Origin of the sequence: Aeromonas enteropelogenes (genome assembly GCF_020097295.1) — a bacterium.
In the GTDB taxonomy this organism is placed as follows: Bacteria; Pseudomonadota; Gammaproteobacteria; order Enterobacterales; family Aeromonadaceae; genus Aeromonas; species Aeromonas enteropelogenes.
In genome coordinates, this window is record NZ_CP083625.1 from 1,357,501 (window position 1) to 1,413,965 (window position 56,465).

54 protein-coding genes and 2 pseudogenes (1 of these 56 running past the window's edge) are annotated in these 56,465 nt (G+C 59.9%); 19 read left to right on the forward strand and 37 right to left on the reverse strand.

Features of this window, described 5'->3' with window-relative positions; genetic code table 11:
* The 6 genes in view from LA321_RS06400 to LA321_RS06425 are tightly spaced (at most 2 nt apart) and all read right to left on the reverse strand, a layout consistent with a single transcriptional unit that may run on beyond the window.
* Positions 1-904 carry the 5' portion of a hypothetical protein gene (locus LA321_RS06400; protein ID WP_042073516.1) on the reverse strand. 275 nt of this gene lie to the left of the window's left edge, so 904 of the gene's 1,179 nt are visible here — the first part of the coding sequence; the start codon lies at positions 902-904; the stop codon falls past the left edge of the window.
* A gap of 2 nt (positions 905-906) precedes the next feature.
* Positions 907-1,569, reverse strand: a complete 663-nt coding sequence (locus LA321_RS06405) for an energy transducer TonB (protein WP_042073515.1) — start codon at positions 1,567-1,569, stop codon at positions 907-909.
* Positions 1,566-1,967 carry an ExbD/TolR family protein gene (locus LA321_RS06410; RefSeq protein ID WP_042073514.1) on the reverse strand — a complete coding sequence of 134 codons (402 nt, stop codon included), beginning with the start codon at positions 1,965-1,967 and terminating at the stop codon, positions 1,566-1,568. Before LA321_RS06410 ends, LA321_RS06405 begins: the two co-directional genes overlap by 4 nt.
* On the reverse strand, positions 1,964-2,491 hold the full coding sequence (locus LA321_RS06415; RefSeq protein WP_042073511.1) for a MotA/TolQ/ExbB proton channel family protein: 528 nt from the start codon (positions 2,489-2,491) through the stop codon (positions 1,964-1,966). Before LA321_RS06415 ends, LA321_RS06410 begins: the two co-directional genes overlap by 4 nt.
* On the reverse strand, positions 2,488-3,795 hold the full coding sequence (locus LA321_RS06420) for a MotA/TolQ/ExbB proton channel family protein (RefSeq protein ID WP_042073510.1): 1,308 nt from the start codon (positions 3,793-3,795) through the stop codon (positions 2,488-2,490). The genes LA321_RS06415 and LA321_RS06420 overlap by 4 nt, the downstream gene beginning before the upstream one ends.
* The gene (locus tag LA321_RS06425; protein ID WP_042073508.1) at positions 3,792-4,553 is read right to left on the reverse strand and encodes a DUF3450 domain-containing protein; all 762 of its coding nucleotides are present in this window, start codon (positions 4,551-4,553) and stop codon (positions 3,792-3,794) included. Before LA321_RS06425 ends, LA321_RS06420 begins: the two co-directional genes overlap by 4 nt.
* 210 nt (positions 4,554-4,763) lie before the next feature.
* On the opposite strand from LA321_RS06425, the gene LA321_RS06430 reads away from it, so the two are divergent.
* Entirely contained in the window at positions 4,764-5,540 is a 777-nt protein-coding gene (locus tag LA321_RS06430; RefSeq protein WP_026456834.1) for a helix-turn-helix transcriptional regulator, read from the forward strand.
* 69 nt (positions 5,541-5,609) lie between these two features.
* On the opposite strand, the gene glmS is transcribed toward LA321_RS06430, so the two are convergent.
* Together glmS and LA321_RS06440 are read right to left on the reverse strand one after the other, a co-directional pair.
* Positions 5,610-7,442: a glutamine--fructose-6-phosphate transaminase (isomerizing) gene (gene glmS, locus LA321_RS06435; protein ID WP_042073507.1), complete on the reverse strand. Its 1,833-nt coding sequence runs from the start codon at positions 7,440-7,442 to the stop codon at positions 5,610-5,612.
* 57 nt (positions 7,443-7,499) lie between these two features.
* Positions 7,500-8,273, reverse strand: coding sequence for a DeoR/GlpR family DNA-binding transcription regulator (locus tag LA321_RS06440; protein WP_042073506.1), 774 nt, complete (start codon positions 8,271-8,273; stop codon positions 7,500-7,502).
* A gap of 122 nt (positions 8,274-8,395) precedes the next feature.
* Between LA321_RS06440 and blrA the strand changes: the two genes are divergently transcribed.
* The 3 genes from blrA (at position 8,396) to creD (ending at position 12,045) form a co-directional block, all read left to right on the forward strand.
* Entirely contained in the window at positions 8,396-9,070 is a 675-nt protein-coding gene (gene blrA / locus LA321_RS06445) for a beta-lactam response regulator transcription factor BlrA (protein ID WP_042073505.1), read from the forward strand.
* 37 nt (positions 9,071-9,107) lie between these two features.
* Complete coding sequence (gene blrB, locus LA321_RS06450) at positions 9,108-10,529, forward strand: beta-lactam sensor histidine kinase BlrB (RefSeq protein ID WP_042073504.1); 1,422 nt, start codon at positions 9,108-9,110, stop codon at positions 10,527-10,529.
* A gap of 145 nt (positions 10,530-10,674) precedes the next feature.
* Positions 10,675-12,045, forward strand: a complete 1,371-nt coding sequence (gene creD / locus LA321_RS06455; protein WP_042073502.1) for a cell envelope integrity protein CreD — start codon at positions 10,675-10,677, stop codon at positions 12,043-12,045.
* 51 nt (positions 12,046-12,096) lie between these two features.
* Here creD and glmU read toward each other — a convergent pair whose 3' ends face one another.
* The 15 genes from glmU to mioC all read right to left on the reverse strand — a co-directional run bounded on the left by glmU (position 12,097) and on the right by mioC (position 25,872).
* Positions 12,097-13,458, reverse strand: coding sequence for a bifunctional UDP-N-acetylglucosamine diphosphorylase/glucosamine-1-phosphate N-acetyltransferase GlmU (gene glmU / locus LA321_RS06460; protein WP_042073501.1), 1,362 nt, complete (start codon positions 13,456-13,458; stop codon positions 12,097-12,099).
* Between the two features lie 95 nt (positions 13,459-13,553).
* Positions 13,554-13,982, reverse strand: coding sequence for a F0F1 ATP synthase subunit epsilon (locus LA321_RS06465; protein WP_026455855.1), 429 nt, complete (start codon positions 13,980-13,982; stop codon positions 13,554-13,556).
* 18 nt (positions 13,983-14,000) lie between these two features.
* Positions 14,001-15,389: a F0F1 ATP synthase subunit beta gene (gene atpD / locus LA321_RS06470; RefSeq protein ID WP_026455856.1), complete on the reverse strand. Its 1,389-nt coding sequence runs from the start codon at positions 15,387-15,389 to the stop codon at positions 14,001-14,003.
* A gap of 33 nt (positions 15,390-15,422) precedes the next feature.
* Positions 15,423-16,289: a F0F1 ATP synthase subunit gamma gene (gene atpG / locus LA321_RS06475; RefSeq protein WP_026455857.1), complete on the reverse strand. Its 867-nt coding sequence runs from the start codon at positions 16,287-16,289 to the stop codon at positions 15,423-15,425.
* Between the two features lie 42 nt (positions 16,290-16,331).
* Entirely contained in the window at positions 16,332-17,873 is a 1,542-nt protein-coding gene (atpA, locus tag LA321_RS06480) for a F0F1 ATP synthase subunit alpha (RefSeq protein ID WP_026455858.1), read from the reverse strand.
* Between the two features lie 15 nt (positions 17,874-17,888).
* The gene (atpH, locus tag LA321_RS06485; RefSeq protein ID WP_026455859.1) at positions 17,889-18,422 is read right to left on the reverse strand and encodes a F0F1 ATP synthase subunit delta; all 534 of its coding nucleotides are present in this window, start codon (positions 18,420-18,422) and stop codon (positions 17,889-17,891) included.
* Between the two features lie 13 nt (positions 18,423-18,435).
* A complete protein-coding gene (gene atpF, locus LA321_RS06490; RefSeq protein WP_026455860.1) occupies positions 18,436-18,906 on the reverse strand; it encodes a F0F1 ATP synthase subunit B in 471 nt (156 codons plus the stop codon).
* Positions 18,907-18,961: 55 nt separating this feature from the next.
* Entirely contained in the window at positions 18,962-19,204 is a 243-nt protein-coding gene (gene atpE, locus LA321_RS06495) for a F0F1 ATP synthase subunit C (protein ID WP_005307205.1), read from the reverse strand.
* A gap of 58 nt (positions 19,205-19,262) precedes the next feature.
* Entirely contained in the window at positions 19,263-20,045 is a 783-nt protein-coding gene (gene atpB, locus LA321_RS06500) for a F0F1 ATP synthase subunit A (protein WP_042025369.1), read from the reverse strand.
* A gap of 8 nt (positions 20,046-20,053) precedes the next feature.
* Positions 20,054-20,464, reverse strand: coding sequence for an ATP synthase subunit I (locus tag LA321_RS06505; RefSeq protein WP_042025370.1), 411 nt, complete (start codon positions 20,462-20,464; stop codon positions 20,054-20,056).
* Between the two features lie 190 nt (positions 20,465-20,654).
* Positions 20,655-21,563 (reverse strand): ParB/RepB/Spo0J family partition protein, encoded by a 909-nt coding sequence (locus tag LA321_RS06510; protein WP_042025372.1) that lies wholly within the window; start codon positions 21,561-21,563, stop codon positions 20,655-20,657.
* A complete protein-coding gene (locus tag LA321_RS06515) occupies positions 21,560-22,363 on the reverse strand; it encodes a ParA family protein (protein ID WP_026455863.1) in 804 nt (267 codons plus the stop codon). Before LA321_RS06515 ends, LA321_RS06510 begins: the two co-directional genes overlap by 4 nt.
* Before the next feature lie 26 nt (positions 22,364-22,389).
* On the reverse strand, positions 22,390-23,016 hold the full coding sequence (rsmG, locus tag LA321_RS06520; RefSeq protein ID WP_042073499.1) for a 16S rRNA (guanine(527)-N(7))-methyltransferase RsmG: 627 nt from the start codon (positions 23,014-23,016) through the stop codon (positions 22,390-22,392).
* An 8-nt stretch (positions 23,017-23,024) separates the two neighbouring features.
* Entirely contained in the window at positions 23,025-24,914 is a 1,890-nt protein-coding gene (gene mnmG, locus LA321_RS06525; protein WP_042073524.1) for a tRNA uridine-5-carboxymethylaminomethyl(34) synthesis enzyme MnmG, read from the reverse strand.
* 508 nt (positions 24,915-25,422) lie between these two features.
* Positions 25,423-25,872, reverse strand: coding sequence for an FMN-binding protein MioC (mioC, locus tag LA321_RS06530; RefSeq protein WP_042025374.1), 450 nt, complete (start codon positions 25,870-25,872; stop codon positions 25,423-25,425).
* Positions 25,873-26,255: 383 nt separating this feature from the next.
* Here mioC and LA321_RS06535 point away from each other — a divergent pair, with 383 nt between their 5' ends.
* The 5 genes from LA321_RS06535 (at position 26,256) to fhuB (ending at position 33,797) form a co-directional block, all read left to right on the forward strand.
* A complete protein-coding gene (locus LA321_RS06535; RefSeq protein WP_042073497.1) occupies positions 26,256-28,352 on the forward strand; it encodes a TonB-dependent siderophore receptor in 2,097 nt (698 codons plus the stop codon).
* A gap of 83 nt (positions 28,353-28,435) precedes the next feature.
* The gene (locus LA321_RS06540; RefSeq protein WP_042073495.1) at positions 28,436-30,082 is read left to right on the forward strand and encodes a multidrug ABC transporter permease/ATP-binding protein; all 1,647 of its coding nucleotides are present in this window, start codon (positions 28,436-28,438) and stop codon (positions 30,080-30,082) included.
* Between the two features lie 46 nt (positions 30,083-30,128).
* Positions 30,129-30,893, forward strand: coding sequence for an ATP-binding cassette domain-containing protein (locus tag LA321_RS06545; protein ID WP_042073493.1), 765 nt, complete (start codon positions 30,129-30,131; stop codon positions 30,891-30,893).
* A 31-nt stretch (positions 30,894-30,924) separates the two neighbouring features.
* Positions 30,925-31,818, forward strand: a complete 894-nt coding sequence (locus LA321_RS06550; RefSeq protein WP_042073523.1) for an ABC transporter substrate-binding protein — start codon at positions 30,925-30,927, stop codon at positions 31,816-31,818.
* Positions 31,815-33,797: a Fe(3+)-hydroxamate ABC transporter permease FhuB gene (gene fhuB, locus LA321_RS06555; protein ID WP_042073491.1), complete on the forward strand. Its 1,983-nt coding sequence runs from the start codon at positions 31,815-31,817 to the stop codon at positions 33,795-33,797. The genes LA321_RS06550 and fhuB overlap by 4 nt, the downstream gene beginning before the upstream one ends.
* A gap of 106 nt (positions 33,798-33,903) precedes the next feature.
* Here the strand turns inward: fhuB and LA321_RS06560 are convergent, their stop codons facing one another.
* The gene (locus LA321_RS06560) at positions 33,904-34,836 is read right to left on the reverse strand and encodes a LysR family transcriptional regulator (RefSeq protein WP_042073489.1); all 933 of its coding nucleotides are present in this window, start codon (positions 34,834-34,836) and stop codon (positions 33,904-33,906) included.
* Positions 34,837-34,951: 115 nt separating this feature from the next.
* Here LA321_RS06560 and LA321_RS06565 point away from each other — a divergent pair, with 115 nt between their 5' ends.
* Entirely contained in the window at positions 34,952-36,058 is a 1,107-nt protein-coding gene (locus tag LA321_RS06565) for an NADH:flavin oxidoreductase (protein ID WP_042073487.1), read from the forward strand.
* 7 nt (positions 36,059-36,065) lie between these two features.
* On the forward strand, positions 36,066-36,683 hold the full coding sequence (locus LA321_RS06570) for a LysE family translocator (protein WP_224212246.1): 618 nt from the start codon (positions 36,066-36,068) through the stop codon (positions 36,681-36,683).
* A gap of 144 nt (positions 36,684-36,827) precedes the next feature.
* On the opposite strand, the gene mnmE is transcribed toward LA321_RS06570, so the two are convergent.
* The 8 genes from mnmE to LA321_RS06610 form a co-directional block, all read right to left on the reverse strand.
* Entirely contained in the window at positions 36,828-38,189 is a 1,362-nt protein-coding gene (gene mnmE, locus LA321_RS06575) for a tRNA uridine-5-carboxymethylaminomethyl(34) synthesis GTPase MnmE (protein WP_042073486.1), read from the reverse strand.
* Between the two features lie 98 nt (positions 38,190-38,287).
* A complete protein-coding gene (gene yidC / locus LA321_RS06580) occupies positions 38,288-39,934 on the reverse strand; it encodes a membrane protein insertase YidC (RefSeq protein WP_042073483.1) in 1,647 nt (548 codons plus the stop codon).
* A gap of 5 nt (positions 39,935-39,939) precedes the next feature.
* Positions 39,940-40,188, reverse strand: a complete 249-nt coding sequence (gene yidD, locus LA321_RS06585) for a membrane protein insertion efficiency factor YidD (protein WP_010672280.1) — start codon at positions 40,186-40,188, stop codon at positions 39,940-39,942.
* Positions 40,155-40,514: a ribonuclease P protein component gene (gene rnpA, locus LA321_RS06590; RefSeq protein WP_026457269.1), complete on the reverse strand. Its 360-nt coding sequence runs from the start codon at positions 40,512-40,514 to the stop codon at positions 40,155-40,157. The genes yidD and rnpA overlap by 34 nt, the downstream gene beginning before the upstream one ends.
* On the reverse strand, positions 40,514-40,648 hold the full coding sequence (rpmH, locus tag LA321_RS06595; protein WP_005307156.1) for a 50S ribosomal protein L34: 135 nt from the start codon (positions 40,646-40,648) through the stop codon (positions 40,514-40,516). The genes rnpA and rpmH overlap by 1 nt, the downstream gene beginning before the upstream one ends.
* 270 nt (positions 40,649-40,918) lie before the next feature.
* Complete coding sequence (locus LA321_RS06600) at positions 40,919-41,653, reverse strand: amino acid ABC transporter ATP-binding protein (protein WP_042027057.1); 735 nt, start codon at positions 41,651-41,653, stop codon at positions 40,919-40,921.
* A gap of 12 nt (positions 41,654-41,665) precedes the next feature.
* Entirely contained in the window at positions 41,666-42,334 is a 669-nt protein-coding gene (locus LA321_RS06605; RefSeq protein WP_124239400.1) for an amino acid ABC transporter permease, read from the reverse strand.
* Positions 42,335-43,093: an amino acid ABC transporter substrate-binding protein gene (locus tag LA321_RS06610; protein WP_026456356.1), complete on the reverse strand. Its 759-nt coding sequence runs from the start codon at positions 43,091-43,093 to the stop codon at positions 42,335-42,337.
* A gap of 312 nt (positions 43,094-43,405) precedes the next feature.
* Between LA321_RS06610 and dnaA the strand changes: the two genes are divergently transcribed.
* The 4 genes from dnaA (at position 43,406) to gyrB (ending at position 49,477) form a co-directional block, all read left to right on the forward strand.
* The gene (gene dnaA, locus LA321_RS06615; RefSeq protein ID WP_042027058.1) at positions 43,406-44,776 is read left to right on the forward strand and encodes a chromosomal replication initiator protein DnaA; all 1,371 of its coding nucleotides are present in this window, start codon (positions 43,406-43,408) and stop codon (positions 44,774-44,776) included.
* Between the two features lie 83 nt (positions 44,777-44,859).
* Entirely contained in the window at positions 44,860-45,963 is a 1,104-nt protein-coding gene (gene dnaN / locus LA321_RS06620) for a DNA polymerase III subunit beta (protein ID WP_026456354.1), read from the forward strand.
* 2 nt (positions 45,964-45,965) lie between these two features.
* Positions 45,966-47,069: a DNA replication/repair protein RecF gene (recF, locus tag LA321_RS06625; protein ID WP_042073481.1), complete on the forward strand. Its 1,104-nt coding sequence runs from the start codon at positions 45,966-45,968 to the stop codon at positions 47,067-47,069.
* Entirely contained in the window at positions 47,066-49,477 is a 2,412-nt protein-coding gene (gene gyrB / locus LA321_RS06630; RefSeq protein WP_042073480.1) for a DNA topoisomerase (ATP-hydrolyzing) subunit B, read from the forward strand. Before recF ends, gyrB begins: the two co-directional genes overlap by 4 nt.
* A 120-nt stretch (positions 49,478-49,597) precedes the next feature.
* On the opposite strand, the pseudogene LA321_RS20265 reads toward gyrB, so the two are convergent.
* Positions 49,598-49,750 (reverse strand): annotated as a pseudogene (locus LA321_RS20265) (drug:proton antiporter); the annotation flags it as partial.
* Positions 49,751-50,033: 283 nt separating this feature from the next.
* On the opposite strand from LA321_RS20265, the gene LA321_RS06635 reads away from it, so the two are divergent.
* Together LA321_RS06635 and LA321_RS06640 are read left to right on the forward strand one after the other, a co-directional pair.
* Complete coding sequence (locus tag LA321_RS06635; RefSeq protein ID WP_042073479.1) at positions 50,034-50,447, forward strand: Hsp20 family protein; 414 nt, start codon at positions 50,034-50,036, stop codon at positions 50,445-50,447.
* 93 nt (positions 50,448-50,540) lie between these two features.
* Entirely contained in the window at positions 50,541-50,981 is a 441-nt protein-coding gene (locus tag LA321_RS06640) for an Hsp20 family protein (RefSeq protein WP_010635613.1), read from the forward strand.
* Between the two features lie 74 nt (positions 50,982-51,055).
* On the opposite strand, the gene LA321_RS06645 is transcribed toward LA321_RS06640, so the two are convergent.
* Entirely contained in the window at positions 51,056-52,306 is a 1,251-nt protein-coding gene (locus LA321_RS06645; RefSeq protein ID WP_042073476.1) for a valine--pyruvate transaminase, read from the reverse strand.
* A gap of 282 nt (positions 52,307-52,588) precedes the next feature.
* Here LA321_RS06645 and LA321_RS06650 point away from each other — a divergent pair, with 282 nt between their 5' ends.
* A complete protein-coding gene (locus LA321_RS06650; protein ID WP_005307116.1) occupies positions 52,589-52,822 on the forward strand; it encodes a hypothetical protein in 234 nt (77 codons plus the stop codon).
* On the opposite strand, the gene LA321_RS06655 is transcribed toward LA321_RS06650, so the two are convergent.
* A complete protein-coding gene (locus LA321_RS06655; protein WP_042073474.1) occupies positions 52,752-53,576 on the reverse strand; it encodes an AraC family transcriptional regulator in 825 nt (274 codons plus the stop codon). The two genes, LA321_RS06650 and LA321_RS06655, sit on opposite strands and share 71 nt — an antisense overlap.
* Positions 53,577-53,668: 92 nt before the next feature.
* Here LA321_RS06655 and LA321_RS06660 point away from each other — a divergent pair, with 92 nt between their 5' ends.
* A complete protein-coding gene (locus tag LA321_RS06660; RefSeq protein ID WP_042073471.1) occupies positions 53,669-54,754 on the forward strand; it encodes an MFS transporter in 1,086 nt (361 codons plus the stop codon).
* 4 nt (positions 54,755-54,758) lie between these two features.
* Here LA321_RS06660 and LA321_RS06665 read toward each other — a convergent pair.
* Together LA321_RS06665 and gorA are read right to left on the reverse strand one after the other, a co-directional pair.
* Positions 54,759-54,930: pseudogene (locus LA321_RS06665) on the reverse strand (winged helix-turn-helix domain-containing protein); the annotation flags it as partial.
* A 165-nt stretch (positions 54,931-55,095) separates the two neighbouring features.
* Positions 55,096-56,445: a glutathione-disulfide reductase gene (gorA, locus tag LA321_RS06670; RefSeq protein ID WP_042073467.1), complete on the reverse strand. Its 1,350-nt coding sequence runs from the start codon at positions 56,443-56,445 to the stop codon at positions 55,096-55,098.
* Positions 56,446-56,465 lie beyond the last annotated feature (20 nt).

Sequence of the window (56,465 nt, forward strand, 5' to 3'; positions counted from 1 at the left end):
GCCTGGCGTGCTGTTTGGCCAGCAGCTGCCAGCTATCGACAGCCTTTGGCCACTCTCGGGCCCCTTCCCACAGCTGAGCCAGCAGTTGCTGGTTTTCGGCGCCTTGCTTCATCTGTCCTTTCGCCATGGCCGCCTCCAGCAGCCGGGCACCACGATAAGGCAATCCTTGCCAGGCATAGAGACGGATCAACTGGTTGCGGGCTGCGGCATCATCCATCAGTTTTTTATCGATAGCTGTCTGCAACAAGGCCAGCGCCTGATCGCCGCGCTTAGCGGAGAGGTTGAGCGACACCGCCTGTTGCCACCACTTGCTCTCTTGTGGTTCATGGCGGATCAGCTCTGCGGCCTGATCGGCAGCAACCCCGTAACGCTGCAGCGCGGTGAGAGCTGAGAGACGAATGATGGCTGCCTGCTTCTGCCAACTCTTTCTAAGCAGTTGTTCGCTCTGGCTGGCCGCCTCGCCGTATTGCTTGTTGTGGTAGTAGAGGCCGGCAAGACGCAGGCGAAGAGCATCGTCGGCCTTGATGGCCAGCGCCGCCTTGTAGCTGGCGATGGCACCGGACCAGTTGGATTGCTGGGCCTGGATATCACCGCGCAGTCGCAGCAGCTCGAGCTGTTGCTGCTCTGGCCACTCTTTATAGGCCAGAGCTTGTTCTACATAGCGACTCGCCTGCGCGGTCTGCTGCAGGTTTGCTGCGAGCGATGCCTGCAGCTGGGCCAGCCAGGCACGTTCTATATCTGTGCCAGGTTTGAGTCCGGCCGCCTTGCCCTGGGCCTGTTGCCACTGGCCGGATTGATAGAGCTTCATCACGGGTTCAAGCTGGCGAGAGAAGTGTGGGCTCACCTCCATCGCCAGACAGGCTTGGCTGACCAGGGCCAGCAGACAGATCCAGATCCGCAACATGGTTATGACTCCAGTTTGAATTTGAGCGTGATGACTTGCACCAGCTTGTCGCTGGCGCCGGGCCTTGGCTGATAGCGCCACTTGTTGATCGCCTGAATGGCCGCCCGTTCGAACTGCCGCTTTGGCTTGGCCTCGACCACTTCCACATCCTGCACCCGTCCCTCGGCATCGACGCTGAAGCGCAAGGTGACGGAGCCTTCTATCCCCGCCTGCTGGGCACGGTAGGGATAAACAGGTTCTACTCGTTGCAACGGCATCAGCATGTCACCGGCACCGATCCCGGCGCCCTGTTGCTGGCCATGGAAGTTGCCGCTCGCGACCGGAGTGGGGCTGGTCGCGACGCCAGGGGCTGAGACCTGTACCGCACTGAGGCTGGAGACCAGATCCAGGCTGGGTTGCACCGCAGGCAGGGGGGCTGCGGCAGGAAGAGGCAAGGGGGTGGATGCCAGGACAGCAGGGGGCTCCGGCAAGGGTTCTGGTTCCTGGGGAACGGGACGCTCGCGCACCTGCACCTCGGTCACCTCATTTTGCATGTTGATGACGATGGGCTTTTGTTCGCGCGCCATCTTCTCCCCCTTGGGGGGCTCCACCAGAGTGGCCATAAACAGCAGGATCGCCAGACTGAGGGCGACCCCCAGTCCCAGGCTCATCAGCTTGTATTTCATTTCGGCGCCACCGCCACGGCGATGTTGACGATGCCCGCCGCTTTGGCCTCATCCATCACCCGCACCACCTTGCCATGAGGCACCCGTTCGTCGGCCTGGATCACCAGGCTGGCATCGGGCTGCTCCGCCAATAGGCGGGCGATGCTGACCTGCACCCGCTCCACGTCGATCTGCTTGCGGTCGAGGAAAATCTGCCCCTGGGCGCCGATCGCCAACATGATGCTGGAGGATTTCTGTGCCTTGGCCTGGTTGGCCTGGGGTCTGTGCACCTCCAGCCCGGCTTCGCGCACGAAGGAGGTGGTGACAATAAAGAAGATCAGCATGATGAACACGATATCCAGCATGGGGGTCATGTCGATCTGCACTTCATCACGCTGGCGTTTGGATTGCCGTCTCATTGTATTTTCTCTTCTCGCAGGCCGTCCCGGGTCTTGGCCAGCGCACGCTTGGCCTGGCTCTCGAGCCGACTGAGTAACAACACGCCGGAGAGGGCCACCACCATGCCGGCCATGGTGGGAATGGTGGCGCGTGAGATCCCGCCCGCCATGCTCTCCGGGTTAAAGCGGTTGGCCGCAGCCAACGCATCGAATACGCCTATCATGCCGGTCACTGTGCCGAGCAGACCCAGCATGGGGCAGAGCACAACCAGGGTGCGGATGAAGATCAGATGTCGGTTGAGTGCAAGCTCAGCCTGGGCCAGCCAGCGGCCGCGAATGGCCCTGGCATACCAGCTATGGCGCTCGCTGCGCGCCTGCCAGCGAGTGAACAGCTGGTGCTGCAGTGGGCCAAAACCCAGACTGAGGTAGAGCAGCCGCTCGATCATCAGAATCCACATCAGCACCAGCAGGGCCAGAATGACCCAGAGCACGGGGCCACCTCGCCCCATGAAACTCTGCAGCTGCTGCCAGATGTCGAACATCATGCCGCTCGCTCCATCCCTTGCAGATTGCTCTCGGCACGTTCTGCCAGAATGCCGGCCACCTGTTGCTCCAGCACATTGGATAGTTCGCTGAAACGGGATTGCAGCAAACTGTGGGCCAGGATCAGCGGAATGGCCGCCACCAGCCCCTGTACCGTGGTGACCAGGGCCATGGAGATGCCACCGGCCATGATCTTGGGATCACCGGTACCAAACTGGGTGATGGCCTGGAAGGTACCGATCATCCCGGTCACGGTACCGAGCAGACCCAACATGGGGGCGATGGCCGCGATCACCTTGACCATGCCGATACCGCGCTCAAGACGGGGTGTCTCCTGCAGGATCGCCTCATCGAGACGCAGCTCCAGCGTTTCCATGCTCAGTTCGGGATGCTGATCCGCCACCGTCAGTACCCGGCCAAGGGCATTGTCGGCATGGTATTCACCCTGCTTGAGCTGGCGACGCACCAGGGTCAGCTCGCGGGTCAGTGTCCACAGCCGTACCGCAGCGATGCCAAGGCCGATGAGGGCCAGCAGCACGATAATGCCGCCAACCTGTCCCCCCTGCAGAACCTTCTGCCAGAAGGTTGGAGTCTGGGCCAGCATTTCGAGCAAGGTGCCGTGGGAAGGATCCAGCGGCAGCGCTTCTCCCTCCTGACCCTGATAAGACGCCAGCTCGGAGTGTACGTTGCCAGGCAGACCCAGCACCGGGCTCAGCCCCTCTGCGGTCGGTTGCAGGAAGCCCGTATCGCCAAACAGGGCAAAGCTGCCTAGCCGGCTCAGCGATTGCGCGCTGGCATTTCCCTGAGCGTCGAGCACCTTGCCGTTGAACTGGGCTACCCGACCCGATTCACGGATCTCCTGTAGCAAGGTCGCTGGCAACAAGGCGAGGGCGGCGCGATCCGGCACATCCTTGTCTTGTGCCATGGCTTTCAGAGGAGCAAGGCGATCCGGATATTGTCCCTGCACTGCCGATTCGGAGAGCAGCTTGACCGCCTCACCAGCTCCCTGGCGGACAACCGCGAAGATCTCGTTCATGTCACCGGAGGCTTGCTCCCACTGGCCGTTGAGTTCGACCAGCTGTTTTTCATTGCTGTCAAACAGGCTGGCCAGCTGCTTGCTGAGGTTCTGGGCTTCCTCCAGCCTGGCACGGGCGCGATTCAATTCGCCGGAAACTGCCGCCAGATCCTGTTGTGCCTGCTGCTCGCGCGCCTGTTCCTGCTGTTGCCACTCATCATTGGCAATGGCGGCATTGGTCCCGAGGGAGAGGGCTATAACAAGGGGAAACCACTTCATGGCGACTCTCATGATTGGGCCTCCTGACTACGGCTGACAGACAGGGGGACATTCAACAATTGCGGTACCTTCTTGTCGGCCGCGATATCCAGGGCATCGGCAATGGGGGAAAGCCACTGGCCATCGAGGGCTTGCCACTGTTTGTTCTCGACAGACCAGCGCCAGGCCTGGCTGCGATCCGCAGTCATGGCCAGCAGGGCCACGCGGCCTACCGCCAGTACATCGACCCGGCGCGAGGCACCGTCCAGGGCGATTTCGGTGGAGTAGCTGTCCATCCGGCTGCCATATTCGGCTTCGATCTGGTAGGCCTGCAGCAGCTGGCGAAACTTCTCGGCCTCGCTCACATCGGCTCTGGCCATGGTGGCTTTCAACTGTTCGACTCGCGCCACACGCTCTTCCTTGCGCAGCGGAATATCCTCTTGCACCAGTTGTTCCAGCTCGGCCTGCATCTGCAGCATCAGGGGGATCAGGCCCTGACGGGTCTCTTGTACCGCATCCAGCTGGCGGGTGAGCTTGTCCAGCTCATTTTGCTGATCGGCCACCAAAGACTGCATGTAGCGGTTGTAGGCTTCCAGATCCCGCAGTTGCAGCTGGGCATTTTGCAGCTCCAGTCGGGCGGCGACGGCCGCATCGGCGGCTTTTTCCACCCGCTGCTGGGAGGCTTTTCCGGCTGCGATGCTGTTTTTCAGGGAGGGCGCAACCAGATCATCGGCACTGGCGGCGAAGTGAACTGTTAATGGCAACAGGGCCAAACCCCAATACTTGTGCATGATATAATTCTTAACAATGATAACTATTCTCATTGTCTCAGAGAGTGGGGGCAGTATCAATCAGAGGATTTCCTTGGCCTTCGACGGCAAAAAACAGGATAATTTTTAAACACGCACGGAATAATGGCATTGGATGCCATCTCAAAAATTATAAATAACTAGAAAAATCTTTTCGGTCAGACGGATAGCTGGTCGAGAGAGGAGAAAGTCATGCTCAACGATGCGATCTGGGAACACATAGACCAGTTCACCAAGGCCACCAAAACCAGCGACATCCAGCAACTGCTGGAGCGTTTTAGTCATCAGATGGGCTTTGATTACTTCCGGCTGCTGATTATTTTCCCCATCAGCATGCAAAAATCCCACGTGGCACTTTTCAACAACTGCCCGACCAGCTGGTTCGATGCCTACAGCGAGAATCAGTATCTGACCCAGGATCCGGTCGTCTATCTGGGATTGAAGCAGACCCAGCCGATCTTCTGGAACAAGCTAGATTGCGACTCTCCCTGGTTACCCAGTGCCAGCCGGGATGTGATGAACCTGGCGGCGGACTTCGGGGTGCGCAACGGCGTCTCCTTCCCGCTGCACACCCCGCAGGGGGAACATGGCATCCTCTCATTCATCACCAAGGACAAATCCAATTCCGACCTGATGTTTGAAAACGTTCCCCTGCTCTCTTTCTGTGCCAGTTACATCTTCAATTCGGCACTGCAATTGATCAAAAGCCGGCCGGACCTGATGAGATACCTGACCGAGCTCTCCGATCGGGAGAAGGAGTGCCTGTTCTGGGCCAGCGAGGGCAAGACCTCCTGGGAGATCGCCACCATCCTTGGTATCAGCGAGCGGACCGTGAACTTCCACCTCACCCAGGTCACCAACAAGACCGACTCGAAGAACCGCAGTCAGGCCATCGCCAAGGGGATCACCAGCGGCATCATAGTGCCCTCACTGGATGAGGTGACCATCACCAACCTGCGGCTGTCATGACACCTGCCTGACAACACAGCCAATAAAAAAGAGCCGCTATGCGGCTCTTTTTTCATTCGTGGCAATGGCTTATTCCACGGTCACGGATTTGGCCAGGTTACGCGGCTGATCCACGTCGGTGCCCTTGATCAGGGCCACGTAGTAGGAGAGCAGCTGCAGCGGCACGGTATAGACGATGGGCGCGATCACCTCTTCCATATGGTTGAGGTTCATCACCCGCATGGTCTCGTCGCTCTTGAAGCCGGTCTCGGCGTCCGCGAAGACATAGAGGATACCGCCGCGGGCGCGCACCTCTTCCACGTTGGACTTGAGCTTCTCCAACAGGTCGTTGTTCGGCGCCACCACGATGATGGGCATCTCGGCATCGATCAGGGCCAACGGGCCGTGCTTGAGCTCACCGGCAGCATAGGCCTCGGCGTGGATGTAGGAGATCTCCTTGAGCTTGAGCGCCCCTTCCATGGCGATGGGGTACTGATCGCCACGGCCCAGGAACAGGCTGTGGTGCTTGTCGGCGAACTCCTCGGCCAGGGTCTCGATCTGCTTGGCGAGCGACAGGCTCTCCTTGATGCGCTGGGGCAGCGCCTGCAGGGACTTGACCAGGGCGGCCTCGGCGGCGGCGTCCAGGTTGCCGCGGCAGCGGCCGATGGCGGCCACCAGCATCAGCAGGCCGGCCAGCTGGGTGGTGAAGGCCTTGGTGGAGGCCACGCCGATCTCGGCGCCGGCACGGGTCATGAAGGCCAGATCCGACTCGCGCACCAGGGAGGACCCCGGCACGTTGCAGATGGCCAGCGAGCTCATGTAGCCGGAGGCCTTGGCTAGACGCAGGGCAGCCAGGGTGTCGGCGGTCTCACCGCTCTGGGAGAGGGTGATGAGCAGGCTGTTGGGACGCACCACCGACTTGCGATAGCGAAACTCGGAGGCGATCTCCACGTCACAGGAGACACCGGCGATGGACTCGAACCAGTAGCGGGCCACCATGCCGGAGTGGTAGGAGGTGCCGCAGGCGACGATCTGGATGTGATCGACCTTGTCGAAGATGGCGCGCGCGCCGTTGCCGAAGGACTCGACCACCACGTGATCGATGCCCAGGCGCCCGTCCAGGGTCTGGTTGATGGCGGCCGGTTGCTCGTGGATCTCCTTGAGCATGTAGTGACGGTACTCGCCCTTGTCACCGGCATCGTGGGAGATGTCGGACTCTTTCTCCTCGCGTACTACCGGCTTGCCGTCGATATCGAACACCTGCACGTCGCGGCGGGTCACCTCGGCAACATCACCCTCTTCCAGGAAGATGAAGCGGCGGGTCACCGGCAGCAGGGCCAGCTGGTCGGAGGCGATGAAGTTCTCGCCGATGCCGCGGCCGATCACCAGAGGGGAGCCGGAGCGGGCCACCACCAGACGGCTGTCGTCACGAGTATCCATCACCACGGTACCGTAGGCGCCACGCAGCTGCTTGACCGCCTTTTGCATGGCGGTGATCAGGTTCGGCGCCTCTTTCAGCTCGTGGTGCACCAGGTGGGCGATCACCTCGGTGTCGGTGTCGGAGGTGAAGACGTAGCCTAGCTCCTTCAGGCGATCGCGCAGGGGCTCGTGGTTCTCGATGATGCCGTTGTGCACCACCACAATATGCTCGGAGACGTGAGGGTGGGCATTGCGCTCGGAGGGCTCGCCGTGAGTGGCCCAGCGGGTGTGGGCGATACCGGTGCCGCCGTGCACGGACTGCTCTTCCAGGGCCTTGGCCAGCTCGGCCACCTTGCCGAGGCGGCGCACCCGCTGCAGGGGGTGCTGGGCGCTGAACACGGCCACCCCGGCCGAGTCGTAGCCGCGGTACTCGAGGCGGCGCAGCCCCTCGACCAGGATTTCAGCCACATCACGCTGGGCAACAGCCCCGACGATGCCACACATAGACTTCTCCTTGAGACGTAAAAACGAAAGTTCGTTTGGATAATTCAGACTTCAATATCAGCCTGCAACAGGGGCACAGATCAGTGTCACCCCTTTGGCTTGAATCAATTCACGGGCCTCGGCAGCCAGCCCGTCATCGGTCACCAGGGTCTGGATGCTTGACCAGGGCAACTCGAGATTGGGGATCTTGCGACCAATCTTCTCGGACTCGACCATGACGATCACCTCCCGCGATACCTCGGCCATCACTCGCGACAGCCCCACCAGCTCGTTGAAGGTGGTAGTGCCGCGTTCCGGGTCTATGCCATCGGCGCCGATAAACAGCTGGTCGAAGTCGTAGGATCGCAGCACCTGCTCCGCCACCTGACCCTGGAAGGACTCGGAATGAGGGTCCCAAGTGCCTCCAGTCATTAACAGGGTAGGCTCATTTTCCAGCTCGCGCAGGGCACCGGCCACGTTGAGAGAGTTGGTCATGACGATGAGGCCGCGCTTGTTGCCGAGCAGCGGGATCATGGCGCTGGTGGTGCTGCCGCTGTCGATGATGACGCGGTTGTGATCGCGGATCCGCTCCGCGGCGGCACGGGCGATTGACATCTTTCGGTTCGAAACTTGCTCCGGATTGGACTCCACCACCATCTCGCTCGGCAGAGGGACGGCGCCGCCATAGCGGCGCAGCAGCAGGCCGCCGGTTTCCAGCACCGCCAGATCCTTGCGAATGGTCACTTCAGAGGTGGAAAAGTGTTTGGCGAGGGCATCGACACTGACCTCACCCTGTTCGTTAACCAGTGTCACTATGGTGTGACGACGCTGCTGGGTATTACGTTTAGTCATCTTTAAGTTTCGATTCGAAAGAATGTCGAAATATTAGTGCCTTTTTGGCAAAAATCAAACAGCAAATAGGATCCAATTTGGTTAGGTGCCAGAATGGGGTGCCGACTTGCGACGAGGATGCCATGCAAAAACGACTCATCTGGCTGGTAGAAGATGAAGCCAGCATTGCCGATACCCTGATCTATGCCCTGCAAACCGACGGGTTCGAGGTGGAGTGGTTCATGCTGGGCCAGCAACTGCTGACCCGGCTGGCACAGGTACAACCCGATTTTCTGATCCTGGATGTGGGCCTGCCCGACATCAGCGGCTTCGAGTTGTGCAAGCAGGTTCGGGCCCGCAGCGATGTGCCCCTGATGTTTCTGACTGCCCGCAGCGAGGAGATAGACAGACTGATTGGGCTGGAGATCGGTGCCGACGACTATGTGGCCAAGCCCTTCTCGCCACGGGAGGTATGCGCCCGGGTGCGAGTCATTCTGCGCCGCAGCCAGCCGACGGCCCCCAAGCAGAGTGCAGCCCTGACTCTCGATGAAGAGCGGGCCCGCATTCACTTTCATGGCCAGCCTCTGGTACTTACCCGCTACGAATACCTGCTGCTCAAGACGCTCATGCAGTCACCAGGGCGAGTCTATTCGCGCCAGCAGCTGATGGATCTGGTGTGGCAAGATGCGGAGGAGAGCCTGGATCGCACCGTCGATACCCACATCAAGACCATCCGCGCCAAGCTGCGAGATCAGGACCCGGATGCCAACCTGATCCTGACCCATCGCGGACTGGGCTACAGCCTGGAGCTGGCATGAGAACAAGAGTGCAACGGCGGCAAGACAGGGAGCGGATATGAGACTGGGGCTGCAACTGCTGTGCGGACTGCTGCTGATCTTCGCACTGGCCGCCTGGTTCGTGATGGAGATCTTCGTCGAGGAGATCAAACCTGGCGTACGCAGCGCCACCGAAGATACCTTGGTGGACATGACCCAACTGCTGGCGCCACTGGCGCTCGACGATTTGCAGGAGGGCAATATGATGAACGGGCGACTGGCCAGTGCCTTTGCCCGACTTAACCAGACGCCCATCAATGCCCTGATCGACGGTCACCTCAAGCAACAGGCCGAGTACCGCATCTATGTGACCGATGCACACGGCGTAGTGATTTACGACTCCGACGGAACGGATCTGGGCAAAGACTACTCCCGCTGGAACGACGTCTACCTGACCCTGCGCGGCGAATATGGCGCCCGCAGCACCCGCACCGATCCCGATGATCCCGCCAGCTCGACCATGCATGTGGCGGCCCCCCTGCGGGATGGGGATAACATTATCGGCTCCCTCACCGTCGCCAAACCCAACCGCACCCTGATGCCAGCCATCAAACGGGGGGAGCAGGAATTGTTGCGCGCCGGGGGTCAGATGCTGCTTGTCTCCCTGCTGATCGGCAGCCTGCTGGTGTGGTGGCTCAACCGCTCCATCGGCAAACTGGTGCACTACGCCGATTCGGTCAGCAAGGGGGAGGTGGCGCCCTTGCCACGGCTGCATACGGTCGAACTGGATCGCCTCGGTCATTCCCTGGAAACCATGCGCCATCAGCTCGATGGCAAACGCTATATCGAACGTTACGTACATGCCCTGACCCATGAGCTGAAGAGCCCGCTGGCCGCCATTCGCGGGGCTGGGGAGATCCTGGCCGAAACACCGCCCCCCGAGGTGGCCAGCCGCTTCATCGGCAACATCAACCAGGAGACGGCCCGTATGCAGCAGCTGATTGAACGCATGCTGCAACTGGCCAGACTGGAGTCGGGGCAGGGGCTGGATCGCCAGCCGGTGGAGCCGGCAAGCCTCGGCAAACGCGCCCTCGACGCCCGCCAGATCATCGCCCACCGCCGCCAGGTCAGGCTGGTGGGCGAACTGGCCAGCGTTCCCAGACAGAAGTGGGATCCCCTGCTGGTGGAGCAGGCGATTGGTAACCTCTTGGACAATGCCATCGACTTTTCCCCCGCCGAGGGGGTGGTGACCCTGAGCGGTACCCGCCTGGATGGCGGCTATTGCTTTCGGGTTTGCGACCAGGGGCCGGGCATTCCTGACTATGCCCTGCCCAGGATCTTCGAGCGTTTCTACTCCCTGCCTCGTCCCGACAGGGGCAAGAGCAGCGGCCTTGGCCTCAGCTTCGCCCATGAGGTGGCCCACCAGCATGGTGGCCGCCTGACACTGGTCAATCGTCAGCAGGGAGGCGCCAGCGCCGAGCTCTGGTTGCCACTCGCCTGACCGAGCTCCCGCCGCTTTGTATTTCGCATGCAAAGCGGCGCCCGATACCGGTTTTTTTTGTCTTCCTTCACAGTAGCTTCACACAGCCCCATCTCCCCTTCACCCGTGCACGGCACACTCGCCCCATTCAACAAGGAGAGGTGTCATGGTCAAACAGATATTCAGCCACAAGATCGTCCTGCTGCTGTTGCTCAGCCTGCTGCTGATGGTACCGGTGCACTCCATCATGGAGCTGAACTGGGAGCGCCAGGCCTACCGCAGTCAGGCTATTCACAGCATCATGGCCAGCAGCAGCGGCCCGCAACGCCTGCTCGGCCCCGTCCTGGTGCAGCCTTATACCCGCACCGTCACGGTGGAGCAGGATGGTAAGCGTTTCGAACGCACCGAACAGCTTTACCGTTATCGGCTGCCCGAACAGCTGAACGTGCAGGCTGGCATGGCGGTCACCCCGCGCAAGCTCGGCATCTATCAGGCTCAGGTTTATCAGACCCGGCTCTCCCTCTCCGGACGTCTGCCAACCGGGAAGGACGACAAACCACAGGATCTCGATGACACGGATCCCACCCTGGTGGCTGGCAACCCTTATCTGAGCCTGGTGCTATCCGATGCCCGCGGCATCAGCAGTGTGCCTGCGCTGCAACTGGGCAAACAGCGGATCCCGTTTGCCCCTGGCGCCAGGCTCGGGGACAAGCTGGCCGGCATCCATGCACCGCTGCCAGCCTTGGCTGATGACGAGGGTATCTTTCATATCGAGCTGGATCTGCAGGGGATGAATGCGCTGGAGGTGGTGCCCCTCGGCCAGGACAGCAAGCTGAATCTGAACGGCAACTGGCCCCATCCCAACTTCATCGGCGACTTTCTACCGGCCAGTCGCACCCTCACCGAAAAGGGGTTCGACGCCAGTTGGCAGAGCAGCTGGTTTGCCACCGATATGGAGAGCCGCTTCAACCGGATGATGAAGGGAGAAGGAGATCCGCTGCCCGCCTTCAGCGTCAGCTTGGTACAACCGGTGGATCACTATCAGCTGAACGAACGGGCCGCCAAGTATGCCCTGCTGTTTATCGGCCTCACCTTCCTCAGCTTCTTCATGTTCGAGCTGCTCAAGGGATTGCGGGTACACCCGATCCAGTACGCCCTGGTGGGCATGGGCTTGGTCATCTTCTATCTGGTACTGCTGGCGCTGACCGAACATCTGGGTTTTGCCCTGGCCTATCTGATCGCTGGCCTCGCCAGCGTGGCCCTCAACGGCTTCTACCTCAGCCATGTGCTGGGTGGGCCCAGACAGGGGATCGGCTTCGCGGCCCTGCTGGGGCTGGTCTACGCCATCCTGTTCGGGCTGCTGCAGGCCGAAGAAATAGCCCTGCTGCTCGGTGCCCTGCTGTTGTTCGCCATCCTGGCGCTGATCATGGTACTGACCCGCAAGCTGGACTGGTATCAGGTGATGGACTATGACTCCCCCACCACCACATGGGCAGCCCCCCTCCCATCGACGAGTGACACCAGCCATCAGCCATAAGCCAAAAAAACCGGCGCCATCAGGCGCCGGTTGCATTTTATTGATCGGGCATCACTTTTTCTTGACCGGGCGAGCCCAGTTCTTGATGTGACGCTGGGGTACCCGGGTGATCACCAGCTCGTTCTCCGCCACATCCTTGGTGATTGTAGAACCGGCCCCCAGGGTGGCCCCCTTGCCGATGCGCACCGGCGCCACCAGCTGGGTGTCGGAGCCGACGAAGACGTCGTCCTCGATAATGGTCTGGAACTTGTTCACCCCGTCGTAGTTGCAGGTGATGGTACCGGCACCGATATTCACCTTGGCACCGATCTCGGCATCCCCCAGGTAGGTCAAATGACCACACTTGGAACCAACACCCAGCCGCGCCTTCTTCATCTCGACGAAGTTGCCGACGTGGGCGTCCTGCTCCAGCACCGCGCCCGGGCGCAGGCGGGCAAACGGACCGACCGAGCATTGATCAGCCACCTGGGCGCCCTCGATGACGGAGTAAGGCTTCACCTCGGTGTGATCGCCGATCACGCAATCCTTCAGCACGGCTCCCGCACCGATGCGCACATGGTTGCCCAGGGTCACCTTGCCTTCGATGATGACGTTGACGTCGATCACCACCTCTTCACCGATTTCCAGTTCGCCGCGCAGATCGAAACGGGCGGGGTCGATCAGGGTGGCGCCGGCAATCATCAGCTTCTCGGCCTGCATCTGCTGATAGCTGCGCTCGAGTGCCGCCAGCTGAACCCGGTTGTTGGCCCCTTCCACCTCCGCAGCACGCTCCGGATGAACGGCAGCGATGGGGCAACCATCGGCATGGGCCATGGCGATGACATCGGTCAGGTAGAACTCACCCTGGGCATTTTTGTTGTCCAGACGGGACAGCCAGCCGCGCAGCTGGGCGCCGCTCGCCACCAGCACGCCGGTGTTTACTTCACGAATAGCAAGCTGCTCGGCATTGGCATCTTTCTGCTCGACGATACCGACCACCTGGCCGTTGTCGCGCACGATGCGTCCGTAACCGGTGGGGTTGTCCAGCACCACTGTCAGCAGCGCCATGCCGCCCTCCACCTTGGCGGCCAGCAGCCGTTGCAGGGTCTCGGGCTGGATCAGCGGGGTGTCGCCGTACAGCACCAGTACGTCATCTTCGTCGTTCCAGAACGGGATGGCCTGTGCCACCGCATGGCCAGTCCCCAACTGCTGCGTCTGCAGCACCCAGTTCACATCGGCGGCCTGGATCCGCTCCTTCAGCAGCTCGGCACCGTGGCCATAGACCAGATGCAGCTGCTCGGCGCCGACCTGACGGGCGGTATCGATGACGTGGGAAACCATGGGTTTGTTGGCCACCGGGTGCAACACCTTGGGCAGGGAAGAACGCATGCGGGTACCTTTACCCGCCGCCAGGATAACGACGTTGAGAGACATGGCTTCAACCTTGAACTTGTGTGGAAATACCCGGCGGAGTCTATCCAACGGGCAAAAAAAAAGCGACCCGAAGGTCGCTTTTTGCATCACCGTTATCAGCGGTAATTCTTTTTGACGATATCGATGACCCGCAGTTGGGCCATCGCCTTGGCCAGCTCGGTAGCGGCCTGGGCGTAGTCGATATCACCATGGGAGCTGTGGATCCGCTCCTCGGCCGCGCGTTTGGCTTCCTGGGCTTTCGCCTCGTCCAAATCGTCGGCGCGAATCGCGGTGTCCGCCAGCACGGTCACGGATTCAGGTTGTACTTCCAGCATGCCGCCGGAGATGTACAGCACCTCTTCAGTTCCGTTCTGCTTCACCAAGCGGACCAGGCCCGGCTTGATGGCAGTCAGCAACGGAGCATGACCGTGGCGGAGACCCAACTCACCTTCGGAGCCTGTTACCTGAGCGGATTGCACGCGACCGGAAAACAGTTTTCCTTCGGCGCTCACCACGTCCAGGTGAAAGGAGATCATCTCTGCCATGGGCCCTCCAGTCGAGGCTTACAGTTTCTTGGATTTCTCGACGACTTCGTCGATACCGCCAACCATGTAGAACGCCTGCTCGGGCAGATCGTCATACTCGCCTTTCAGGATGCCCTGGAAACCACGGATGGTCTCTTTCAGCGGCACGTATTTGCCCGGAGAACCGGTAAACACTTCTGCCACGAAGAACGGCTGGGACAGGAAACGCTCGATCTTACGGGCACGGGCTACGGTCAGTTTGTCTTCTTCTGACAGTTCATCCATACCCAGGATGGCGATGATGTCCTTCAGCTCCTTGTAGCGCTGCAGTACGGTCTGAACGCCACGAGCGGTCTCGTAGTGCTCCTTGCCAACCACCAGCGGATCCAGCTGACGGGAGGTAGAGTCCAGCGGGTCAACGGCCGGGTAGATACCCAGAGCCGCGATCTGACGGGACAGTACGACGGTCGCATCCAGGTGGGCGAAGGTGGTCGCCGGAGACGGGTCAGTCAAGTCATCCGCAGGAACGTAAACGGCCTGTACTGAGGTGATGGAACCGGTCTTGGTAGAGGTGATGCGCTCTTGCAGAACACCCATCTCCTCGGCCAGGGTCGGCTGGTAACCTACTGCGGAGGGCATACGGCCCAGCAGTGCGGATACTTCGGTACCGGCCAGGGTGTAACGGTAGATGTTGTCCACGAAGAACAGCACGTCACGACCTTCGTCACGGAACTTCTCGGCCATGGTCAGGCCGGTCAGCGCCACGCGCAGACGGTTTCCGGGCGGCTCGTTCATCTGACCGTAAACCAGAGATACTTTGTCCAGTACGTTGGACTCCATCATCTCGTGGTAGAAGTCGTTACCCTCACGGGTACGCTCACCCACACCGGCGAACACGGAGTAACCGCTGTGCTCGATCGCGATGTTACGGATCAGTTCCATCATGTTTACGGTTTTGCCTACACCGGCACCACCGAACAGACCGACCTTACCACCCTTGGCGAACGGACATACCAGGTCGATAACCTTGATGCCGGTCTCCAGCAGCTCGGTGCTGTTGGACTGATCTTCGTAGCTGGGGGCCTCACGGTGGATGGACCAGCTCTCTTCTTCACCGATCGGGCCTTTCTCGTCGATTGGCTCGCCCAGTACGTTCATGATCCGACCCAGGGTCGCAGTACCGACCGGAACCTGAATGGATTTACCGCTATTCATTACTTCCAACCCACGACGCAGACCGTCGGAGGAACCCATGGTGATGCAACGAACGACGCCGCCACCGATCTGCTGCTGAACTTCCAGCACCAGACCCTGGCCTTGACCTTCGCTGACGACCTTCAGAGCATCGTACACCTGGGGCACGGCATTCTGCGGGAACTCGATGTCCACCACAGCGCCGATGATTTGGACGATGAAACCGTTACTCATGTCAAATCCTCTAAACCTTTGATAACCCTTGCCTTACACCGCAGCAGCACCGGAAACGATCTCTGTGAGCTCCTGGGTAATACTGGCCTGACGGGCCTTGTTGTATACCAGTTGCAGATCGTTAATCAGGTTGCCGGCGTTGTCAGTCGCGGCTTGCATGGCAACCATTCGGGCTGCCTGTTCACTGGCCAAGTTTTCCACTACGCCCTGGTACACCTGGGATTCGACATAACGAACCAGCAGGGTATCCAGCAGCTTCTTGGGATCCGGCTCATAGAGGTAATCCCAGTGGTGTTTCTTGACCAGCTTGCTGTCTTCAGTTACGGGCAAAGGCAGCAGTTGATCGACCCGTGGTTGCTGCACCATGGTGTTGATGAACTTGTTGTACACCAGATACAGCCTGTCAATCTCACCGTTGTCGTAAGCCTTCAGCATGACCTTGACTGAACCAATCAGGTCATTGACGCTCGGGTTATCGCCCAGTCCTGCGACGTGAGCTTTCACCTTGGCGCCGTGCCGTTCAAAGAAGTTGGAGGCTTTGTTGCCGATCAGGGCCAGGTCAACCTTGGCTCCTTTCGCGCTCCATTGCTTCATATCATTGAGGGCAGCCTTGAACAGGTTGATGTTCAGACCACCACACAGGCCACGGTCGGTGGAGACGACGATGTAACCCACTCGCTTGACCTCACGTTCGATGAGGTAGGGGTGCTTGTATTCCAGGTTCCCCTGAGCGATATGGCCGATCACCTTGCGCATGGTTTCAGCGTACGGACGGCTGGCAGACATGCGATCCTGCGCACGGCGCATCTTGCTCGCTGCCACCATTTCCATAGCGCTGGTGATCTTCTGAGTGTTTTTCACACTCCCGATCTTGTTACGTATCTCTTTTGCGCCGGCCATCTCTTCTCTCCATCAGGTGGCAGCTTGCGCTGCCACACACGCTTACCAGGTCTGGGTTGCCTTGAAGTTATCCAGCAACGCAGTCAGCTTGCCAACGATCGCGTCGTTGTAGTCGGCCTTGGCATTGATTTCAGCCATCAGCTCGGCATGCTGGGTATTGGCGTAAGAGAGCAGAGCGGCTTCGAAGTCGAGGATCTTGTTCAGTTCGACATCGGAGAGATAGCCTTTTTCCGCAGCGAACAGCACCAGAGACTGGTGAGCCACGCTCATCGGAGAGTACTGCTTCTGCTTCATCAGCTCGGTCACTTTCTGACCGTGGTCCAGCTGCTTGCGAGTCGCGTCATCCAGGTCGGAAGAGAACTGGGCGAATGCGGCCAGTTCGCGGTACTGGGCCAGCGCGGTACGGATACCACCGGACAGCTTCTTGACGATCTTGGTCTGGGCAGCACCACCCACACGGGACACGGAGATACCCGGGTCAACCGCAGGACGAATACCGGCGTTGAAAGACTGGGAAGTCAGGAAGATCTGGCCATCGGTGATGGAGATCACGTTGGTCGGTACGAACGCAGAAACGTCGCCGGCCTGGGTTTCGATGATCGGCAGGGCGGTCAGAGAACCGGTCTGGCCTTTCACTTCACCCTTGGTGAACTTCTCAACGTACTCTTCGTTGACGCGAGCAGCACGCTCGAGCAGACGGGAGTGCAGATAGAAAACGTCACCCGGGAATGCTTCACGTCCTGGCGGACGGCGCAGCAGCAGGGAGATCTGACGATATGCAACGGCCTGCTTGGACAGGTCATCGTAAATGATCAGGGCATCTTCACCGCGGTCACGGAAGTATTCACCCATGGAGCAACCGGAGTACGGAGCCAGGTATTGCAGGGCAGCCGCTTCGGACGCAGAAGCCACCACCACGATGGTGTTGGCCAGGGCGCCGTGCTCTTCCAGCTTGCGCACCACGTTGGCGATGGTGGAGGCCTTCTGGCCGATCGCAACGTAGACACACTTAATGCCGGAGTCTTTCTGGTTGATGATGGTGTCGATCGCGATGGCAGTTTTACCTACCTGGCGGTCACCGATGATCAGCTCACGCTGGCCACGACCGATAGGGATCATGGCGTCGATCGCTTTCAGACCGGTCTGGACAGGCTGGTCAACAGACTTACGCTCGATAACGCCCGGGGCGATCACTTCTACCGGAGAGAAGCCATCGTGCTCGACCGGACCTTTACCGTCGATAGGCTGACCCAGGGTGTTGACCACCCGGCCCAACAGACCACGACCAACCGGCACTTCCAGGATGCGGCCAGTACCTTGTACTTTCATCCCTTCGGCCAGATCGGCGTAGGGACCCATTACTACGGCACCAACGGAGTCACGCTCCAGGTTCAATGCCAGAGCGAAGCGGTTACCCGGCAGCTCGATCATCTCACCCTGCATGGCATCGGCCAGGCCGTGGATACGAATGATACCGTCGCTCACGGAGACGATAGTACCTTCGTTACGCGCTTCGCTCTTTACATCAAACTGCGCAATGCGCTGCTTGATCAGCTCGGCGATTTCAGTGGAATTCAGTTGCATGCTCTAATACCCCAATCAAGATTGCAGCGCGTCAGCCATGCGATCCAGCTTGCCGCGGACAGTGCCGTCGATAACCAGATCACCGGCCTTGATGAGCACTCCGGCCATCAAGGACGCATCAATGCTGCAATTCAGCTTCACTTTGCGCGCGAGACGTTGTTCCAGAGAAGCCTGAATATTGGCTTTCTGCTGGTCGGTCAGTTCGATCGCCGAAATCACGTCAGCCTGAACTTCTTTATCCAGTTCAGCCTTGAGCACCACAAATTCGGCAACGACCGCCGGCAGCACACCCAAGCGACCATTCTCAGCCATCACCCGGATCAGGTTCTGGCCATGCTCGTCGAGTTGCTCACCGCAGATGCTGACAAACAGTTTTGCCAGTTCTTCGGCAGCCACAGAGCCGTTTACCAGGGAGTGGATGGTCTCGTTCTTCACGACTTCCGCCGCGAAGCTGAGCATCCCCAGCCACTGATCAACCGCCTTGTGCTCAACGGCAAACTCGAAAGCAGCCTTGGCGTAGGGGCGAGCGATTGTAGTCAGTTCAGACATAGCCCCGTTCCCGTTACAGTTCTGCTACCAGTTTGTCGACGATGTCGCTGTTGGCAGCCTGGTCGATTTGGCGCGCCAGGATCTTCTCTGCACCAGCGATGGCAAGAGTTGCAACCTGCTTGCGCAGTTCTTCTTTGGCACGATGACGTTCAGCTTCAATCTCGGCACGGCCTTGAGCCAGGATTTTTTCCCGCTCGGCCTGGGCCCCGACAGTTGCTTCATCAATGATCTGGGCCTTGCGTTTGTTGGCCTGTTCAATGATTTCAGCAGCCTGGAGCTTGGCTTCTTTCAGCTGATCGACGGCGTTGGCCTTGGCCAAATCCAGATCTTTCTTGGCTCGTTCGGCAGAAGAGAGACCGTCAGCAATGGCTTTCTGACGGGCTTCGATGGCAGCCATCAGCGGCGGCCATACGTACTTCATGCAAAACACTACGAAGAAGAAAAAAGCAATTGCTTGGCCGAGGAGGGTGGCGTTGATATTCACAGCCGATGTCCTCTTTAGTTAGTTAATGGGTTATGCCTGGAGATGTCGTATCGACTTAGCCAGCAACCGCAAACATCACGTACAGACCCAGACCAACGGCGATCATCGGAATCGCATCCACCAGACCCATTACGATGAAGAACTGGGTACGCAGAACAGGGATCAGATCAGGTTGACGAGCAGCACCTTCCAGGAACTTACCACCCAGAATACCGATACCGATGGATGCACCGATAGCAGCCAGACCCATCATCATTGCAGCAGCGATGTACAGCAGGTCCATGTTCAAGTTTTCCATGAGGATCTCCATTTATTAAGATGTAATTGATTGTATAAAAAGGATTATTTGAGTTGCATCAACCATGATCTTCCTGCGCCATCGACAGATACACGATGGTCAGAACCATGAAAATAAACGCCTGCAAAGTGATGATCAGGATGTGGAAGATTGCCCAAGGCACGGACAGAATCCACTGTGACCACCAGGGTAACAAACCCGCAATCAGGATAAAGATCAGTTCGCCAGCATACATGTTGCCGAACAGTCGAAGACCCAGAGAAACAGGTTTGGAAATCAGCGTAACAGTTTCCAGGATGAGGTTAACTGGGATGGCCGCCGGGTGGTTGAAAGGCTGAAGCGTCAGCTCCTTCACAAACCCGCCGATTCCCTTGACCTTGATGCTGTAATACAGAATCAAGAAGAACACGCCCAAAGCCATGGACATGGTGATGTTAACGTCAGCAGAGGGAACCACACGCAGATAGGGAATACCCATCAATTGTGCAGCGTGGGGGATAAAGTCAACGGGGATCAGATCCATCAGGTTCATCAGGAAGATCCACACAAACACCGTCAGGGCCAAAGGTGCGATGACCTTGTTTCGACCATGAAAGATGTCCTTGACGTTACCACTCACAAACTCGACCAGCATCTCCACAAAGCACTGCAGCTTACCCGGTACCCCGCTGGTAGCCTTGACGGCGACACGGCGGAACAACCAGATAAACAGGGCGCCCAACAGAACAGAAAATACCATTGAGTCGATATTGACTGTCCAGAACCCAGACCCGACTTGCAGGTGGGTCAAGTGGTGGGAGATATATCCCTGAGGAGTCAGGACTTCTCCGGTTGCAGACATGAGTTTTCCTAATAGTGGTTGTTAAGTGTGAATGAGACCATCCACTGTACAACGAGGGCGAGGATATAAGTGGTGAAGAACGAAGCGGCATGCACTTCAACACCTGCACCAAACAGCAGGCCAAAGAGTCCTGTTGTAGTTATGAGCTTAATCCCTGCCCCACCATAAAAGTCCCGCAAGACCAAGCCTACACTCTCGGCATCCACCTTGCGGCGCAATACCCAGACCGTAAACAGGGCTTGAGGAACCCAGTACATCCCCCCTCCATAGAGGGAGGAGTAACCAGCGCTGGCGCCAGTCAGGTAATACCAGACGGCACTCATCGCCAGGATCAGGACCAGCTGACAAACGAGCATAACCAAGGCCAGTGTCAAACCTTCCAAGGCTATTTTCTGCTTCACCAACGTACCCCTGAACATTACAGAACTGTAAAAAATCGGGATCCGAAGACCCCATGTTAACAGCTCTTAAAGCCGGTCAAATTATACCCTTGAGGGCAGCTATTGCAATATGACAAAAATCCTTATTTTTTGCGGCTTTCAGCGCTAAATTCAGGTTATGTACATATCAAAAGGAATGGATGTTTTATTACTACAAAAAGCGTAAAAATCACGATTCCGACACGCCAAAATAGCCCAATATACGGTCCAAATCGGACAAGTTCTCGTAACTAATTACTAACTTTCCGCTATCCCGCTTGCCAGGCTGAAGTTGTACCTGATTACCAATTTTTTCCGCCAGCTGGCGTTCCAGGTAGCCAAACTGGGGATCGCGTGCCGTTTCCACCCTGGCTTTTTCCGGCTCCAGCGCCTTTTGCACCAGTTTTTCGGTATCCCGCACGGTCAACCCTTTCTGGGCAACCAGCTTGGCCAGCTCGGACTGGGCCTGGCCGCTCAGGGCCAGCAGGGCACGGGCATGGCCCATGTCGAGATCGCCGTGTTCGACGAAGCGCTTCACGTCATCGTTAAGCTGGTTGAGGCGCAGCAGGTTGGTCACAGTAGTGCGAGACTTGCCCACCGCCTCGGCCACCTGCTGGTGGGTGAGTTCAAACTCGGTCAGCAGCCGCTGCAGGGCGACCGCCTCTTCGATGGCATTGAGATCTTCGCGCTGGATGTTCTCGATGAGGGCGATGGCCACCGCCGACTCGTCGGGCACATCCTTGACGATACAGGGAACTACTTCGAGACGGGCCAGTTGGGAGGCACGCCAGCGTCGTTCACCGGCGATGATTTCGAAAGACTTTTCGGCGACGGGGCGCACCACGATGGGCTGGATCACCCCCTGGGCGCGGATGGAATTGGCCAGCTCTTCCAGTGCATCCTGCGACATATCCTTACGCGGCTGGTACTTGCCGGAGTGCAGCCACTCCACCGGTAGCTTGCGCAGCTCCCCCTGGTTGGCGGGGGCCATGGCCTGCTCGGTGCGCTGATCGCTCATCACCTGTTTCTGGCGGGCAGCCGTGCTGGTACTGAGCAGGGCATCCAGCCCCTTGCCCAGACCACGTTTTTTCAGAGTCATATGCTCTCTCGGTCTGCGATGGTCGCCTGACGCTCCTGTTCCTGGCGGCGCAGTATCTCGCCGGCCAGCGCCAGGTAGGCCTTGGCGCCCACCGATGATTTGTCATAGTGCATGGCCGGGGCACCGAAGCTCGGCGCCTCTGCCAGTCTTACGTTGCGGGGGATGATGGTGCGGTAGACTCGGTCACCGAAATGCTGTTTTAGCTGATCGGACACATCATTGGCCAGCCGGTTGCGGTGATCGAACATGGTGCGCAGCACCCCTTCGATCTTGAGATCCGGATTGACCACGGCCGCCAGCTTGCTGATGGTATCGACCAGGGCGGTAAGCCCTTCCAGCGCGTAATATTCGCACTGCATGGGCACCAGCACCGAGTCAGCGGCCGCCATGGCGTTCACTGTCAGCATGTTGAGAGAGGGTGGACAGTCGATGAAGACGTAGTCGTACTTGTCCCGCACCGAGGCCAGCGCGTTGCGCAGGCGGATCTCGCGGGCGAAGAACTCCATCAGACGGATTTCGGCCGCCGTAACGTCGGCGTTGGCGGCGATGAGGTGATAGCCCCCGGTGGTTTCGGGGATGATCACCTCGCCGATGGGGGCATCTTCGATCAGCAGCTCATAGGCGGTGCGCTCGACATCGTACTTGTCGACACCACTGCCCATGGTGGCATTGCCCTGCGGATCCAGATCGATCACCAGCACCTTGCGCCGGGTGGCAGCCATGGAGGCGGCCAGGTTCACACAAGTGGTGGTTTTACCCACCCCACCCTTCTGGTTGGCTATGGCGATGACTTTTCCCACACGATCCCCTAATTGATACTGCGACCCTATTCGGGCTGGATATGTTTGAATTCCAGCAGGTGACGTTCCCCTTCCAGTTCCGGCACCCGCAACTCATGACAGGCTACCAGACGGATATTGGCAGGCAACTGGGCCAGCTCCTGTTCGGGATATTGTCCCTTGAGGGCCAGGAAGCTGCCCTGTGCTGACGGCAGATGGTGACACCAGCTCAGCATGTCTTCCAGCGAGGCGAAGGCCCGGCTGAGCACACCGTCAAATCCCTGTTCGGGTTGATATTCTTCCACCCGGGATTTGACTGGCGTGACGTTGGTCAACCCCAGCTCCAGAATGACCTGGCGGATGAAGTTGATCCGCTTGCCCAGACTGTCGAGCAGCACGAACTGCTTGTCCGGATTGATGATCGCCAGCGGCAGGCCAGGCAAGCCGGGGCCAGTGCCCACGTCGATGAAGCGTTCCCCGTGCAAGTGGGGACTCACCACCAGGCTGTCGAGAATATGCTTGACCAGCATGGCGTCCGGATCACGCACCGAGGTGAGATTGTAAGCCTTGTTCCACTTGTGCAGCAACTCGACCAGCTGCACCAATTGGCTCTTTTGGGTATCGGTGATAACAATTCCGGCCTGCATGAGCAGGCCGTTCAATCTTTCCAACATGGTATTCCTCAGGCGGTTTTACGCAGCAGGCCGTGTTTTTTCAGGTGAACCAGCAGGATGGAGATGGCTGCCGGGGTGATCCCCGAGATGCGGGAGGCCTGACCAATGGTCTGCGGCTTGGCATCGTTCAGCTTGGTTTTCACCTCGTTGGAGAGGCCGTTCACATCGCGGTAGTCGAGATCCAGCGGCAGCAGGGTGTTTTCGTTGCGCAGCTGCTTCTCCACCTCGTCGTGCTGGCGCTCGATGTAACCGGCGTACTTGATCTGGATCTCCACCTGTTCGGCGGCGGCCGGATCGACGATGGCCGGACCGACCCCGTCGATGGCCATCAGGGCATCGTAGGTTACTTCGGGACGACGCAGCAGCTCTTCCAGGCTCTGCTCGCGAGTCAACGGGGTGTTGACCAGGGCGTTGACCGCCTCCAGTGACGGATGTTGCGGGTGGATCCAGGTCGAGCGCATGCGCTGACGCTCCAGCTCCACCTGTTCCATCTTGGCGTTGAACTTGCTCCAGCGCTCGTCGTCGACCAGACCCAGTTCACGACCGATGGTGGTCAGACGGATATCGGCGTTGTCTTCCCGCAGCAGCAAGCGATATTCGGCGCGGCTGGTGAACATGCGATAGGGTTCGCGGGTGCCCAGGGTGGAGAGATCGTCCATCATCACGCCCATGTAGGCCTGATCCCGGCGCGGATGCCAGGGATCCTTGTCCTGGGCACGCAGGGCGGCGTTCAGACCGGCCATCAGGCCCTGGGCTGCCGCCTCTTCGTAACCGGTCGTCCCGTTGATCTGGCCGGCGAAGAACAGGTTGGGGATGCATTTGCTCTCCATGTTCGCCTTGAGATCCCGCGGATCGAAGAAATCGTACTCGATGGCATAGCCGGGGCGAGTGATGTGGGCGTTCTCGAAGCCCCGGATCGAACGGACGATCTGCACCTGCACGTCGAATGGCAGGCTGGTGGAGATCCCGTTCGGATAGAGTTCATGGGTAGTCAGGCCTTCCGGCTCGACGAAAATCTGGTGCGCGGTCTTGTCAGCGAACCGGGTGATCTTGTCCTCAATGGAGGGACAGTAACGGGGGCCTATCCCTTCGATCACTCCGGCGTACATGGGGCTGCGATCCAGATTGTTGCGGATCACGTCGTGGGTACGCTCGTTGGTGTGGGTGACGTAGCAGGGGACCTGGCGCGGATGCTGGCTGGCATCTCCGATGAAGGAGAACACAGGACGCGGATCGTCACCGTGCTGCGCCTGCATCACGGAAAAATCGACGCTGCGGGCATCGATGCGAGGCGGAGTGCCGGTCTTGAGGCGATCGATGCGCAGCGGCATTTCACGCAGGCGCTGGGCCAATGCGATCGAGGGAGGATCCCCGGCGCGACCACCCTTGTAGTTTTCCATCCCGATGTGGATCAAACCGTTCAGGAAGGTACCGACGGTCAGTACCACCGTCTTGCCACTGATGCGGATCCCGCTCTGGGTCACCACACCGGCGACGCGATCCCCGTCCATGATCAGATCGTCACAGGCCTGCTGGAAGATCTTCAGGTTGGGGTAGTTCTCCAGCATCTGGCGCACGACCGCCTTGTAGAGCAGACGATCCGCCTGGGCGCGCGTGGCGCGTACCGCCGGGCCCTTGGAAGAGTTGAGGGTGCGGAACTGGATCCCGCCAAGATCGATGGCACGAGCCATGATCCCGCCGAGTGCGTCAACTTCCTTGACCAGGTGTCCCTTGCCGATCCCGCCGATCGCCGGATTGCAGGACATGTGCCCCAGCGTATCGATATTGTGGGTGAGCAGCAGGGTATTCATGCCCATGCGGGCCGCCGCTGTTGCTGCTTCTGTTCCGGCATGACCGCCACCGACGACGATCACATCAAATTGTTCATGGTATTGCATTGGGATCACCTTGATCTGCACGCCTGAAGATCTTTCTCTGCCTGGGCTAAAAGGGCGGATCATTCTATCTGTTTAGCGTCCTGAGGGGAACGTCTACTTAACGTTCAGTATGAAGGGAGGATCTGCTTATTAGATCTTAAGGATCTTTAGATCGATCTTTTACTGGATCTTTTATTAGGATCCGCCACTTCTGTTGATAAGCACTTTTTGATCATAAAGATCATTCAGTTAAGAACGATCCATGACTGTGGAAAAGCTTGGATCCTACCCCTTTTAACCCGGGGACAACCCTTGAATTTATGCACAACGCCAGGTGGGTCTGGATCTAATTCATAGGATAACTATAGGTTTTACAGAGGTTAAACCTGTAGTTATTCACAAAACTGACGGTTGCTGTGGGTAACCTTGTAGAACAACTTATCCGGATCCGGCTGTTAATAACCTGGTGGATAGCCGATCTGGGGATAAGTCGGGAGATCGCATTTTTTTGCGGATCTCCCGTTCCTGATCAGGCGATCATCGCCATCCACTCCCGGATCCACATTTCCGCCGCATCTTCCGGGATCTCGTGCTGGGTCACATCGATGTCGAGCCGCTCGCCGATCCGGCTGGCACCGCACTCGCTCAGCAGATGATCCAGCGTCTTGCCGCCCTGGCAGAAGGTGTCATAACTGCTGTCACCCAGAGCGATCACGCCATACCTGAGGTTATCGAGATCCGGACGCTGCTCGGCAAGATCCCTGGCGAAAGGCTGCAGGTTGTCAGGCACATCACCGGCGCCGTGGGTTGAGGTGACCACCAGCAGGATCTCCTCTGGTTCGCCCAGCACCTCGGCCAGTCGGGCCGGGTTGTGGATCCTGGTCTGATGGCCCGCCTGTTCCAGCAGGCTGGCGACGTGGTCTGCGACATATTCGGCGGCGCCCAGCATGGAGCCGACGACGATATTGAGTTTGGCCATGGAATGGATCCTGATTTCAGACAAGAAAGGAAGAGACAGATTCTACCGCCAAAGGGTGTGGATAAATATGGATAAAGCTTGGGGATAATGGATCCACCCAGAATGGCGGTCTGGATCCGGGGGCTGTGGGCCCTTTTCTGCTTTCTTATATGTCTCTCTTTACGGGGCGTTCCTGATGACTCCTTCTGTCGGCGAGAGCGGCTGGCAAGGCACCCACAAGAAGCTAATACGGATGGTAATGATTGCTAATAACTATATCGATTGAGCTGTTTCCTGTAGTAGGATTGCGCTGCTTTATTCACCCACGGAACAGGGTGATGTCGCTAAAAACGACCAAAAATAACAATTAAAACAACATAACTCATTGATATACGAGACTTAATATGATTGCGCAAAAAAACACTACAGGACTCTGCAGAAAGAGAGGGTTGGGTATGCTCTCGCTGTCCGGCCTGCTGGCCTCTCTGCCTGTGATGGCCGAACAGACTCCCGCCGAGCTGCCCAATGCCAGTGAAACCATGGTGGTCACAGGGACCGCCATGAAGGTGGAAGTGCCCATGGCCGAGACGCCTCGCGCCGTCTCCGTGGTTAACCGTGAAGAGCTGGACCAGCACGCCGTACTGAAGCTGGATGAGGCGCTGCGCTATCGCTCCGGCGTGCTCTCCCAGTCTTATGGTGCCGATACCGATGCCGACTGGTTCAAGGTGCGCGGCTTCGATGCAGCCTCTTATCTCGATGGCAACCGTCTGTTCAGCACCGGTTATTATGTCTGGACGCCGGAACCGTTCGGTCTGGAGAGTGTGGAAGTGCTGAAAGGCCCGGCCTCGATCCTCTACGGCGAGGCGCCTCCCGGCGGGGTGATCAATGCCATCAGCAAGCGACCGACTGCTACTCCCCAGGGGCAGGTGGATCTTCAGCTGGGCAACCGGGATCACCGACAAATCGGGGTGGATGTCTCCGATACGCTGACCGACAACAGCCGCTATCGCATGGTCGCCCTCTATAGCGAACGGGACGGCGTGCTGAACGGCAGTTACAACGATCGCGTCTATCTGGCGCCGAGCGTCACCCTGGATATCTCGGATCGCACCAGCCTGACCCTGCTGGCCAGCTTCAAGCACGACGAAGGGATACCCACCAACGGCTTCTTCCCGGTCTACGGTACCCTCAATACCTCGGGTGGCCAGATCGATCCCGCTACCAACCTGAGTCAGCCGGATTACGATCGCAACCGCAACACCCAGATCTCCGCCGGCTACGAGCTGGCCCACCAGCTCAACCAGACCTGGGAGTTCAAGCAGAACGTCCGCTTCAACTACAACGATCTGCTGCTGCGCCAGACCTATATCTTCCCGACCTATGAAGGTACCACTGCCTACCGTGGCCTGGTTTACCGCGATGGCGATACCAAGAGCGCCACCATGGACAACCAGATGGTGGGCTACTGGAACACGGATCGTACCGAGCAGACCCTGCTGCTGGGGGGGGATCTGCAGCGCCATGTCAACGAAGGGGTAGAGGCCGACTACTACGGCATGGGATCCATCAACACCTTCCACCCTGATTACAGCGGCTTCCCCGGGTTTGACGAGTCTACCGCCACCCACCAGAAGAGCACCAAGGGCCAGAGCGGCTTTTATGCCCAGCACCAGATCCGCTGGGATGATCGCTGGTTGCTGACCGCCGGTGGCCGTTTCGACTATGTGGAGACCCACAACACCAACGCGACCAAGAACGAGAAGCAGTATGACCACGAGCTCTCCCTCTCCGGCAGCCTGATGTATCTGGCCGACAACGGCCTCTCTCCCTACTTTGCCTATGCCGAGTCGTTCGAGGTGTTGCCGGGGATCGATCCCAATACCAGAAGCTCCTACAAGCCGCTCGAGGGCAAGCTCTACGAAACTGGTATCAAGTATGCGCCTGCCTTCCTCTACGGTTACATCAACCTGGCTCTGTTCGATCTGGCGCAGACCAACTCGCTCGTCTCTACAGGATCCGGCCAGCAAACCCAGGCGGGTGAAGTTACCTCCCGTGGCGTCGAGTTGGAGGGAAGCATACAGGCAACAGACGCGCTGCGTCTGACCGCCGCCTACACCTATACCGATGCCAAGACCAACGACACCGGCAACGGCGAGCGTCGTGCCAGCCTGATCCCGCGCCACATGGCCTCCTTCTGGGGTAACTACAAGGTGCAGCAGGGTGTGGCATCGGGTCTCGAGCTGGGTACTGGCGTGCGTTACGTCGGTTCCAGCGTCGGTATCGGTGCCGTGGATGCCGGCTACAACCCCATCTATGGCTCTGCCGAGGTGCCGGCCCATACCGTGTGGGATGCGATGATCGGGTATGACTTTGCCAAGAACTGGCGAGCCCAGATCAACGTCAACAACCTGCTGGGTGAAACCTATGTGGCCAGCTGTGACTACTACTGCTACTACGGCGAACCGCGCAGCGTAGTGGGCAGCATCAACTACCGCTGGTAATGAAGGCAGGGCGGGGGCCGAGGCTCCCGCCCTGTTTTTCCCGGCATCTTGTTTTGAGCATTCCCCTGAAATAGCGGTCCTTTATGGAACTCTTGTCTCTGGTTTACCGCCAATACCGTTGGCCCTTTCTCGCCATTGTTCTGCTCAGCCTGCTCAGTGCCGTCAGCGGAATTGGCGTGATAGCCTTTATCAATCAATCTCTTATCGAATCAGTTGGCGAGCCGCTACCAGTGCTCGGCCAGCTGATTGGCCTTATTCTGTTGCTGCTGGTGATCACCCTCGGCTCCCAGCTGGCCCTGACCACCCTTGGTCATCATTTTGTCTACCGGCTGCGCGGCCGTCTGCTCAAGCAGTTGCTGGATACCGATGTTGGCCGCATCCGTCAGATAGGGCAGGGGCCATTACTCGCCTCTCTCTCCAGCGACATCGGCCAGATCACCATCGCCTTCGTGCGCCTGCCGGAGCTGGTGCAGGGGCTGGTGCTCACCCTGGGATCGGCCATTTACCTGGGCTGGCTGTCGCCGGCCCTGCTCGGCGTCACCACCCTCTGGGTCACCGTCACCATGGTGGTGGGTTGGCTGCTGGTCAACCGGGTCTATCGCCACCTCTCCCGCATGCGTCAGGCCGAGGATCGGCTCTATCAGAACTATCAGGCGATCATCGCCGGCAGCAAGGAGCTGGCGCTCAACCGTGAACGGGCCCACTTCGTCTACCACCAGCTTTATCTGCAGAATGCGCAGGATTACCGCCAGCAGATCATCCGCGCCGACACCTATCACCTGAGCGCGGTGAACTGGTCGAATATCATGATGCTGGGAGCCATCGGCCTGGTCTTCTTCCTGGCCAACGGCCTGGGCTGGGCCAACACCAATGTGGCCGCCACCTTTGCCCTGACCCTGTTGTTCCTGCGCACGCCGTTGCTGCAGGGGATTGGTGCGCTGCCGACCCTGCTTGCCGCCCAGGTGGCATTCGACAAGATTGCCGCTCTGGCGCTGGCTGAGCCGGAACCCGATTTCCCGCTGCCGCCTGCCCCCCGCGCCTGGCGGCGCATCGAGCTGGAGCAGGTGAGCTTTCACTATCAGGGGGAGGGCGGCTTTGCCGTGGGCCCCATCGATCTCACCATCGAGAAGGGGGAGCAGATCTTCATCATAGGCGGCAACGGCTCCGGCAAATCGACCCTGGCCATGTTGCTGACCGGCCTCTATCAGCCTGTTTCTGGCCGGATCCTGCTGGATGGCGAGCCGGTCACCGATCGCAACGCCTATCTGGCGCTCTTCTCCGCCATCTTCACCGACTATCACCTGTTCCAGCACCTGCTGGGGCCGGAACCGAAGGACGCGCTGATCGCCGAGTGGCTGGAACGGTTGCAGATGGGCAGCAAGCTTGCCATCGAGGAGGACTTCATCACCGATATCGACCTCTCCCAGGGTCAACGCAAGCGGGTTGCCCTGTTGCTGGCACTGGCGGAGCAGCGCGAAGTGATGCTGTTTGACGAGTGGGCAGCGGATCAGGATCCCCAGTTCCGTCGCATCTTCTATCAGGTGCTGTTGCCACGACTGAAGGAGATGGGCAAGACGGTGATCGCCATCAGCCACGACGATCACTACTTCTCCCTGGCGGATCGCCTGCTGGAGATGCGTCAGGGCCGGCTCACCGAACTGACCGGTGAATGGCGCGAGCAGGCGAGCCGGGATGCGGTCGCCCATCTGGATTGCGAGGTGCCGGCCTGATGCCGGCAGCGATGAGACTGGCCTTTGGCCAGCACAGGTAAAGCTTATGTTTGAGATGAAATCAGCCAGCTTTGCGGTCAATGACCGCACGCTGCTGCACCCCACCGATCTGCGCTTCGAGCAGGGGCAGGTCTATGGCCTCATCGGTCACAATGGTTCGGGCAAATCCACCCTGCTCAAGCTGCTGGCCCGCCAGCAGCCGCTCAGTGGTGGCGAGATCCGGTTCGATGACAAGCCGTTGCAGGCATGGGGCAATCGGGATTTTGCCCGCCAGGTGGCCTATCTGCCCCAGCATCTGCCGAGCGCCGAGAACCTGCTCGGGCGTGAGCTGGTGGAGATGGGGCGCTACCCCTGGCGCGGCCTGCTGGGCCGCATGGGAGAGGAAGATCGTCGCCAGGTGGACAGGGCCATCGCCCTCACCCATACCGAACGCTTTGCCGATAGACTGGTGGACACCCTATCCGGTGGCGAACGGGGGCGGGTCTGGCTGGCCATGCTGCTGGCCCAGGAGAGTCGCTTCATCCTGCTGGACGAGCCGCTGGCAGCGCTGGATGTCGCTCACCAGGTGGAGGTGCTGACCCTGGTCAAGCAGCTCAGTCGTCAGCTCAATATCGGGGTCATCATCGTCATTCATGACATCAACATGGCCTCCCGTTTCTGCGATCGGCTGGTGGCGCTGCACTCAGGCCGCCTGCTGACCCACGGCGAGCCCGGGCAGATCATGACCCGCGAGACCCTGCACGCCATCTATGGCATCCCGATGGAGGTCATTCGCCACCCGGCCCATGACCACGCCATTGCCATCGTCTAACAGGGGGCCTCTCTTGAATCGTTTGTTGAAGATGGCTCCCTGCCTCGTCAGCCTGCTGCTGCCGTTTGCGACGCTGGCCGAACCGCAAGCCGTTGCCACAGAGGTCGGCAGCGGGACGCCCCGTATCGCTACCGTCGACTGGACCATAGCCGAAACCCTGCTGGCGCTGGGGGTGACACCGCTGGCAGTGGGGGATGTCGGTTCCTACCATGCCTGGGTCGGCGAACCCAGGCTGCCCGCTGAAGTGGTAGACATAGGCCTGCGGGCCGAACCCAACCGCGAACTGCTGGCCGAGCTGAAACCCGATCGCATCCTGATATCTCCACTGGCGGAGCCTTTGACCGCCACCTTGTCCCGCATCGCCCCCGTGCAGTCCATCGCCCTCTATGAACCCGGCAGCGATCTGTGGCAGCGGCTGCACGAGGCGACCCTGACCGTGGCCGGACTGGTAAACAAAACCGCCGAGGCAAGGGAGCAGCTGACCTCGCTGGATTCGGATCTGGCGCAGATGAAAGCCACTCTGCCCGCTGATATTCCCCCTCTGCTGGTGGTGCAGTTCATCGACGAGCGTCATGTGCGGGTATTTGGTCGCGACAGCCTGTTCGAGGCTGTGATTCAACGGCTCGGGCTGCGCAATGCCTGGACCGGGCAGACCAATGCCTGGGGCTTTTCGGTGGCCAGCATCGAGCAGTTTCTGGCCTTCCCCGAGGCGCGGCTGGTGGTGGTCGACCCCATTCCCGTCGGGGTGAACGAGCGGCTGCAGGAGCCCGGATTGTGGCAGCACCTGCCACTGGTCAAGCAGGCGCCCGTGCTGCATCTGCCCGCCGTCTGGAGTTTTGGTGGCGTCATCGCTGCCCGCCGTTTCGCCACCCTGCTCAGCGAGGCATTACTGCAGGATGCCAGGGCAGGAGGAGAGCCAAGATGACACGTCTCTTCCCGTTGCCGCTGCGGCGGCCCTCCCTGATCCTGCTGGGATTGACCCTCTCGCTGATTTGCTGGGAGTTGTCACGCCAGTTGCCAGCTTCACTCTGGTGGCAGAGCCTCTTCTCACCCGAACTGGAGGATGCCCGCCAGGCGGTAGTGTACTTCAGCTGGCTGCCGCGCCTTGCCATCTGCCTGCTGGCCGGCTTCGCCCTTGGGTTGGCCGGTACCCTGATGCAACAGGTGCTGCGCAATCCGCTTGCCTCGCCGACCACCCTGGGGGTCGCCTCCGGCGCCCAGCTGGCACTGATGATGGTGACCCTGTTCGCTCCCTCCTGGTTGCTGCTGGGGCGGGAGTGGATAGCCATGGCTGGTGGCAGCCTCGCCATGGCACTGGTGTTCGCCCTGGCCTGGCGCCGTCAGCTCAATCCCGTGGTCATCGTGTTTGCCGGTCTGGTGATCAACCTCTATCTGGCGGCCATCAGCATGGGGCTGCTGCTGTTCTTCCAGGAGGAGCTGAAAGGGTTGCTGGTGTGGGGCAGCGGCTCCCTGGTCCAGAATAGCTGGAGCGGGGCCACCTATCTGCTGCCGCGGCTGCTGGTGGCCGGTGTGCTGGCCGCTGTGCTGGTGCGCCCGCTGGCGGTGCTGGAGCTGGATGATGCCAGTGCCCGCAGCCTGGGGGTCTCCCTTCAGCATCTGCGTTTCGCCGGGCTGGGGTTGGCTGTCTTCATCACCGCCTGCGTGGTGAGCGTGGTGGGGCTGATCGGTTTTATCGGGCTGGCGGCCCCCGCCCTGGTGCGACTGCTGGGCATTCGGCGACTTGCCCTGCGGCTGGTGTGGGCGCCTGTCCTGGGAGCCTTGCTGCTGACGGCCACCGATCTGCTGCTGCAGACCCTGAGCCGCTTCTGGCCCGTGCTGATCCCGACCGGCGCCATGACGGCGCTGCTGGGCGCACCACTGCTGCTCTGGCTGATCCCGCGCCTTGGCATCAAGTCTGGCACGCCGAAGGCAAATGCCACCCTGCTGGTGGCCCGTCACCCGGCTCCGGCTCGTCTCATCGGCCTGCTGCTGCTCGGGTTGCTGGCAGCCGTCCTGATCTCCCTGCTGTTCGGGCAGGGGATGCATGGCTGGAGCTGGCCAAGCTGGCTCAGATGGCAGGCCCAGCTGGAGTGGCGACTGCCGCGTACCCTGGCGGCCGCTGCGGCCGGCGTGCTGTTGGCGCTGGCGGGCACCCTGCTGCAACGGGTCAGCAACAACCCCATGGCGAGCCCGGAGCTGCTGGGGGTGAGTGGTGGCACCTTTATGGGAGTGATAGGGACGGCGCTGCTGCTGCCCGCCTTGCCGCTGGCCATGATGCTGTTAGGAGGGCTGGTCGGCGCCTTCGGTTGCCTGTTGCTGCTGGTGGCGATCAACCGCAGACACGGCTTTCAGCCGGAGCGGATCCTGCTCTCCGGTATCGCCATCACGGCGCTGTTCGAGCCGCTGCAGGCCATCGCGCTCGCCAACGGCGACCTGCGAGTACAGCAGCTGCTCTCCTGGATGTCCGGTTCCACCTACTACGTCACCCTGCCGGTAGCATCCGCGCTGGTGGGCTTGGCGCTCCTGATGCTGGCGGCCTGCCTGCTGATCAGTTGCTGGCTCGATCTGATGCCGATGGGGGCGGCGGTAGCCACCGCGCTCGGCATTCGCCTGAGCTTGGCCCAGCTTGTCATCCTGCTGCTGGTGGCCATGCTCACCGCCAGTGCCACTCTGGTGGTGGGGCCGCTCTCCTTCGTCGGTTTGCTGGCACCGCACATGGCCAAGCTGATGGGGCTGGTGCGGGCGCGCTGGCACCTGCTCGGCGCCGCCGGATCCGGTGCTCTCCTGATGGTATCGGCCGACTGGATCGGCCAGCAGATCCTGTTTCCGCAGGATGTGCCGGTGGGACTGGTCTCCACCCTGTTAGGAGGTGCTTACTTCATGTGGTGCCTGCGCAGGATCTAGCCTGTTGTTTGAAAAATGAGTACAAATCGAGCGTTGAGCGAGGGATAAAAATCACGGGGCTGAGTGATCGGCAAAGCGGAGAGGGAGGCATCATGCCTCCCTCTTCTTATTGGTTATCGTCCGGATGTCCGGATTGTGTTTTCCCTAGCGCATCTATGACGTAGTCGAGGAAGTGGCCGACCAGGGCCGACTCGGCCCGGCGCTGGGTGTAGAGGGCGTAGAAGCCGGCCCCCTTGGGACGGTAGTCAGGCAGAACCTCGCGCACCACCCCCTCGGCCAGCTCGGCCGCCACCAGGTAGCGCGGCAGGCGGGCGATCCCCAGCCCCTGGCGCATCGCCTGGTGGATCGCCTTCTTGCTGCTGAAGGCCAGCTCGCCCGCCACTTCCAGCGGGATCTCGCGCCCCTGGGCAAGCAGGGTCCAGCGCTCGTGACGGCTGTACTCCTGGCAGCGGGTGATGAGGGGGTGTTGCTGCAGATCCTGCGGCCCGTTCAAGGGCGGGTGGCGGTCGAGGTAGTCGGCGCTGGCGCAGAGCACCAGATCGTCCACCGCGATGGGGCGCGCCAGGTAAGGCTGGGTGCCGAGCTCGGTGCTGCGAAACGCCACGTGCAGGTTGTCGCGCAGCTGGTCGGCCGGGGTATTGCTGAAATCGGCGATGATCCGCACCTCGGGGTGGTCGGCGCGAAAGCGCAGCAGCACAGGGGTCAGCACCACCTCGCCCCACAGATCCGGCGCCGTGATGCGCAGCTCCCCGCACAGTGTCGAGCGGCGGCGCTGCAGGCCGTCCAGCAACTGCTCGTGCAGGGCGATCATCTGGTCAGCCTGGCGGTAGGCGAGCTCCCCCGCGTCGGTCAGCTGCACCCGGCGGGTGGTGCGGCTCAGGAGCGTGTTGCCGAGGCTCTGCTCCAGGTGGCGCAGATCCTTTGACGCCTTGCTCGGGGTGATGCCGAGGTGGGCCGCCGCCGCGGCGAAGGATCCGCAGCGGACGATGGCGACCAGCAGGCGCATCAGGTAGAGGGTGTCGAGCTTGTGGTGACTCATGTGTGACGGCCTATTGTGTCTTGCTGGGAATGAATGCCTTGCTTGTACGCCTGATTATATCCTGAGTGCCCGGGTTTATAGTGGCGACATTCCATTGCGATCCCGGGAGAGGGTGATGAACAAGGCACTTGGCGACAGCTTCCACTTCGAACGGGCCGGATTGCGGCTCAAGAACCGGGCCGTGCTGGCCCCTTTGACCCACAACATGAGCGGCGCCGACGGCGATCCCGCTCAGGCCGAGCTCGACTGGCTGGCGCGCTGCGCCCGTGGCGGCTTCGGCCTGCTCATCGCCGCCGCCACTCAGGTGCTGCCTGGTGGGCGCTGCTGGGCGGGGCAGCCGGCCCTGATGACCGACACCCAGCAGCAGGCCTTCACGGCCCTGGCCGACAGTGCGCGGCAGGTCGGGGCGCTGGCGGTGGTGCAGCTGCATCACGGCGGGATGCGGGCCCTGCCCGAACTGAACGACGGGGCGCCGGTCGGACCGTGCGCGCTGGCACCGGGCGGGCGCTACCCGCTCGGGGTCAAGGGGCTGACAGAGGAGGGAATTCTTACGCTCATGGAAGCCTTCGTGCGCGCCGCCGAGCGGGCCCATGGCGCCGGCCTGCACGGGGTCGAGCTGCACGCCGCCCACAACTTCCTGCTCTGCAACTTCCTCAACCCCCTGCACAACCGGCGTACCGACCGCTGGGGTGGCAGCATCGCCAACCGGGCGCGGATCCTGGTGGAGATAGTGCGCGGCATCCGCGCCCGCCTGCCCCGGAGCTTTCTGATCGGGGTGCGCCTCTCCCCCGAGAGCTATGCCCATATTCAGGGCATCGAACTGCCCCATCAGCTGGCGGTGGCGCGCCTGCTGGCGGACGAAGGGATCGACTACCTGCACTTCTCCATGGGGGACAGCTTCAAGGCGGTGGCGGGGGATCCCGATGGCGGTGCCCTGCTGGAGGCGGTGCGGGGCGGGTTGGCCGGGCGGGTGCCGCTCATGGTGGCGGGCAAGATTAGCGACGCAGATTCGGCCAAGCTGGCTCTGGCCGGCGGCGCCGACCTGGTGGCGGTGGGCACGGCGGCTATCGGCAATCCGGACTGGATGGAACGGGTGAGCCGCGGCCTGCCGCTGCAGCGCGCCCCCTTCACGGCGGCGCTCCTCACGGAGATCGGCTTCACCCCAAGGGCCCTCGACTATTTGGCCGGCATGGGGGTGCTGGCCCCCCGTGATGCGGCCTGAGGGGGTCATGATGAGCGAGTGGACCCTGCTGCTGATGTTTATCCCGACCTTCTTTCTCATCTCGGTCTCCCCGGGCCTTTGCATGATGCTGGCCATGAGCTTTGGCGCCAGCCTGGGGCTGCGCCGCACCTTGTGGGTCATCGGCGGCGAGCTGGCCGGGGTGGGGCTGATCGCCCTCACCGCCTTGCTCGGCTACGCCCGGGTACTGGCCGAGCAGCCGGCCCTGATGCAGGGCTTTAAATACCTCGGCGCCCTCTATCTGCTCTGGATGGGGGTGGCGAGCTGGCGTGGCGGCGGGCAGGCGGGGGCGACCCGCCAGGAGGACAGCGGCCGCCTTGGGCTGGTGCTGCGCGGCTTTACCGTCGCCATCTCCAACCCCAAGTCCTGGCTCTTCATGATGACCCTGCTGCCTCCCTTCATCAGCCCGGCGCTCTCAACCGAGCTGCAGACCCTGCTGTTCGTCGCCCTGGTCATCCTGATCGAGTGCGTCAACCTGCTGCTCTACGCCTACGGCGGGCAGCGGGCGAATCGGCTGTTACAGGGGCAGGGGCGCGGGGATCTGCTGGGGCGAGTTTCCTCTCTGCTGATGATGGGGGTCGCTTTCTACTGGCTAGTCGGTGGTTGATATCAATCGAGGGGGAGCCCTGTCCGCCATGGTGTTCAAACCATGGCGGACGGGGTTATCAGGAGGCGTCAGGAGCCGCGAGAAGATGGGGATGCCGTCAAACGGCATCTGTTTCTTGCTGGCTCCCGGTGTTGTAGTTCGGCCTTATTTGCCGATGCAGAAGCTGGAGAAGATCCGGCCCAGCAGATCGTCTGAGCTGAACTCGCCGGTGATCTCGGAGAGGGACTCCTGCGCCAGACGCAGCTCTTCGGCCACCAGCTCGCCGGCGACGAATACCTCCAGCTGCTCCTTGGCCACCAGCAGCCGCTCGGCGGCCCGCTCCAGCGCGTCCAGATGGCGGCGGCGGGCCATGAAGCCCCCTTCGGTATTGCCCTGAAAGCCCATGCAGGCTTTCAGGTGCTCGCGCAGGGCGGGCAGCCCCAGCTCGGTCTTGGCGGAGATGCGATAGACGGCGTGGCCCAGCTCCTCGCTCGGCGCCAGATCTTCACCGGTCAGGTCGGCCTTGTTGCGAATAACGGTGAGGCCGATGTTTTTTGGCAACCGATCAACAAATTCCGGCCAGATTTCCCGCGGGTCCACCGCATCTGTCGTCGTGCCATCCACCATGAAGAGCACCCGGTCGGCCTGCTCGATCTCGGCCCAGGCGCGCTCAATGCCGATTTGCTCCACCTTGTCCTGGGTGTCGCGCAGGCCGGCGGTGTCGATGATGTGCAGCGGCATGCCATCCAGGTGGATGTGCTCGCGCAGCACATCGCGGGTGGTACCGGCGATCTCGGTGACGATGGCGGACTCGCGTCCGGCCAGGGCATTGAGCAAGCTCGACTTGCCGGCGTTGGGACGACCGGCGATTACCACCTTCATCCCTTCCCGCAGCAGGGCGCCCTGCCTGGCTTCACCGCGCACGGCGTTCAGATCCGCCATGATGGCGTAGAGATCCCCCGCCACCTTGCCGTCGGAGAGAAAATCGATCTCTTCATCCGGGAAGTCGATGGCCGCTTCCACATAGATGCGCAGGCGGATCAGGCTCTCCACCAGCTGCTGGATTTTGCTGGAGAACTGTCCCTGCAGGGAGTGCATGGCACTGCGGGCGGCCTGCTCGCTGGAGGCTTCGATGAGGTCGGCGATGGCTTCGGCCTGGGCCAGATCCAGCTTGTCATTCATGAAGGCGCGCTCGCTGAACTCGCCGGGGCGGGCAGGGCGCAGCCCTTTGATCTGCAGGATGCGGCGCACCAGCATGTCCATGATGACCGGGCCGCCGTGGCCCTGCAGCTCCAGCACGTCTTCACCGGTGAAGCTGTTGGGGGCCTTGAACAGCAGGGCGATGCCCTGATCCAGCACTTCGCCTTGCTCATCCCTGAACGGCAGATATTCGGCGTAACGCACTCGCGGGCGTTTGCCGAGTACTATCTCGGCCACCTGTTCGGCGGCGGGACCGGAGACCCGGACTATGCCGACGCCGCCACGGCCGGGGGCGGTGGCCTGGGCCACGATCGTATCTGTAGTCATCTTGCTTGGCTCGTTTGTTCGGTAATTGGTGGACATTGTAATAAAAAAGGCGGCCCGAAGGCCGCCTCTTTTGTCATCACAGGAAGATTGGCTGCGCATCAGTTGCGTGAGTGCAGGCCTTTCTTCTCCAGCTGACGGTAGATGATGGTCTGCTGGATGATGGAGATGACGTTGCTCACCAGCCAGTACAGGGTCAGACCTGCCGGGAACCAGAGGAACATGAAAGTGAAGATGATCGGCATGAACTGCATCACTTTCTGCTGCATCGGGTCGGTAATGGTGGTCGGGCTCATCTTCTGCAGATACCACATGGAGGTACCCATGAGGATTGGCAGCACGAAGAAGGGGTCCTTCACTGACAGGTCGGTGATCCACAGGGCGAACGGCGCGTGACGCAGCTCAACGGATTCCATCAGTGCCCAGTACAGGGCGATGAAGATCGGCATCTGGACCAGGATCGGCAGACAGCCACCCAGCGGGTTGACCTTCTCCTTCTTGTACAGCTCCATCATGCCCTGAGACATCTTCTGACGATCGTCGCCGAAGCGCTCGCGCAGGGCAGCAATCTTGGGCTGCAGCATACGCATCTTGGCCATGGAGGTGTACTGGGCCTTGGTCAGCGGGAACATGATGCCGCGCACCAGCAGGGTCAGCATGATGATGGCCACACCCCAGTTCTGGACAAAACCGTGGAACACGGTCAGCAGCCAGTGCAGCGGTTGGGCGATGAACCAGAGCCAGCCGTAGTCGACGGTCAGGTCGAGGTGGTTGGCTACCTTGGCCATCTGGTCTTGCAGCTTGGGACCGACCCACAGCTTGCTGGTCAGTTCGACCTGCTGACCGGCGGCCACGTCAACCTGCGGCGCCTTGTAACCGATGATGGCCTGGGCTTTGCCCGGGATCACGCGGCTGTAGAAGCTGTTGGTGTCGTTGGCATTCGGCGCCCAGGCAGAGACGAAGTAGTGTTGCAGCATGGCGACCCAACCACCCTGGGTGGTCTTGCTCAGGTCGGCATCCTTCATCTCGTCGAAGGTGTACTTCTTGTAGCGGGTGTCTTCGCTGGAGAAGGCGCCACCACGGTAGGCGCTGGCCACCATGGCATGACCTTCCTGATCCTTCGGCGTTGCAATGGTCTGCTTCAGCTGACCATAGAACTGTACCTGGACCGGCTCGGCAGACTTGTTGTCGATCTTGTAATCGACGCCAACGGCGTAGTCACCGCGCTTGAGCACGAATTCCTTGGTGAAGACTACACCCTTGCTGTCGGTCCAGGTCATGGGAACCACGACTTGATCCTGACCGTCGGCCAGCTGGTAGCTGGTCTGGGCGGCTTCATAGGTGGGACGACCTTCGGCCTGGCTGTCAGGGCCATTGCGACCAACCAGGCCGCTCTGGGCGACATAGATGTGGTCAGGCTGGCTGGTCAGCAGCACGAACGGCTTGTCCTTGCCCTCTTCCAGCTTGTGGGCCAGCAGTTCGGCAGAGACGATGTCACCACCCTGGGTATCCAGGGTCAGCTTGAGCACGTCGGAGGAGACGGTGATCAGCTTGCGTGCGGCGCTCGCATTGGCTTGCTCGGAAACCTGAGGAATATCACCGGACTGACCGGCTTCAGGTACGAATTGTTCGGTTTGGGCCACGGTTGTCGGGGCCGGCTTCGGAGCCTTGTCGGACTCCCACTGTTGCCAGAGCAAAAAGCTCACGAACAGCAAACCGATCAGGAGTAGATTGCGTTGTGATTCCATAGTCTTCAGTTTCTTCGCTTTGGTTGCGGAACCGGGTCATAACCACCCTCGGATAAGGGATGGCATTTTAATAGACGTTTGCTAGCTAACCAAACGCCTTTTATGAAACCGTGAAGTCGGATTGCTTCTATCGCAAATTGGGAACAAGTCGGGGTAAAACGGCAGCGCGGCCCCAGCAGGGGACTAATGATTAGCTGATACAGGCGTATCAGTTTGATAGCTACCCATTGCAACGGCGTGACAGAGTGCGCCATAGCTTTTCCAGTAACTTGAACAGTTCCTCGTTATCCATCTCTTTCACACCGGCCTTGGCGATCACCACGATGTCGATAGCGGGCAGCTGATGCTGTTTGAGGCGGAAACTTTCCCGAACCACACGTTTGACACGGTTACGCCAGACGGCACGCTTGAGTGCTTTTTTGGGCACGGCGAGACCAAGACGTGGGTGTTCGAGTGAATTGGGGCAGGCGAGAAGCGTAATTTGCGGGGAAGCGGCCCGGACAGGCTCGGCGAATACGCGTTTGAAGTGTTCGGGAGTTAACAGACGTAACTCCCGAGAGAAGGTGTGCTGGGTAGGCATTAAACTACCAGACGAGCACGACCCTTGGCACGACGAGCGGCCAGAACTTTACGACCGTTGGCAGTAGCCATGCGGGCGCGGAAACCGTGAGAGCGCTTGCGCTTCAGGTTGGACGGTTGAAAAGTACGTTTCATGATTCGATTCCGTATTACTGTACAGTTTTGATTGTCACACTTAGCCGACGCGCCAGCTATAGCGTGTGACGACTAGCAAAAGAGGCCGAATTCTAAACAGAGTTCGGCTTTTAGTCAATCCGCCGTTCCCTTCCATCCTGTTCCGGTCTTGAAAGGACCATGGCAGGGTGTGAGGATCCGGAGGATCAAGGGCTCCGGATTATACTGGCTGGCCGTTGTTAAACAAGGGATCCGCCAATAAAAAAGGCGGCCAGGCCGCCAAAGAGAGAGCTATTTCAGCACTTTGCGCAGGAACTCCCGGGTACGGGGATCCTTGGGATCGACCAGTATCTGATCTGGCGGACCCTGCTCCACGATCCGCCCTCCCTCCATGAAGATCACCCGATCGGCGACATCCCGAGCGAATTCGATCTCATGGGTGACCACCACCATGGTCTGGTGCTGGCGTGCCAGTTTCTTCATCAGCCCCAGCACCTCGTCGACCCATTCGGGATCGAGGGCTGACGTGGGCTCGTCAAACAGGATGACCTTGGAGTGGGCCGCCATGGCGCGGCCTATGCCCACTCGCTGCTGCTGGCCGCCGGAGAGGGAGGCCGGGTAGGCATCCTTCTTGTCGGCCAGGCCTATGTCTTCCAGGATGCCGAGGGCGGTGGCGCGGGCCTCCGCCTTCGGCTGCTTCCAGACGGTGATCAGTCCTTCGGCAATGTTGTCCTGCGCCGTCTTGTTGGCGAACAGGGCGTAGTTCTGGAACACGAAGGAGGCTCGCTTGCGCAGCTCGATGGCCTGCTGTTCGCTGGCGCTGGCCAGGTTGAGTTGCAGGTCGTCGATGACCAGCTGGCCCGCATCCGGGGTTTCCAGCAGGTTGAGGCAGCGCAGCAGGGTCGACTTGCCGGTCCCCGAGGGACCGATGATGACGACGATTTCCCCTTTTTTGACCTCCAAATCGATGCTGTTCAGCACCTGGTTGCCGTCATATGCCTTGGCGAGGCCGGTTAGCTTGATCATGGTGGCCCTCCTTTAATAGGCACGGTTGAGGCGCACTTCCAGCAGATGCTGCAAGCGGGTGAAGAAGATGACCACTACCCAGTAGACCAGGGCCACCGCCATGAAGCTCTCGAAGAACTTGAAGGAGGAGGAGGCCTCCATCTGCGCCTTGCCCATGATTTCGGCCACCCCCAGGGTAAACGCCAGCGAGGTACTCTTGATCATGTCGATGAAGTAGTTCATCAGCGACGGGGTCGCGATGCGGGCCGCCTGCGGCAGAATGATCCGTTGCATCGCCTGGTAACGGCTCATGCCGATGCTAAGCGAGGCCTCCATCTGGCTCTTGTGTATCCCCAGAATGGCGGCACGGATCGACTCGGCCATGTAGGCGGCGAAGTGCAGGGTCAACCCTATGATGGCGGCAGTAAAGGCATCCATCCCCACGAAGATGGGGAAGAGTTGCGGCAGCCCGTAATAGAGCAGGAACAGCTGGACGAGCAGCGGAGTACCCCGAAAGAACGAGATATAAAGCATCGCCAGCCAGTGAATTGCGGGAACGCGAAAGACCCGTACTATCGCCAGGGCCAGCGACAGTACGAGTGCAAATACGAATCCCCACAGGGCCATTTCCATCGTGGTGCCCAGGTATTTGAGCAGAATGGGAAACAGCCCCAGCGTGTATTCGAAGTCGAAATCCATCATTTATTTGGTCGTGATATCCGCGGCGAACCATTTCTCGGAAATTTGACGCAGGGAACCATCCTTGCGCATGGCGGTCAGGGCCTCGTCAACCTTCTTCAGCACCACCTCTTTCTCCGGAGTCTTCAGGAAGGGCAGGGCGTTCTCGATGGTTTCGAACGGCGCGCCAGCCTGTTGCAGCGGCAGCTTGGACTCCTTGATCAGCTGGGCGGTGGAGACGCGGTCCATCACGAAAGCATCGATACGACCCAGAGCGACGTCCTGCTCGAAGTTGGAGTCATAGGTGCGGATATCGATCTTCTTGTTCGGGTCGTTTTTGCGCAGCAGCTCTTCGAAGTTGGAGCCGAGGTTCACGGCCACCGTCTTGCCTTCCAGGTCCTTGAAGCCATGGATGGTGCTGTTGCCCTTGCGGACCACTATCTGGGCGCCGTCATAGACGTAAGGCTGGGAGAAGTTGTACTTGGCCTTGCGCTCGTCGGTGATGGTGATCTGGTTGGAAATGGTGTCGATACGACCGGTTTCCAGCATGCCGAACAGGCCGGAGAAGCTGGCAGTCACGAATTCAACCTTGTAGCCGGTGCGTTCGCCGATCTGGTTCCACATATCCACTTCAAAGCCCTGCAGCTTGTCCTGCTTGACGAAGGTGAACGGGAAGTATTTGCCGGACATGCCAACCTTGATGGTTTCCTGGGCGATGGCTTGGCCGGACAGGGTGGCCAGCAGAATGGCAGCGCCGGAAATGAGCTTGATAGATGTTTTCATGGGGTTTCTCTCTCTGAATGTCTTGTATTTGTAGTTGGAATAACTGGTTTCGCGCTGATGTTATTGGAATAAAATTTAAAAAATAAATGACATTTTGTTATATGAAATAACATGACGATGAGGTCCGGATCCATCGTTTATGGCGGTGGATCAAGCTGTGGGTAACTTTGGGGATGAATGATGATCCAATGGCGCTGGATCCTTGAAAGTCAAGGATCTTATTTGCTGGATCCACGGGGTGACGGCTGGAGATCCGGCGGCTAAAAAAGTAGAATAGCCGGTCTTTAGTTAATCAATCGACAGGAGTTTAGAGTGACTGCTTCGCTATGGCAGCAGTGCCTTAACCGGCTGCAAGATGAGTTGCCCTCGGCAGAATTCAGCATGTGGATCCGGCCGCTTCAAGCGGAGTTGAGTGACAATACTCTGACCCTGTATGCACCGAATCGCTTCGTTCTGGACTGGGTACGAGACAAGTACCTCATCCGGGTGAACGGCATCATCAATGAACTCTGCGGGGTCGATGGCCCCGCCCTGCGTTTTGATATCGGTAATCGTCCCCATCCCGTGGCCGTCGCCAGAGCGCCGGCACAGGGCGCCGCACCTGTGAATAACTTGCAGAAGAGCTGGGAAAGCAAGGCCGAAGCCAAGCCGGAACCGAACCACAAGAGCAACACCAACGTGAACTATACCTTCGAGAATTTCGTCGAAGGTAAGTCCAACCAGTTGGCCCGTGCGGCTGCCCGTCAGGTGGCGGATAACCCGGGTGGCGCTTACAACCCGCTGTTCCTCTATGGCGGCACTGGTCTGGGTAAAACTCACCTGCTGCACGCCGTCGGTAACGCCATCAAGGAGAGCAAAAAAGATGCGAAAGTCATCTATATGCACTCCGAGCGGTTCGTCCAGGACATGGTGAAGGCGCTGCAGAACAACGCCATTGAAGAGTTCAAGCGCTATTACCGCAGCGTCGACGCCCTGCTCATTGATGACATCCAGTTCTTCGCCAACAAGGAACGCTCCCAGGAGGAGTTCTTCCACACCTTCAACGCCCTGCTCGAAGGCAACCAGCAGATCATCCTGACCTCGGATCGCTATCCGAAGGAGATCAACGGTGTCGAGGATCGTCTCAAGTCCCGCTTCGGCTGGGGCCTGACCGTGGCGATCGAGCCGCCGGAGCTGGAGACCCGGGTTGCCATCCTGATGCGCAAGGCGGACGAGAACCAGATCCACCTGCCGGACGAAGTGGCCTTCTTCATCGCCAAGCGGCTGCGTTCCAACGTCCGTGAGCTGGAAGGGGCTCTTAACCGGGTGATCGCCAACGCCAACTTTACCGGCCGTGCCATCAACATCGATTTCGTGCGCGAAGCGCTGCGCGATCTCTTGGCGTTGCAGGAGAAGCTGGTCACCATCGACAATATCCAGAAGACGGTGGCGGAGTACTACAAGATCAAGCTGGCGGATCTGCTCTCCAAGCGCCGTTCCCGCTCCGTCGCCCGTCCTCGCCAGTTGGCGATGGCGCTGGCCAAGGAGCTGACCAACCACAGTTTGCCGGAGATAGGTGATGCCTTTGGTGGCCGTGACCACACCACCGTTCTTCATGCCTGCCGCAAGATCGAGCAGCTGAAGGAGGAGAGTCACGACATCAAGGAGGACTATTCCAACCTGATCCGTACCCTTTCTTCCTGATAACGGAACCAAGTGCACAGATGCAGATCGAATATTCCAACCTGATCCGAATCCTTTCCTCCTAATCACTACGGAGAGCACAGATGCAGCTCGAAATTAGCCGTGAGGCCCTGTTACGTCCTCTGCAACTGGTGTCCGGCGCCCTCGGTGGCCGACCGACCCTGCCGATCCTCGGCAACGTGCTGCTTGATGTCAGCAACGGTCTGCTGTCACTGACCGGTACCGATCTCGAAGTGGAGATGATCGGTCAGGTCTATCTGAACGGGGCCAGTGAAGATGGCCGCACCACAGTGCCGGCACGCAAGCTGCTGGATATCTGCCGCGGCCTGCCGGAAGGCGCCGAGATCCGTCTCAATACCGAAGGCGAGCGCCTGATCATCCGTTCCGGCCGCTCCCGCTTCAACCTGTCGACCCTGCCGGCGACCGAATACCCGAACATCGAGGACTGGGAGTCCGTGCTCGAGTTCGACATCAGCCAGCTGGAACTGAAGAAGCTGATCGATGCTACCCAGTTCTCCATGGCGAGCCAGGACGTACGCTACTACCTGAACGGCATGCTGTTCGAGAGCGAAGGGCATGGCTTGCGCACTGTGGCGACCGATGGTCACCGTTTGGCTACCTGCCGCCGCGAGGTAGTGGGGGAATCGCTGCCCGATCATCAGGTTATCCTGCCGCGCAAAGGGGTACTGGAACTGGTGCGTCTGCTGGAGGCGGAAGACAAGCCGGTGCGGCTGCAGATCGGTCGCAGCAACCTGCGCGCCGCCCTCGACGGTTTCATCTTCACCTCCAAGCTGGTGGATGGCCGCTTCCCGGACTGGCGCCGTGTCATTCCGCGCAACAGCGACAAGGCCCTGATCGCCGGTCGCGAGGATCTGCGCCAGGCCTTTGCCCGTGCCGCCATCCTCTCCAACGAGAAATTCCGTGGTGTGCGTCTCAATCTGCAGGAAAACCTGCTGCGCATCACCGCCAACAACCCGGAACAGGAAGAAGCCGAAGAGCTGCTTGACGTACAATATGCCGCTGGCGAGATGGAGATCGGCTTCAACGTCTCTTATGTGCTGGACGTGCTGAATACGTTAAAATGTGACCAAATCCGGGTCAGTCTGAGCGATTCCGTCAGCAGTGCCATTATTGAGGATTTTGACAATCAGGATGCTCAGTACGTGGTAATGCCGATGCGGATCTAGTCGTGTCTCTGGTCAAACTCCAGCTCAGCGACTTTCGCAATATCCAGCAAGCCAGTCTCAAGCTGTCACCCGGCCTCAACATCCTGGTCGGGTGCAATGGCAGCGGCAAGACCAGCGTGCTGGAAGCCATTCACTACCTCGGTCTGGGGCGCTCCTTTCGCACTCACCTGACCGGGCGGGTCATCCGCCAGGGGGAGAGGGCGTTTACCCTGTTCGCCCAGTGCGAACTGGAGGGGCGCCAGGTCCCCATCGGTCTCGCCAAGGACAAGAGTGGCGAGACCCAGCTCAAGATTGCCGGGGCCCAGGCCCAGCGTCTGGCCGATCTGGCCGAGCTGCTGCCGGTGCAGTTGATCCATCCAGATGGCTTCAATCTGCTGACCGGCGGGCCCCAGGCTCGCCGGGCTTGGCTCGACTGGGGCGTTTTTCATCAAGAGCCGACCTTCTTCGCCCTGTGGGGTCGAGTGCGGCGCCTGCTGAAACAACGCAATGCGCTGCTGCGCCAGAGCACCCAGTATCGCCAGCTGGCGTTTTGGGATCAGGAGCTGGTGCGGTTGGGGGGCGAGTTGGCGGCGTTTCGCGCCAACTATTGTCAGGCTATTACGCCCCTTATCAAGGAGATGACGGCGGACTTTTTGCCGGAATTCGATATCAGCCTAGGTTTCTATCGAGGCTGGGAGAAAGATACCCCCCTCAACGAGTTGCTTGAGGCGGGATTTGAGCGGGATCGGTCGCTGGGCTATACCGGCGTCGGTCCACAGAAAGCCGATGTGCGCCTCAAGGCGAACGGGGTGCCTGCTCAGGATATTTTGTCCCGGGGTCAGTTGAAGTTGCTGGTCTGTGCCATGCGGCTGGCCCAAGGGCTCTATTTGAATCAACATAGCAGCCGTGGCTGTATTTTTTTAATTGACGATTTTGCCTCTGAGCTGGATGTCGAGAAGCGTCGTTTGCTGGCCGCAAGGCTGAAGCAGTGTGCGTCCCAGGTGTTCATCACCGCCATCGACACCGGTCAGCTCGCAGACATGATGGATGCGAATGACTGCAAGTTGTTCCACGTGGAACAAGGCAAGATCTCCGAAACGTTAGAGAAGGCAGAGAGTAAGCTATGAGTGAAAATACTTACGACTCCTCGAATATCAAGGTACTGAAGGGCCTGGATGCGGTCCGCAAGCGCCCGGGGATGTATATCGGCGATACGGATGATGGCTCGGGCCTGCACCACATGGTGTTCGAAGTGGTCGATAACTCCATTGACGAGGCGCTCGCTGGCTACTGCTCCGAGATTCAGGTCAAGATCCATTCCGACGGCTCCGTTTCCGTCCGCGACAACGGTCGTGGCATTCCGGTCGATATTCACCCGGAAGAGGGCCGTTCCGCTGCCGAAGTCATCATGACGGTGCTCCACGCCGGCGGTAAGTTCGACGACAACTCCTACAAGGTATCCGGTGGTCTGCACGGTGTGGGTGTCTCCGTCGTAAACGCCCTCTCTGACAAGCTGCTGCTGACCATTCGTCGCAACGGTCACGTCTACGAGCAGACCTATCACCTGGGCGAGCCACAGGCACCGCTCAAGCAGATCGGTGATGCCACCACTACCGGAACCGAAGTGCGCTTCTGGCCGAGCCCGACCATTTTCAGCGACACCCTGTTCCACTACGAGATCCTGGCCAAGCGCCTGCGCGAGCTCTCCTTCCTCAACTCCGGTGTTTCCATCCGTCTGATGGACGAGCGTGACGGCCGCGAGGCGCACTTCTGCTACGAAGGCGGCATCAAGGCGTTCGTCGAGTACCTGAACCAGAACAAGACCCCGATCCACCCGAAGGTGTTCCACTTCACCACCGAACAGGACGGTATCGGCGTCGAAGTCGCCATGCAGTGGAACGACGCCTATCAGGAAGGGGTCTACTGCTTTACCAACAACATTCCACAGCGTGATGGCGGTACCCACCTGGTGGGCTTCCGTACCGCGCTGACCCGTACCCTCAACTCCTATATGGACAAAGAGGATTACAGCAAGAAGGCCAAATCTGCCGCCAGTGGTGACGACGTGCGTGAAGGTTTGATTGCCGTTATCTCCGTCAAGGTGCCGGATCCCAAGTTCTCCTCCCAGACCAAGGACAAGCTGGTTTCTTCTGAAGTGAAGACTGCGGTCGAACAGGCGATGGGCGAGAAGCTGGCCGACTTCCTGCTGGAAAACCCGGGCGATGCCAAAATCGTGGTCAACAAGATCATCGATGCGGCCCGCGCCCGTGAAGCGGCCCGCAAGGCCCGCGAACTGACCCGCCGTAAAGGCGCGCTGGACATCGCAGGTCTGCCCGGCAAGCTGGCGGACTGTCAGGAGAAAGACCCGGCGCTCTCCGAACTCTACATAGTGGAGGGTGACTCTGCGGGTGGTTCCGCCAAGCAGGGTCGCAATCGTAAGAACCAGGCCATCCTGCCTCTCAAGGGCAAGATCCTGAACGTGGAGAAGGCCCGTTTCGACAAGATGATCTCCTCGCAAGAGGTGGGCACCCTGATCACCGCGCTGGGCTGCGGCATCGGTCGTGACGAATACAACCCGGACAAGCTGCGCTATCACAACATCATCATCATGACGGATGCGGACGTCGATGGTGCGCACATCCGAACCCTGCTGCTGACCTTCTTTTATCGCCAGATGCCGGAAATCATCGAGCGTGGCTACGTCTATATCGCCCAGCCACCGCTCTACAAGGTGAAGAAGGGCAAGCAGGAGCAGTATCTGAAAGACGAGGATGCGCTGCTGCAGTACCAGACCGCCATGGCGCTGGATGGTGCGACCCTGCACGTCAACGAGTCCGCCCCGGCCATCGGTGGTGAGGCACTGGAGCGTCTGGTCAACCAGCATCGCGCCGTGACTCACCTGATCACCCGCATGTCCCGCCGTGCGCCGGAAGCCGTGCTGACCCAGCTGATCTATCAGCCGGAACTGAACGAAGCCCTGCTGACCAGCGAAAGCGATCTGCAGGTCTGGTGTCAGAGCATGGAAGCCGTGCTCAACGAGAGCAACCAGGGCATCCAGTACCAGATGCAGGTGCGTCGCGACGAAGAGCGTCGTCTGTTCGTGCCGCACGCCGTGGTGCGTCAGCACGGTGTCGACCGCGAATACCCGATCAGCTACGACTTCCTGCAATCCTCCGAGTACCGCCAGCTGGTCTCCTTGGGCAAGGAGATCGCCAACCTGATCGAGGAAGGTGGTTACATCAAGCGTGGCGAGAAGGTGAAGCCGGTCTCCAGCTTCGTTGAAGCGGTCGAGTGGCTGATGAATGAAGGCAAGCGTGGCATCTACATCCAGCGCTATAAAGGGCTGGGCGAGATGAACCCGGATCAGCTGTGGGAAACCACCATGGATCCGGAAGCCCGTCGCATGCTGCGCGTCACCATTGATGACGCCGTCGGTGCCGACCAGCTCTTCTCCACCCTGATGGGTGATGCAGTAGAGCCGCGTCGCGATTTCATCGAGACCAACGCCCTGCGGGTGGCCAACCTCGACGTCTAATTCGACGCATCAGTACGATATTAAAAAGCCGCTCCCTGTGAGCGGCTTTTTGTTTTTCTGGCGGAGAAAGTGGCACGTTCCACGTGAAACATGGCTCCTCCTTAGTGTGACTGTACAGACTTATATGAGTTCGGCTGCCGGACAGTAGAGGCGCAGACGATGGCCGTCCGGATCGAGAGTCATGCAGGTGTAACCAAACTCCATCCGGGTCGTTTCCTGGATCAGAGTGAGTCCGCGCACTTGCCACTCGGCAAACAGGCGATCGACGGCAGAGTATCATCGGAGAAAGTGAAGGTTGGCTCCAGCCCCCTTTCTGGTTTGCAACGGGACATGCTGTGGCCCTCAGCTCTTCAGTCGTTTGTGACTGGGGGAGGAAGCCCAATAAGGAAAAAGCCAGCAAATGGGCGGAGAGAAGATTTTTCGATCAGAGCCCTTGAAAGCCGAAAGCGGGCCCCTATATAGATATCAAGGCCGGAACGCTCGACAGAGGTTTCGACCAGGCACCCGTCCATCAGGAGGGTAAACAATCGGTTATCGCTCAAAAGAGGATAATACTATGCGTTCTATCGACTTTTCTCCGCTCTATCGTTCTGCCATCGGTTTCGATCGTCTGGCCAATCTCATCGAATCTGCGGCCAGCAATGGCAATGCCGGTTATCCCCCCTACAACATCGAACAGCTGGGTGACAGCGACTACCGCATCAGCATGGCGGTGGCGGGCTTTACCCAGGAAGAGCTGGAGCTGAGCTTCCAGGAAAATCTGCTGACGGTGAAGGGCAACAAGCAGGCCGATACCGAGCGTAACTACCTCTATCAAGGCATAGCCGAACGCGGCTTCGAGCGTCGCTTCCAGCTGGCCGACTATGTGCGGGTGAAGGGGGCCGATCTGAAGAACGGTCTGCTGCACATCGACCTGGTGCGCGAAGTGCCCGAGGCGATGAAGCCCCGCAAGATCGAGATCAACAGCTGATAGCCTGACCTCGTTGCATTATTGATGTTTCCCGGGTGCCGATTGACGGGCCCGTGGAGAGTAAACCCTGTTGCTTTATAGAAGGATAGGATCATGCGTAACCTCGATTTTTCTCATCTCTATTCCAATGCCGTCGGCTTCGAGCGGATGGCCCGTGAGCTGGAAGGCCTGTTCGATCAGAAGACCTCGGCCTACCCCCCGTACAACATCGAAAAACGCGATCACGACAGCTACCTCATCACGGTTGCCGTGGCTGGTTTCGATCGCAATGAGCTGGAGCTGGAGACCGAAAACGGCACCCTCAAGGTGAAGGGGCGCAAGGTCGCCACCATGGGTGAGCGCCAGTTCCTCCATCAGGGGATCGCCGAGCGGGACTTCGAGCTCGCCTTCAAGCTGAGCCAGCATGTAGAGGTGCAAGGTGCCAAGCTGGAGCATGGCCTGCTGACCATAGAGCTGGCCCGCGAGCTGCCGGAGGCGCTCAAGCCCCGCGCCATCCCCATCGGCAAGCCCGAGCAGCTGGCGCTGCCCGGCTAAACAGTACCGCTGACCAGCTGATAGAAGAGAGGCCTGCATTCGCAGGCCTCTCTGTTTTTGTATCGCCGGGCGGATTAGTCGGCGTAGAGGGCGTTGATCTCGTCGGCCAGGATGGCGATGCCGCGCCGCACCAGCTCCTCGCTCTGGGAGTAGTTGAGGCGGATGCACTCCCGGCTGTGACGCCACTCCGGGTCATCGATGCCGGGGAAGAAGTAGTGGCCCGGCACGATCAGCAGGTTCTTCGCTTTCAATCGCTCGTACAATGCCTGGCAGTGGATCGGCAAGCCTTCGAACCAGAGCCAGAGGAAGAGGGCGCCTTCCGGCTTGTGGATGTGGAAGCGCGAGTCGGGGATGGCTTCGCGCAGCAGTTGCACCGCCAGCTCCGCCTTCTGCCGATAGAAGGGTTTCACCACCTGCTCGCTGAGGGCGATGATCTCGCCGCTCTCGATCATCGGAATGGTGATGGCGGGGCCCAGACTGCCCGGTGCCAGATTGATGATGCCGCTCAGGTTGGTGATGGCCTGAATGATCTTCTCGTCGGCGATGACGATGCCGCAGCGGGTGCCCGGCAACCCCAGCTTGGAGAGGCTCATGCAGAGGATGGTGTTGGCGTTCCAGAACGGCTTGGCCTCGCTGAAGATGATGCCAGGGAAGGGGACGCCATAGGCGTTGTCGATCAGCAGCGGAATACCCTTGTCGCGGGCGATCTGATCGAGGTGCTCGATCTCTTCATCGGTCAGCACGTTGCCGGTCGGGTTGGTCGGCCGGGAGACGCAGATCACCCCGATGTCGTCACCCACCTGCAGGCTTTCGAAGTCCACGTGGTATTTGAACTGGCCGTCGGGCAGTTTCTCGATGGTGGGTTTGTAGGCCACGAAGTAGTCGTCCGCCAGAGCCGAGTCGGCATAACCGATGTACTCGGGAGCGAGCGGGAACAGCACCTTCTTCTTGCGGCCATCGGCAAATTCGCCCGCCAGCAGGTTGAACAGATAGAAGAAGGCGTTCTGGCTGCCGTTGGTTAGTGCGATGTTGCGGGCCGAGATCTCCCAACCCAGCTCCTTGCTGAGCAGGGCCGCCAGCGCCTTGGTGAACCTGTCCTTGCCCTGGGGGCCATCGTAGTTGGCCATCGCCTTCACCAGCTCGCCGTTGTCGAGCAGGGTCTTGGCCTCGGCCTGAAAGCGTTCCAGCATGGCGGGGATGGGGGCTGGGTTGCCGCCACCCAACATGATGGCGTCCGGATTGGTCAGCCCCTGATTAAGGTCATCCATGAGTTGGGTAATACCGGCATGGCGAGTGAACTTCTCGCCGAACAAGGAAAATTCCATTCGGTGACAGATCCAGAGTCAGTTACGGGGGAGCTAGCACCATAGCTCAGTTTAAAAGCGGGTGTCGATCAAAAAAATGGGACGTTCCACGTGGAACAGCAGGCAAAATCTAGTGTGGTGAAAATAACCACTTGTTGGTTCAATCCTGACTACAGGATGTTTTCCAACTGGCGCCATTTATTATCTAAAAACAATTAATTTAAACAAAATCATGTTGTTATAGATGTGGCACGACAATTGGAATAGTTATCTGGTCATCTCAACCACACCGGAGCACACCAGATGAAAATCCTGATCGCAACCTTGATTGCCAGCAGCCTGAGCCTGAACGTCATGGCCGACGAATACCCCAGACCCGAACTGGACAGCGTCAAGCTGGAGCAGGAAATATTGGCCCAGCAGCAGCAGGCCTCCCATGCCGTGGTGGCGGAAGCCATTCACAACCTCAAGCCGCTGGCGCTGGATACCCTGGTGGTGGAGGCGAGCTCGGCCGATGCGACTCACCCCGAGAGTTGAGATAGCGCAAGGGGGTCTGCCCCATATGTTGCCTGAAGAAGGCGATGAAGGCGCTGTCGCTGGCGAACTCCAGCGCAGCCGCCACCCGACTGATGGGCTCGGCTTCTGCCAGCAGCTCCAGCGCCCGCAGCAGTCGCCACTGCTGACGCCAGGCCTGGTAGCTCATGCCGGTCTCCCGCATGAAGATGCGGCCTATGGTCTTGTCACTGGCACCCACCCGTTCGGCCAGCCGGTTGAGCCGATCGGGCAGGGCATCGCCCTGTTTCACCTCCTGCAGCCAGCCGGCCAGACGCACGTCTGACGGCAGCGGCAACTGCCAGGATTCCCGCGGCGCTTGCGCCAGCTCCTCTTTCAATAATGCCAGTGTGCAGGTCTGCTCTGCCTCCGGCTTGTCCCACGGCCAGAGCGCCATCCGTTCGATGATCTCCCGTAGCAGCGGGTTGACCGCCAGCACCGCCATCTCGGCCAGCAAGCCGGGTTCGGGTTTGAAATAGAGGGAGCGATAGGCCACCACCCCGCGCATCAGCACCCGATGGGGCAGACCCGCCGGCAACCAGGCGGCCCGCGTCGGCGGCAGCAGGCAGACCTGATCGTCCAGCTCTATGGTCATGCAGCCGGCCTGGGCGAACAACAGCTGATGGCGCCTGTGTTGGTGGCGGCCAGAGTCGTGCCAGCCGAGGGCGGCGGCGATACCGATGGCACTGCCGTCGTGCTGGTCCGGATCAAAAGGGTGATCGGGAAGAATAAAGGCCATGTGTCCGATTCTTGATGTTTATAGTCTTGCTTATTGTAATCGGACAATCGGCGTCACTCTAGAATGACGGCCTCTAGTGAAGGAGGTTTGTCATGAACAACAAGTTGCCACCGCTCTGGCTGGTGGTCGGACTGATGATGTTTCCGCAGATAGTGGAGACCATCTACAGCCCGGTACTGACCCATATCGCCACTGAGTTTCGGGTGAGCGAGGGGCAGGCATCCCAGACCCTGTCGGTCTATTTTCTGGCGTTTGCGGCGGGCGTGGTTTGCTGGGGCAGACTGTGCGATCTCATCGGTCGGCGCCCAGCCATGCTGGCGGGGTTGTTGACCTATGGCGCCGGCACCCTGCTGGCGTTGCTGGCCACCCAGTTTGAAACCCTGCTGCTGGCCCGGGTCATTGCAGCCTTCGGCGCCGCCGTGGGCTCAGTGGTGACCCAGACCATGCTGCGCGACAGCTATCAGGGCAGCGATCTGGCGCGGGTCTTTTCGGTGATGGGCATAGCGCTCTCCCTGAGCCCAGTGCTGGGGCTGGTGAGCGGCGGCCTGCTGGCACTGGCAATCGGCTTGTTGCTGATGGCCTGCCGGCAGTTGCCGGAAACCCGGCCGATCACCACCCAGCGAGTGGCACTCTGGCCGCTGGCATGCCGGATGGTGCGTGATACCGGTTTGTGGCGCAGCGCCGCTCTGGTGGCGCTGTTCAACACCATGCTGTTCGGCTACTACAGTCTGGCGCCCTTTCTGTTTGCCGGGCTGGGGTTGAGCGCGGGTGAGTTTGGTTACTCCGGTATCGTGCTGGCACTGGCGACCCTGGGGGGCAGTCTGTTCAACAAGCGTCTGCTGGGGCTTGGCTGGTCACCTGCCTCCCTGATCCGGCTCGCCGCCGTGTTGGCGCTGGGCTCGGGTTGGCTGGTGTGGGCGAGCCAGGCGTCGCTCTGGTTTCTGCTGCCCATGACGGGAGTGGTGGTGGCATTCGGGCTGGCGATCCCCAATGTGCTGAGCCAGGCGCTGCTGGCCTATCGAGAGGTGGCGGGCAGTGCCGGCGCCCTGTTCGGGCTCGGCTACTACCTGCTGCTCAGCCTGGGGCTCGCCATCGCCGCCTGGCTGCAGGATCTCGGTCTGCTGCTTGGTGGCTGCGGTCTGTTGGCCCTGTGTTGTTGCTGGTGTCGTTCCACGTGAAACATCAGCTGCCAATAAAGCGGTAGCCGATGCAGACTGGGTTGTTGGGGATTATCCCCCAGCTTCTTGCGCAGGCTGGCGATGACGATGCGAAGGTAGTGGGTGTCCTCCTTGTGGCTCGGCCCCCAGATGTCGTTGAGCTGCTGGGTCTGCAGCACCAGCTTGCCGGGAGCGCATCAGAACCTGCACTGCGGCTGTATCGGGGTAAAAGCGAGGGTGTTGGAAGGATAGGGGGATGAAAAAACCCGGCGTTGGCCGGGTTTGAGATGCTGGATTCAATCAGTGATAGTTTGCGATCACTTCGTTGCTATCACTTATAAATCAACAAATCTTGTCAGAGCTTAGCGCATGGTGACAAATTCTTCGGCACTGGTGGGATGAATCGCCACGCAGTTGTCGAAGTCCGCCTTGGTGGCACCCATCTTCATGGCGACGCCGAATCCCTGCAGGATTTCGTCCATCGCAAAGCCAATGCCGTGCAGGCCGACCACCTTCTCTTCCGGGCCGACACAGACCAGCTTCATCCGGGTGGGTTGGCGATGCTGGGTCAGCGCCGAGTACATGGCGGTGAACTGGCTGCGGTAGACCTTGACCTGGCTCTCGCCGTATTCGGCGATGGCTTCTGGCTCGGTCAGCCCAATGGTGCCGATGGGCGGGTGGCTGAACACCACGGTCGGAACCAGATCGTAGCTGAGGTGCTCGCCCGGCTTGTTGTTGAACAGCCGCTCGGAGAGACGACGGCCCGCCGCGACGGCCACCGGGGTGAGCTGGATGCGGCCGGTGTTGTCACCGACGGCATAGACATTGGCGACGGCGGTGTTCTGGAACTTTTCGGTCGGGATAAAGCCTTTCTCGTCCAGCTCGATACCCGCTGCGGCCAGATTCAGGTTGTCGGTGGCCGGGACACGGCCGATGGCCCAGATCAGGCAGTCCACCGTGAGGTGGCGGCCATCTTCCAGCTGCAGGGTCAGGCTCTCGTCGGCGTTCTTGACCACGGCTTTCGGAATGGCGTGGGTGTGCAGCTTGGGTCCTTCCTGCGCCATGATCTCCACCAGAGTCTCGTGGATCATGGGGTCGAAGTTGCGCAGCGGTGCGTGCTTGCGCACCACCAGGTGGGTCTCGGAGCCGAGCGCCTGCATCACGCCGGCGATCTCCACCGCGATATAACCGGCACCCACCACGGCAACCCGCTTGGGTTGTTCTTGCAACTCGAAGAAGCCGTCGGAGTCGATGCCCAGTTCGGCACCCGGAATGGCCGGCACTTCGGGGCGGCCACCGGTGGCGATCAGTATGTGATCGGCGCTGTACTGCTCGCCGTTCACCTCGATGGTGTTGCTGCTGACGAAGCGGGCGAAGCCCTTGATGACGGTGATCTGGTTCTTGCCCAGCACGTTCTGGTAGGACTGATGAATGCGGCCGATATAGGCCTGGCGGGACTCGACCAACTTGGCCCAGCTGAAGTGGTTGAGAGTGGTGTCGAAGCCGTAGTCGGCGCCATATTTCAGGGCATCGGCGATCTGGCCGGCATACCACATGGCTTTTTTCGGTACACAACCGACGTTGACGCAGGTACCACCCAGTTCTTTGGCTTCAATCAGGGCGACTTTCTTGCCATACATGGCAGCCCGGTTGGCCGAGGCGATGCCACCACTGCCACCGCCGATGGCGATATAGTCAAAATGCTGTGCCATTGCGAGATTCTCCGCTCATT

Excerpts from the sequence above, each read along its gene's own strand:
- LA321_RS06650 (WP_005307116.1), top strand. The coding sequence starts at position 52,589 with ATGAAAATCCTGATCGCAACCTTGATTGCCAGCAGCCTGAGCCTGAAC.
- LA321_RS06440 (WP_042073506.1), bottom strand. The coding sequence starts at position 8,273 with ATGACTAAACGTAATACCCAGCAGCGTCGTCACACCATAGTGACACTG.
- LA321_RS06535 (WP_042073497.1), top strand. The coding sequence starts at position 26,256 with ATGATTGCGCAAAAAAACACTACAGGACTCTGCAGAAAGAGAGGGTTG.
- LA321_RS06430 (WP_026456834.1), top strand. The coding sequence starts at position 4,764 with ATGCTCAACGATGCGATCTGGGAACACATAGACCAGTTCACCAAGGCC.
- mnmG (WP_042073524.1), bottom strand. The coding sequence starts at position 24,914 with ATGCAATACCATGAACAATTTGATGTGATCGTCGTCGGTGGCGGTCAT.
- dnaN (WP_026456354.1), top strand. The coding sequence starts at position 44,860 with ATGCAGCTCGAAATTAGCCGTGAGGCCCTGTTACGTCCTCTGCAACTG.
- LA321_RS06420 (WP_042073510.1), bottom strand. The coding sequence starts at position 3,795 with ATGAGAGTCGCCATGAAGTGGTTTCCCCTTGTTATAGCCCTCTCCCTC.
- rsmG (WP_042073499.1), bottom strand. The coding sequence starts at position 23,016 with ATGTTGGAAAGATTGAACGGCCTGCTCATGCAGGCCGGAATTGTTATC.
- rnpA (WP_026457269.1), bottom strand. The coding sequence starts at position 40,514 with ATGCCTACCCAGCACACCTTCTCTCGGGAGTTACGTCTGTTAACTCCC.
- atpH (WP_026455859.1), bottom strand. The coding sequence starts at position 18,422 with ATGTCTGAACTGACTACAATCGCTCGCCCCTACGCCAAGGCTGCTTTC.
- LA321_RS06565 (WP_042073487.1), top strand. The coding sequence starts at position 34,952 with ATGAACAAGGCACTTGGCGACAGCTTCCACTTCGAACGGGCCGGATTG.
- LA321_RS06505 (WP_042025370.1), bottom strand. The coding sequence starts at position 20,464 with ATGTTCAGGGGTACGTTGGTGAAGCAGAAAATAGCCTTGGAAGGTTTG.
- LA321_RS06655 (WP_042073474.1), bottom strand. The coding sequence starts at position 53,576 with ATGGCCTTTATTCTTCCCGATCACCCTTTTGATCCGGACCAGCACGAC.
- mioC (WP_042025374.1), bottom strand. The coding sequence starts at position 25,872 with ATGGCCAAACTCAATATCGTCGTCGGCTCCATGCTGGGCGCCGCCGAA.
- LA321_RS06550 (WP_042073523.1), top strand. The coding sequence starts at position 30,925 with ATGGCTCCCTGCCTCGTCAGCCTGCTGCTGCCGTTTGCGACGCTGGCC.
- glmU (WP_042073501.1), bottom strand. The coding sequence starts at position 13,458 with ATGTCTCTCAACGTCGTTATCCTGGCGGCGGGTAAAGGTACCCGCATG.
- blrB (WP_042073504.1), top strand. The coding sequence starts at position 9,108 with ATGAGACTGGGGCTGCAACTGCTGTGCGGACTGCTGCTGATCTTCGCA.
- atpD (WP_026455856.1), bottom strand. The coding sequence starts at position 15,389 with ATGAGTAACGGTTTCATCGTCCAAATCATCGGCGCTGTGGTGGACATC.
- LA321_RS06405 (WP_042073515.1), bottom strand. The coding sequence starts at position 1,569 with ATGAAATACAAGCTGATGAGCCTGGGACTGGGGGTCGCCCTCAGTCTG.
- yidD (WP_010672280.1), bottom strand. The coding sequence starts at position 40,188 with ATGGCGCACTCTGTCACGCCGTTGCAATGGGTAGCTATCAAACTGATA.
- fhuB (WP_042073491.1), top strand. The coding sequence starts at position 31,815 with ATGACACGTCTCTTCCCGTTGCCGCTGCGGCGGCCCTCCCTGATCCTG.
- LA321_RS06645 (WP_042073476.1), bottom strand. The coding sequence starts at position 52,306 with ATGGAATTTTCCTTGTTCGGCGAGAAGTTCACTCGCCATGCCGGTATT.
- LA321_RS06610 (WP_026456356.1), bottom strand. The coding sequence starts at position 43,093 with ATGAAAACATCTATCAAGCTCATTTCCGGCGCTGCCATTCTGCTGGCC.
- LA321_RS06605 (WP_124239400.1), bottom strand. The coding sequence starts at position 42,334 with ATGATGGATTTCGACTTCGAATACACGCTGGGGCTGTTTCCCATTCTG.
- creD (WP_042073502.1), top strand. The coding sequence starts at position 10,675 with ATGGTCAAACAGATATTCAGCCACAAGATCGTCCTGCTGCTGTTGCTC.
- rpmH (WP_005307156.1), bottom strand. The coding sequence starts at position 40,648 with ATGAAACGTACTTTTCAACCGTCCAACCTGAAGCGCAAGCGCTCTCAC.
- LA321_RS06410 (WP_042073514.1), bottom strand. The coding sequence starts at position 1,967 with ATGAGACGGCAATCCAAACGCCAGCGTGATGAAGTGCAGATCGACATG.
- mnmE (WP_042073486.1), bottom strand. The coding sequence starts at position 38,189 with ATGACTACAGATACGATCGTGGCCCAGGCCACCGCCCCCGGCCGTGGC.
- gyrB (WP_042073480.1), top strand. The coding sequence starts at position 47,066 with ATGAGTGAAAATACTTACGACTCCTCGAATATCAAGGTACTGAAGGGC.
- LA321_RS06600 (WP_042027057.1), bottom strand. The coding sequence starts at position 41,653 with ATGATCAAGCTAACCGGCCTCGCCAAGGCATATGACGGCAACCAGGTG.
- LA321_RS06640 (WP_010635613.1), top strand. The coding sequence starts at position 50,541 with ATGCGTAACCTCGATTTTTCTCATCTCTATTCCAATGCCGTCGGCTTC.
- atpA (WP_026455858.1), bottom strand. The coding sequence starts at position 17,873 with ATGCAACTGAATTCCACTGAAATCGCCGAGCTGATCAAGCAGCGCATT.
- atpB (WP_042025369.1), bottom strand. The coding sequence starts at position 20,045 with ATGTCTGCAACCGGAGAAGTCCTGACTCCTCAGGGATATATCTCCCAC.
- LA321_RS06660 (WP_042073471.1), top strand. The coding sequence starts at position 53,669 with ATGAACAACAAGTTGCCACCGCTCTGGCTGGTGGTCGGACTGATGATG.
- LA321_RS06540 (WP_042073495.1), top strand. The coding sequence starts at position 28,436 with ATGGAACTCTTGTCTCTGGTTTACCGCCAATACCGTTGGCCCTTTCTC.
- glmS (WP_042073507.1), bottom strand. The coding sequence starts at position 7,442 with ATGTGTGGCATCGTCGGGGCTGTTGCCCAGCGTGATGTGGCTGAAATC.
- atpE (WP_005307205.1), bottom strand. The coding sequence starts at position 19,204 with ATGGAAAACTTGAACATGGACCTGCTGTACATCGCTGCTGCAATGATG.
- LA321_RS06545 (WP_042073493.1), top strand. The coding sequence starts at position 30,129 with ATGTTTGAGATGAAATCAGCCAGCTTTGCGGTCAATGACCGCACGCTG.
- yidC (WP_042073483.1), bottom strand. The coding sequence starts at position 39,934 with ATGGAATCACAACGCAATCTACTCCTGATCGGTTTGCTGTTCGTGAGC.
- LA321_RS06510 (WP_042025372.1), bottom strand. The coding sequence starts at position 21,563 with ATGACTCTGAAAAAACGTGGTCTGGGCAAGGGGCTGGATGCCCTGCTC.
- LA321_RS06425 (WP_042073508.1), bottom strand. The coding sequence starts at position 4,553 with ATGCACAAGTATTGGGGTTTGGCCCTGTTGCCATTAACAGTTCACTTC.
- blrA (WP_042073505.1), top strand. The coding sequence starts at position 8,396 with ATGCAAAAACGACTCATCTGGCTGGTAGAAGATGAAGCCAGCATTGCC.
- LA321_RS06415 (WP_042073511.1), bottom strand. The coding sequence starts at position 2,491 with ATGATGTTCGACATCTGGCAGCAGCTGCAGAGTTTCATGGGGCGAGGT.
- LA321_RS06560 (WP_042073489.1), bottom strand. The coding sequence starts at position 34,836 with ATGAGTCACCACAAGCTCGACACCCTCTACCTGATGCGCCTGCTGGTC.
- atpG (WP_026455857.1), bottom strand. The coding sequence starts at position 16,289 with ATGGCCGGCGCAAAAGAGATACGTAACAAGATCGGGAGTGTGAAAAAC.
- LA321_RS06570 (WP_224212246.1), top strand. The coding sequence starts at position 36,066 with ATGATGAGCGAGTGGACCCTGCTGCTGATGTTTATCCCGACCTTCTTT.
- LA321_RS06635 (WP_042073479.1), top strand. The coding sequence starts at position 50,034 with ATGCGTTCTATCGACTTTTCTCCGCTCTATCGTTCTGCCATCGGTTTC.
- gorA (WP_042073467.1), bottom strand. The coding sequence starts at position 56,445 with ATGGCACAGCATTTTGACTATATCGCCATCGGCGGTGGCAGTGGTGGC.
- LA321_RS06465 (WP_026455855.1), bottom strand. The coding sequence starts at position 13,982 with ATGGCAGAGATGATCTCCTTTCACCTGGACGTGGTGAGCGCCGAAGGA.